Consider the following 57,671-nt stretch of genomic DNA (forward strand, 5'->3'; position numbering starts at 1 on the left):
CCGCTCGGGATACGTCTCACCAGCTATGTGCCCGCTCGCCACAAGATCAGGACCCTACCCGACCAAGATCACACTACGGAAGCGACGTTGGGCGGGCAGGTGCTCGCCGGCGCCGAAACAATCGCGGGCGCAGGCGCGGGTGCAGCACCCGGATTCGGAACCGTGGCCGGGGCGATGGCCGCCGACACCGCGATGATGCTCGCCCTTTCCACTCGAACGGTCGCCGCCACAGCTCTCTACTACGGCTACGACCCGAGCGATCCCGAAGAGGAGATCTTCGTGATGTCCGTGATCGCTCTCGGAATGTCCACGGGCACATCGGCGAAGACGGCCGCTTACGCCGAACTGTCGTAACTCACCCAGTTGCTGGTAAGAAACGCTCCCTGGGCCAAGTTGAACGAAAAGGTTCTCACCAAGATCGCCCAATCCTTTGCGGCGAAGTTCACGCAGCAGCTGCCGAAGAAGAAGCTCGGGCAGTTCGTGCCCATCGCCGGAATGGCTGTCGGCGCGGGGCTGAGCTACATGCTCATCGATCGGATCGCTGTCTCGGCACGCGACGCCTATCGCGAACGTTTCCTGATCCAGAAATCGAGTGGCGACCTGATCGGTGACCTCGACTATGGCGACGCCGACCTCGTGCAGGACGATGACGCGATCGGCGTGCTCGAACTGCTCCGGGAGGAGGAAGCGCTGCCGACGTCCACCCCCTCCGACTCCGTGGACCAGTCGGACAACTGAGCTCGGCGTGCTCGCAGGAGACACTTCCTGGCGATCACGCAAGTTGCTTGCCGCCGTCCGCGTCGACAGGGCAGACATTCCTCCGACGTCCCACTGCGAGGTCCCATGCTCGACCACCGTCTCGTGCAGACAGCCGTGATCGGTCACAAGAACTCCGACCATCCTGTCATCCTGCCGATGGACGCGTGGGAACTGGACCGCTGGCGCAAGACGCACCCCGCCTACAGCACGGGCCTATGCGGGAGGGGTCGCCGGGACGGGCCGGCTGGACTCTTCCGCCGGAGCCGTTCTCACTCACAGATTGTTCCTTGGTACGGGACTGCGGCGGTCTGTCCCGCCCCTGTCGACAAGCCTTCAGAGCCTATGCGTCCCGTGCGCCGAAAGGCGCGGTGCACGTCAAGTATTTCAATCGGAGTTGTGAACTGAGTGCACGAACGTCATACTGGGTCGGTCGGTGTCGTCGAACAGGTCTGACTTGCTGTCGATGGCGCGTCCTTCCAGGTCCGACCAGCGCGGCGACGCGTCCCGCCTCCGTCCGCACGACGGACCACTCTCATCCGCAACACCCTTGGGGTTCACCATGCGCATCACTCGTGTCTCCGCAACCACGGCGCTGCTGCTCGCCGCGCTCACCGCTTGCGGCCCGACCGCCGACACCGGCACGGACAACAACGCCACGTCCACCGCCCCGTCGACTCCCGAGACTTCGGATGCCGAAACCGGTGAGAAGGTTGAGGAACCCTTGGCCGACACCGAGGCCACCGCGAAGCTGCCGGACATGGTCGGCAAGGGGTTGCAGAGCGCCCAGGACGAGGCGCAGGCCGCCGGCTTCTACCACCTCACGTCCCACGACGCGCTCGGCCGGGGCCGCAACCAGATCCTCGACCGGGGCTGGAAGGTCTGCGCCCAGACCCCGGCGCCCGGCACGCACCCGACGGACACGAAGGTCGACTTCGGTACCGTCAAGCTCGAGGAGAACTGTCCGGCGGGTGGTGACCAGGCCGAACCCGAGGAGGCGGGCTCCACCATGCCGAACTTCGTGGGCAAGTCGGTCAAGGTTGCCCGACAGGCGCTCGACGGCTCCACCAGCATCACGGTCGACGACGTGTCCGGCCGGGACCGGATGGTGCTCGTCGAGTCGAACTGGGAGGTCTGCTCGACCGATCCGGCGGCCGGCGCGGAACTCGACGGACAGCCGGTGACGATCGGGGCCGTCAAGTTCGGCGAGAGCTGCTGATCGCGCCCGGCGCCGGACGCAAGGGCCTCGCACCAGCCGGGCGCCCCGATCGCTCAGGCGCCCGGGCCGGCCGGAGGGCGGCGATACGGCCGTACCGGTCCGTCCCGTCCCCAGGGCCGGCCTGCGCGGCGCGGTCAGCGGGTGAGTCCTGATTCCCAGGCCCAGGCCGCTACCTCGACCCGGTTACGGGCACCGAGCTTGCCCTGGATGTTGGTGAGATGCGTCTTCACCGTGCCCACGCTGATGTGCAGGGCGGCGGCGATCTCCGCGTTGGTGTGCCCGCGGGAGACCAGAGCGGTGACCTCGGTCTCGCGCTCGGACAGGGGCGAGGCGCGGACCGGCCCGGCGGTGACGGCGGGGCGGGCGAACTGCTGGAGCAGGCGGACAGTGATGGAAGGGCTGATGAGGGCTTCGCCGGAGGCGGCGGAGCGGACGGCCTCGGCCAGCAGACGAGGGCCCGCGTCCTTGAGGAGGAACCCGCAGGCACCGTGGTGCAGGGCCTGGTGGACGTACTCGTCGTCGTCGAAGGTCGTCACCATGACGACCTTCGGAGCGTGCGCGGCCCCGGGCCGGTACAGGTGCCGCAGCGCCTCGATGCCGTTCAGCCGCGGCATGCGGATGTCCATGAGGACGACGTCGGGGCGGTGCAGATCGGCCTGCTGGATCGCGGCGACCCCGTCGGCGGCCTGGGCGACGACCTCGATGTCGTCCTCGGCCGACAGGATCATGGCCATGCCGGTGCGGACGATCGTCTGGTCGTCCGCGAGGAGGACACGGATGGTCATCGGAGCACCTGCCGTAGTGGGAGGGGGAGTTCGAGTGCGACGTGCCAGCCGGCTTCAGGGCCGGGACCCGCGGTCAGCGTGCCCCCGGCGGCGCCGGTGACCTCGCGCAGGCCGCGCAGCCCGTAGCCGGTGCCGTCGGACGGACGGTGGTGTCCGTCGTCGGTGATCCGCGCGGTCACCCGGCGGCGGGAGACGTCCAGGTGCACATGTGCGGTGGTGCAGTCGTGGGCGTGCTTGCGGATGTTCGTCAGCGCCTCCATGACCACGCGTTCCACGAGGTGGGCGGCGTCCGCGGGGAGGCCGTCGACCGGGCCGGTCTCGGTGAAGCCGACCTGGGCCCCGGGGAGCCGGCAGCCGTCGACGAGGGCCCGGACGGCGTTCGTGCCCGGCGCCCTGGTGTCCGGGACGGTGTCCTCACGCAGGGCGCCGACCATTTTGCGCATGGCGGCCAGCGCCTCCGCCCCGGTGGCCTCGATCAGTTCCAGGGCGTCGCCCACCGCCTGGGGCTTCCCGGCCGCGACGGCACGGGCGCCCTGCGCCTGGAGCACGATGCCCGAGATGTGGTGGGCGACGAAGTCGTGGAGGTCGCGGGCGAAACCCAGGCGCTGTTCGAGTCTGATCCGCTCCTCGCGCTGCCGGCGGGAGGCGACGACCAGGCGGACGGTGAGGCCGGAGGCCAGGGCGCCGCCGGCCACCAGCGTCAGGACGAGCGCGACGATGCTGCTGGCCTCGTCCACCTCGATCACCAGCGGACGCAGGATGACGGCGGCCATCAGAAGCGGCAGGGCGACAGCGGTGCCGACCGGGGAACCCCGCCGCGCCGTCACGTGCAGCAGCACCATCAGGGCGGTCGGCTCGAACAGGGTGTAGACGTCGGAGGCCTGGTCCACGACCGAACCGCCGTTGGCCGCCACGCGCAGTGCGACCGAGCAGGCCAGCGACACCAGGGCCGTGGCGCACGCCGCCCACGCCAGCACCGCGGGGGACGACTTGATGACCACGGCCGGGAAGGCGACGGCCGCCGCCGCGCCCGTCGACAGGAGCAAGGTGACCCCGGTGCCCTGGCTTCGGAGGGCGCCGGTGTCGATGTCGGTCAGCAGGGCCGCTGCGAGGAGGCAGAGCAGCAGGGCGCTGACGGCGAACCGGCCGGCGGCCGGCGCGCGCAGTGGTCTGAGCATGGTGAGCACCCTAGCCGCGCGCGGCACCGGGTCCCTCTGCCGAAAGTCGTAGCCGTCCACCGGGGAATGGGTCCTTCGGGAGATCCGCCGGACATGGCCCGGAAGGAAGCTGAACCACGTCAGCACCGCTCGCTCCGACCGAAGGATCAGCCCTCATGGACATTCGCTTCCAGGTGGACTCCGCACCCGTTCTCGGCCCCGCACTCGTCCTGTTCGCAGCCGGCACCGTCATTCGGGTGAGGCGTGGGGTCTGGGACAAGCGCCGTGGTCTGCTGCGGCTGGCCGCCGCCGTCTACCTCGCCGCCGTGCTGTCCCTGACGGTTTTCCCGCTGAACGTGACGTGGGGCAAGTACGCCAACCAGGCTCCCTGGATCGACCAGATCAACTTCGTTCCGCTGCTCACCGCGGACATCACCATGGTGCCCAACGTCATCATGTTGGTGCCGGCCGGCTTCCTGCTGCCCCTGCTGTTCCGGAACGCCACCTCGGCGGCGCGGGCGACCCTGATGACGGCGGCGGCCAGCCTGTCCGTGGAAGCCGCCCAGCTGTTGTCGTACATCGTTCTGAACAACGGTCGCTCCGTGGACGTCAACGACCTCCTCGCCAACACGCTCGGCGGGCTCGCGGGCTACGCCCTGGTGACCCTCGCCCTGCGCGCGCGGACTCTGCGCGGGTCCCTCCTCGCGGCTGCGCTGCCCCGCTCTGCGGCGCTGCGGGCCGACCGCCGGCGGACGGCGACTGCCGACGGTACCCAGGAGGCCACTGTCGAGGGTTCCGTCGTCCGGCCTTGACCGCACCCGCTCCCGGAACGGCGCGTCACCTGACCTCGGCGTGCGCGGGTGACGGCTCGCGCCCCTGCGGTCGTGAGCCGCCGTTCTCCGCGTGAACCAGTGATGACGCGGTTCCCGTTGCGTGAGGCGTCGATCAGTCCCGTTGCGCCAGGTCCAGTGCCGCCGTATGCACGAACCAGTCCAGCACTCCGCAGATCTCCTCCCCGTGCTCCGCGAACACCCGTACCGGGAAGGACGGGCGCAGTCCCAGCTTCGCCTCGGGCAGGTCGATGCCGTCGATCTGGTTGAGGCGGTTCAGGAGCTCGCGGCGCTGTTCCGTGTCGTCGAAGGGGCTGCGGTCCTTGAGGTACTGGAAGACGACCTCGACCGTGCCGCTCACCGGATAGATCGCCATGGGCCAGATCAGATGGGGGCGGCGAGTGGTGCCGGCGTCGAGCATCGGGAAGCAGCTCGTCTCCTCGTGGCGGCCGTAGTTGACGTAACCCCCTTGCAGGCGCCAGAAGTCGAGCGCGCCCAGGACCCCGGCGGACGCCTCGGGCCAGTGCGCCTGCAACTGGGTGCGGAAGCGCTCGGCCGCCGCCGCGTCCTCTCCGCCGGGGAGGGGATCGTGCGAGACGGACTGCGTGACGTCCTTGCCGAGCAGGGTGGCCAGCTCGGCGGCGGTCAGGCGCTGGGAGCCGTGGGCACGGCCCGACGGGTCGAACGTCACGCCTTCGCTCATCAGCAGCTCCTGCGGCGGCTGCCGTTCGCTGCCCTCTTCCCAGCGGAACGCCGGGGAGATCCTCCCGTCCGCGGTGAGGACACGGTGGGCCCCGATCACGGTGGGGTTGGAGCCCAGATAGGTGCCGACCGGCACCGGGTGGCTGCCGATCAGTTCGGCGACATCACCGTACGTCGTCCACGTGCCGCTCGGCATCGCCACCAGGACCGCCCGCAGTTCCGCCCATCCCGGCCACTCCTCGCCGGTCGGTTTGACTCCGCCGATGGGGCCGGGCCACAGCTCCACCGCCCGTTCCGTCAGACGGTCGGCACGGGCCAGGATCTCGTTCTTGCCCCAGCGCTGCTCCGCGGCGATCTCCTGGTTCATGCGCAGGGCGCTGGAGTCGAGGATCTGCTGCTTGCGCTCGAACGGGCTGTTGGACAGCTTCGCGTTGTCCCCGGTGAGGGTCAGGTTGCCCAGCGTGTGGACCAGCAGGTCGTGAAGCTCCTGGGGGGTCTGGTTCGGCTCGGTCTCTTCCGCGAGCAGATCGAACCAGGTTGAGGCCGGGCGCTGCGGAAGCACGTGCTCCACACTGAGGGTCGCCTTGACGAAGTCGACGGGCTCGCTGGAACCGTAGCTCTCCTCCAACCGGCGCAGGATGTACCTCCGCTGCGGAGGCCGACCGCTCCAGTAGAACGGCTTGCTGCGGATCGCCTCGCGCAGTTCGTCGTCGCTCGGCCACCGGCGGCGTCGCCCGGACAGGAACCGCCGGACCGCCTCGGCTGCGGGGCGGTCGGTCTCCAGTTCCTTCGGCGCGTCCATGAAGATGCGGTTGAGGCCCGTCGTCGGTGTCTGGCAGATGAGTCGCCGCACCAGATAGGACTCGACGTACCGCAGTGCCTCCGCCGCGTCCTCGGATGTGGTGGTTCCGGCGTCGACGAGGTCCAGTAGGTGCAGGGCCAGGGGGTAGTGGGTCTGGCTGCCCCAGGCGGCCAGGCGCTCCAGCACGGCGCGCAGCGCGGGCGACTGCTCACGCCCGGGCTCGACGATGCGGAGGAACCGCCTTCCCCGCTCGGCCAGTTGTGCGATCTCACGCTGCAGTGAGTCCTCGTCACCGGCCAACGGCTGAAGCCTTTTCTGCTGCTCCCGGTAGATCTCGCTCTGCTTGGTCTTGTGTTGGCCTCGCACCACCAGGTCCAGCCAAACGAGCAGTTCGAGGTTCTTGGGTCCGAGGCTCTGCTGCATGGGCAGCCACAGCTCCTGGTAGACCCGTTCGCCTCGCTTGGGCAGCAGCATGAACACGTAGTTGCGCAGGAGGTCACTCTGACTCAGCCCGACGCCCGTGTTGTTGATCGACTCAAAGATCCGGTAGACGTTGTCGCCCGGCTCCGCGGTGATCTCCACGATCGACAGGAGATCCTTGAGCACGGTCTCCACCGTCGCGATCCACCGGTCGTCTCCGGCGGCCTCCTGTCCCTCGGCGAGCGCACCGAGAAAGAACCGGTAGGCGGCACCGATGTTGTCGCTGCCACCGGCTTCCGCCCGGGACTGGACGCACGCCGTGTACGCCTCGCGGTCGGCCTGCGTCGGGAGCAGCCGGTAATGATCCGGGCCCTCGTGGAACTCGTTCACCAGTATCTGCCGGTGCACCCTGTCCACACCGCGCGGGTCACCCGTTCCCCTGAGATGGTCGCGCAGTGCCGTGAACGCCAGCATCAGTGTCGTCAGCCGCTGCTGGCCGTCCACGACCAGCCACCGTTGTACTCCGCCGGCTTGGATCTGGCCGGGAGCGAGGACCACGGAGCCCAGGAAGTGCGGGGCGCCGGTCTCGCCCGACAGGTGCTGGTCGACGAGCTCGCCGATGTCCTCCCAGAGTCGCCTGAGCTGCTCCCTGCCCCAGCTGTACGTCCGCTGATACAAAGGGACTTGGAATTGCTTGTCCCCCTGGACGAGCTTGAGGAAGGTGATTTCCTGCGCGCGCATGCGCTTCCTTTCCCTGTCGGCTGAGCGCAGCCTGACGGCGTGTCCGATGATCCACGACACCGTGACGACGGTCGCTCAATCTACAGTGAACTGAGTCAATCGTGGTGCGGGTTCCGGCCTTTACGGCAGACGGGGTACCTCGTGCGTGAGAGTCGTCGTCGCCTGCTGGGAGATCCGGGGCATCGTCTCGTTGGGGGACCGGCGCAGCAGCTTGATCGACCGGCCCTCGGCCCACGCGTTCCAGGCCTTGAGGTAGTAGAGCAAGTGCTCGCGTGAGTCGTCGCGGCGGCGGTGCGAGGTGCCCGTGGCGAGGTTGAGCATCGTGTTGCGCAGAGTGAGTCGGGGGTCGCCCGGTTCCAGACGCGCCCCGGTCACGATGCCCTCCTTCCAGGAGCTTTGGTCGATGTCGGGCCGCGCCTCGCTGGTCACGTACCAGCCGATGGTCGCCGCCGTGACGGTGATGCGGCACGCGCGGTTGAGTGCGACGCCGTGCTGAAGGGCGTCACGGATGTCGGGGTGCTTGTCGAGCATGGTCAGGAGCTGGTCGTTGCTGGTCACCGACGATCCTCCGCTCCACGACGAGTTGGGCGCGTTCAGGTAGAGGTGCAGGCCGCGCAGGGCCGCCGCCAGGTGCGTGGCGTTGGCCTCGCCGGCGAGGGCGAGCGCGTCCCGGCCGGTGCGCTTGCGTCCCGTGTCCATCACCGTGAACGCCGTGCGCGGAACGCCGTGGGTGACGGTCAGCGGGACGGTGATGCCCGCCTTGGCGATCGCCGCGAGTCGGTGCTGGCCGTCGATGAGTACGCCGTCCTCGTCGAAGGCGATGCCCTGGTGCGTCAACTGCCACTCGCCGCGCTGGATACGGCCGGCCAGTTGCTGTACCGCCGCCTTGCTGAGCGGGCGGTTGCTGGTGTTGCGGGTGAGCCACTCCGTCGCGAGCTCCGGACTGACGTGGAGCACTTCCATCTGCATGGCGGGTGGCCTTTCTGAGACGTCTGTCTGGAGCTGTGCGAGCGATGCCGCATCATGATGGACTGCAATTGTGAACAGAGTCAACACGCTTGATGGCTTGTGTCGATTGATGCGATGCGGTTCTGTGGGGCGCGGTAGACGTTCGACGATCTGCTGCTACCCTCGGCCCGTGTGCTCAGTTCACACTTGAGGTGATGCGCTGGGGGCGGAGACGCACTCGGGTGAGCCGGGGCGGGATGACACCAAGCGGCCACGCATGTGGCTCGGGACAGCAGTGGGGTGGCGCGTGAGCCAGCGTGAGTACGGCCTCGGTGACGAGATGCAGCCGGTCGGATCCGTCTACCAGTACGACGACGGGCTGCACATACGCGTGGACGACGTGGCGCCGTACGAGCTGGTCGATCCCGAGGACTCCGACGGGTACCGCCAGGGCGACGACCTGGTCCGGTGCACGCTGTACCTGAGCAACGGCACGGCCCACCCCCTCGACGTCGACGGCATCACCCTGCTCGTGCGCGGCGGGCCCTACGGCAAAACGGCACGGCAGGTGCGGGACCACCGGACCGAGCTGCTCGACGACGGACTCGAAGGCACCCTCCGCAAGGGTCGCCGTGCCTCCGCGACCTGGGCCTACAGCATCCCGGCGGGAACCGCCGCCGACCTGGACATCGAGGTCCGCTTCCCGCACGACCACCGGCGCGACAGCGTCACCTTCACCACGGCCAGGGCCACCACGCCCGCGGCCGCACGGGCGGGATCGCTTCCGGATCAGGCACCGCTGTTCGGTGAGCAGCAGCCGTCCCTGTTCGCCGGCGCCGACGACGAAGGTCACGGAACGGTCCGTACGGCGCTCGGAGCCGTACCGTCACAGCCCACGGGGCGCGACCCCCGCCCGACCACGCCTCCGGTGACGCCGTCCACCGGGCCCACTCCCCGCCCCCAGGACCTGTCGTCCGACGCACTCGACGCCACCCGCGTCCGCCAGATCTTCCGGTTCCTCGCCGAGGCGGAGGAGTCCAAGACACGCCCCGTCCGTACCCTCGACGGCGCCGCCGGCACCGTCTGGTTCGAGGAACTGCCGGACGCCCCCGAGGTCGCCGTGATGCTCGACGGCGTGCTCGACACCGACGAGCCCGCCTGGCTGACCCTCGCCCGCCCCGAACGCGAGGACGCCCCGCACCCGAAGTCCCCGCTCGCGCCCTGGATCGACGAGACCCGCATCCGCGACTTCAAGCAGACCCGCGCCCCGCACCTGCGCCGCCGGATCGAGCCGGAGTTCCCGGACTGGTCCCAGGGCATCCCCCTCGACAAGACGTACCACGAGCTCGACGACCACCCGAAGCGGGAGCAGATCGAGAAGCTGTACGCCGCCTGGGAACAGGAATGGCTCGCCTGGGCGGAACGACGACGCGCCATCGACCCCGTCGTGAGGCTGTACGACCGCCTGCACAAGATGCACGAGGACGCCGCCAACCTCGGCGAGGCCTACGAACTCGTCCTCGGGCTCGGCCGGCTCACCTGGCAGACGACCGGCGGCCAGCGCGTGGAACGCCACCTCGTCACGCACCGCGCCACCCTCCACCTCGACCCGGCCACCGGCACCCTCACCGCCGCCCCCGACCCGACCGGCACAGGGCTGGAACTGGAAGAGGGCATGCTGGAAGGCGCCCAGCACGTGCCCGGCGCGGTGCGCGAGCAGATCGTCGACACGCTGGACGGCGCCTCCGACGTCACCGACCCGGCACACCTCGACGCCGTACACACCGCCCTGCGCAGCTGGACCAACGCCGCGCACAGCGCCGGCGGCTACACGCCGACCGTGGAACGCGCCCGGCCACGCACGCTCGACGTGCCCCAGGTGGGGCTCACTCCCGCGCTCGTGCTGCGGGAGCGCAACCGCCGTTCGACGCTGGACGCCCTCAAGGCCATCGCCCGCCACATCGACGCCGGCACACCGCCCACCGAACTGCTCGGCTACATAGCCGGTCGCGACGGCGCGCTGACCGCCGCCGACCTCGCGGCGACCGAGGACGACGGTACGCAGGCCGGTGCCGGCGAGATGTACTTCGCGCTGCCCGCCAACGAGGAGCAGCGCACCATCGCCGAACGCCTGCGCGCCAACCGGCTCGTCGTGGTGCAGGGCCCGCCCGGCACCGGCAAGACGCACACCATCGCCAACCTGGTCACGGACCTGCTCGCCCAGGGCAAGCGGGTCCTCATCACCAGCCACACCCCGCGCGCCCTGCGCGTCCTGCGGGACAAACTGCCCGAGAGCATCCGCGACCTGTGCGTCAGCCGCACCGAGGACGGCGCCGCGGCCCAGCGGGAGCTCGAGGCGTCCGTGCAGAGAATCCTCGACGAGTACGGCGGCTACGACCCCAAGGCCTCGCAGAACGACATCCGGACGCTCCAGACGCGGCTGGCCGCGGCCCGGTCGGCCCAGCAGACCATGCTGCGCGACCTGGCCGTGCTGCGCGAACAGGAGACCCACCGTTTCGAGGCGGAGATCGGCGACTACACCGGCAGCCTCCAGGAGATCGCCGAGCGCCTCACCGCCGAGACGGAGCGGTACGACTGGCTCGGGCAGGTACCTCAGGAACAGCCCTCCCTCACAGCCGACGACGCGCTGCGGCTGCTGCACACCACGCGTGCCTTCACGTCCCACCACCGCGCCCTGGCGGCCGAGGTGCCCGGCCCCTCCGAACTGCCCGCCCCCGGTGACTTCGAGGAGGCCGTGCGGGTCGTGCGCTCCGCCGAGGAGGCGCACGAAGCGGCACGACAGGACCCGCTGTGCGTGCGGTACGACACTGCCGTACGGGCTCTGAACGAGGCCGAACAACAGCGTCTGACAACAACTCTGGACGCGTTCTCCGCCGCCCGTGCCAGAGCCGCCTCCCTCGCCGCCGCGGCCGGCGGGTGGGCCGGGACACTCCTGGAGGAGGTGACCGCGGGACAGGACTGGCAGGCCCGCAGCCGGCACGCCGCCGTCCACGACGCCCTCGCGGCGGTCGAAGCGTCACTCGCCACGCTGGGCACCGCGATGGTCAGCGGCTTGGAACAGTACGATCCGGCCATCGCGCTCGGCCAGGCCACCACCCTCTACGACGGGCTGACGCAGGGACAGAAACTGCGCGGACCGCTCGGCACCCGTACGAAACTGGCCAAGGCCGTCGGCCCGTTCGTGCAGGCCGTACGGGTCGACGGGCGGACCCCCGAGGACCCCGCCACGGCGGAGGTCGTCGTCGCGCGGGTCCGGCTCGAACTGCGCCTGGCCCAGGTGGAGTCCGAGTGGGCCACTCCCGTCGGCGCCTGGCAGGGTCACGGCCCGCGCCTGGCTCGGCTGCGGCAGGACGCCGAGGTGCTCGAAGCCCTGCTCGCCGTCACCGCCGCCCGCACCGATGTACTCACCGCGGCCGCCACCTCACCCGAACTCGCCGTCGCCACCTGGCACGACACCTCGGTCGAGAACGCCGTACGTGCCCTGCTGCGAGCCGCGACCACACTGCGTGCCGCCGAGCGGTCGCGCAGGACCGTCACGGACGCCGAGGAACTGCTGCGTTCCTGGAACGACCGGCCCGGTGTGGCACCCGCCGTCGCCCACGCACTCGACGCCGTACGCGCCCAGGACCCGCAGGGCTACCGGGAGTTCAGCGACGAGATGGCCGAGGTGCGGGAAGCCGCCCGGCTGAGGACCGAACAGCACGCCGCGCTCGCTCACGTACGGGAGACGTTCCCCTCGCTCGCCGAGCGCGTCACCGGCTCCCCGGACGACACCGCGTGGGACGACCGGCTTCCCCAACTTGCCGAGGCCTGGGCCTGGTCGGCGTGGCGCGAGCGGATGGAGCGGCTCACCGACCCCGAGGCCGAGCGCACGCTGCGACGGCAACTGACGGAGGCCGACGACGAAGCGCGCATCATGCTCGCCCGCCTCGCCGCCGCCCGCGCCTGGCACCGCTGCCTCGGGCTGCTCACCGGCGACCAGTCCCGGGCCCTCAGCGCCTACCAGCAGGCTGCCCGCCGCATCAAGGGCAAGTACCAGCACCGCTACCGGCGCGACGCCCAGGCCGCGCTGCGCAAGGCGCAGACGGCCGTGCCGGCCTGGATCATGCCGCTGCACCAGGTGGCGGAGACCGTGCCGATGGACCGCCCCGGCCTGTTCGACGTCGTCATCGTCGACGAGGCCAGCCAGTCCGGTCTGGAGGCCATGCTGCTGAGCTGGCTCGCCGACCGGATGGTCGTTGTCGGCGACAGCAAGCAGGTCAGCCCCTCCAACGTGGGCCTCAAACAGGATGAGTACTTCCACCTGAGGGACCGGCTGCTCACCGCGCTGGAGCCGGACGTCCGCAGCCTCTTCGGCCCCGACTCCAGCTTCTTCGACCTCACCGAGGCGCTCTCCGCCGGTCGCGGCACGCTCATGCTCAAGGAGCACTTCCGGTGCATGCCGGAGATCATCTCCTTCTCCAACGACCTCTGCTACAACGGCCGGCTCCAGCCGCTGCGGCAGTACGGTGCCGACCGGCTGCCCCCGGTCCGCACCGTGTACGTCGAGGACGGGGAAGCCGTCGGCGGCAACGAACGGCTGATCAACGCCGCCGAGGCCGAGGCCCTCGTCGACGCGGTAGTGCGCTGCTGCGCCGACCCCGCGTACGAGGGGAAGACCATGGGGGTCGTCAGCCTCCGCGGCGCCAAGGGGCACTTGACGGAACTGGAGAACCTGCTCGCCGAGCGCCTCGACTACGAGCAGCGCGAGGCCCGGCGCATCCGGATAGGCGACGCCGAGGACTTCCAGGGCGACGAACGGCACGTCATGTTCGTCTCCTGCGTCAACTCGGCCACCACCGCCGCCGGGACCGTACCGGGCGGCTACAACGGCAAGACGTACGAGCAACGGCTCAACGTGGCCGCCTCCCGCGCCCAGGACCAGGTGTGGGTGTTCCACAGTGCCCGGCCCGAGCAGTTCCACGAGAACGACCTGCGCCGGCGGTGGCTCGACCACCTCACCCGGCCCGCGGAGGAAGACACCGTCGCGGTCGAGGGCGAGGTGCTGCCCGACGTGCGTCACGAGGCGTTCGACAGTCTCTTCCAGCAGAAGGTGTATTTGGAGCTGACGGCCCGGGGCCACCGGGTGCGGCCGGGCTATCGGGTGGGCCGTCACACCATCGACCTGGTCGTCGAGGGCGGCACCCGCAGGCTCGCAGTCGCCTGCGACGGCGACGCCTTCGCCGAGGGTGAGGACGCGTCCACCGCCGCCGCCCGCCAGCGGGACCTGGAACGTGTTGACTGGACCTTCGTCCGGATCCGCGGAAGCCGTTTCCACCTCGACCGCGAGCAGGCACTCGCCCCGCTGTGGGCGGAACTGGACCGGCTGGGGATCGAGCCGGCGCCCACAGATCCGGTCTCCGCCGCGTCGCTTCCTGCCGCGCCGGTCTCCGCCGCGTCGCTTCCTGCTGCGCCGGCCCCTGCCGCGCCGGTTTCCGCCGCGTCGCGCCCTGCGGAGCCGGTCTCCGTGGGGCCGGATCCCGCCGCGCCGCCTCCCGTCGATCCGGAGGAATCCGCCGCTCCCGCCGACGTGGAGGACGCCACCCGGCGCCTTTCGGCCGAGGGCCCGAGCGAGGACGACGGGGTGGGGGAGTCGCGGGAACCACGGGACAGCGACCGCCCGTACACCCCGAGCCCGGCGCCCGGCGCGACTCCCGAGGCAGCGGTGGCCCCCGCCGCCGAGCACCGGGAACCGCGCACGTCCCGACCACGCCCCAGCACGGAAGCGGCCCCGGAGCCCGCGCCCGGTCCGGTGGGCTCCGGTACGGGCAACCCCCTCCCCGTACGGGAGATCCCCGCCCCCGCCTTCCACCGGCTAGTCGGCGAGATGCAGGGCCTGCAGGCCGCCATCGACGCCCCGGACGAGACACCCGTGGACGCGGACCCGGCGACCCTCGTCTTCCTCAGGAAGACACAGGCCGATCAGCGGGAGCGCCGCACCAAGCGGATCGGCTTCCTGCGGTCCTTCCTCGACGCCGTACAGGTCGGAGGCGACGGTGCGCCGAAGACGGTGCACCCCGGCGCGCTGCTCGTCCTGGAGTTCGACGGAGAGATCGACGACACGACCCTGTACACCGTCGCCGAACTGCCCACCGACGACGCGGAGATCATCTCCCCGTCGTCGCCGCTGGGGCACGCGCTGATGTGGCAGCCGACAGGACGGAAGATCGCGTACGACGCCTCCGAAGGCAGAAGCCACGAAGTCGTCGTCCGCGAGATCCGGTCCTGACGCCTACGCGGGACGAGCGGGAGCCGAGCGTCCCCCAGCCACGGGTGCGTGGTGCCCCGGACCAGCTTCCGCTCCGGCCCCGTGAGGGGAGCGCTTCTCCCGGAATGACGCTGCTCACGGGGTGTTCGCCTTGGAGGAAGGCCTCCCCTCACCGACCCGTTACGGGATCTGCCGACAGCGTCCAAGGGGGGTGCGGGGCACCAGGCCCCGTACGTCTCAGCCTGCCACCGGGTCCAGCAGGCGGCTGCGGTCACCACTCCACGAGATCGCCAGCGCGTCGCGGGCCCGGGTGCACGCCACGAACAGCAGGCAGTGCTCGGCGAGCAGGTCCGACTGGTGCTGGACGGGATCGACCTCGAGTGGCGTCACCTGCGGGGCGAAGGGCAGCACGCTCGACGTCAGGCCGACCACGGCCACGCACCGGAACTCCAGTCCCTTCATCGCGTGCATGGTGGCCACACGGACACCGGAGACGCCCGGCCCCGGATTGTCCTTGACGGCGACTGCCGCGATGCCCTCCCGCCGCAGCCGGGTGATGACTCCGTCGACGAGGGTGTTGAACCGGGCGCAGACCGCCACCTCGGACGGCTTGACCCCGTCCTGCTCGATCCAGGTGCGCACCTGCTCGACCAGCGACCGCAGTTCCTCGTCCTGACTGCCGTGCCCGCGCGCCGCCGGGACACGGCCGTGCAGCTGGGACCGGTAACCGCGCAGCGAGTCCCGGCCGCCGTCCTCGTCGTCGTCCTCGCCCAGCCGGCCCACCGGCTGACCGTCGAGAAGGGACGCGGACCAGCGCAGGATCTCCTCCGTGCTGCGGTAGTTCAGACGGAGGCGGGAGGTACGGCCCCGGACGTCGATGCCCAACGAGCGCAGCGAGACCCGGGAGTCGTAGATGCGCTGGTGCGGATCACCGACCAGGAACATGTCGTCGGCCCCGGAGGCGGCACAGGCGCGCAGCACCCGCCACTGGGCCGGATGCAGGTCCTGCGCCTCGTCCACGACGACATGGCGGTAACGCGGCGGACCCTCGGCCAGGACGCGCGCCGCCTGGTCGCACAGCTGGGTGTACGTTGCCGAGTCGCGCGAGGCGAGGTCCGCCGTGAACCGCTCCATCACCCGCCACAACCGGGCCCGTTGCACCCGGCCCACCTGGGTGCCGCGTCCTCGGCGCACACAGCGCAGGTACTCCTCGGGAGTGCGCAGGCCCTGGGCCAGGACGACGTTGCGGAACTCCTGGGACAGGAACTGTTCCGTCCACGGCAGTTCCTCGCGCGCGGCGGCCCGGGTCCAGGCGCTCTTCTCGGCGGCGGCGGACAAGGGCTTCGGGGAGCCGCCCCGTGCCTCCCGCAGGACCCGCGCGGCGAGCGAGTCCACCGTCGTGACGTCGACGCGGTCCAGCAGATGGGCGTCGGCGTCACCGAGCAGCAGCGCGAGGCTGTCCCGCAGGGCCGCCGCCATGGCGTTGGTGAAGGTGGTGAGCAGGATCCGCTCGCCGTCGCGGCCCGTACGCAGCAGATGTCGTACGCGGTGCAGGGCGACCACCGTCTTGCCCGTGCCCGGCCCTCCGGTGACCTGGGCGGGACCGTTGAAGCCGGGGTGGTAGGCGTAGCGGCGCTGGGCGGGGTGGAGGAAGATCCGCCAGCGGGTGAAGTCCTCGGTGAGGATGCGTTCCAGCTCGCCGGGGCCCGTCACCTCCACGATGCGGTCGGGTGTGTTGAGGATCGCCTCCGAGAGCGTGACGGCCGGCCGTTCCTCCGCGGCGCGCACGGTCTGGCCCCGCGGGGCGATCAGTTGCTCCCAGACGTCCTCGGGGGACTCCCCCTGAGCCAGGAACCACAGCACCTCGTACTGGTCCGCGGGCATCATGGGCGGTGCCATGACGGTCAGGTCGTCGGCCGTGACACAGACACGGGCCAGCCTCAGTACCTGGTCGTCGATGCCGAGGTCGCGCAGAACGGTGTCCGAGTGTCCTTCGAAGAGGCGGGTGGGGGTGGTGTCCGCCTTGGTCTCGAAGTAGGTCTCCATCTGTTCGAGGGCCTCTACGTTGCGCACCTCCAGGCCGCCGGTGGCGCCGTTGGCGGAGTAGGCGCGCTTGCACGCCCAGTTGATCGCCTCGTCGTGCGGCGCGACCCGCAGCAGCATGAAGAGGTCGCTGCCGTCGTCGGGAGCCAGGAGGACGCCCCGGTAGAACTTGGTGACGCGAATGGTGCGAATCCGGGGATCACGCGCCCGCTCGAGCTTCTCCAGGTGCAGGCCCTTGCTCGCGTGGAGCTGGGGGACGGTCATGCGGCGGAACATCTGGATCGCGTCGCCGACCTCCTTCTGGACCGGTCGCTGCAACGAGAAGAGATCCGAGATGAAGTCCTCGGAGAGGGCGAGTCGGGGCATCGGCGTCCTCGATGACGGGTGGGCGGCGGTCGGAGCCAGCCTAGAGACTTCGGCCGGCCGGAGCGACAGAGCGTCCGATACTCATTGTGTGAACTGAGTCAACGCTCTATTCTTGCGATGCTGTCACACCTCCTATCCTGTCGTTCGTGCTCATCGGATCCGTCCGGAAGGACCCCGCATGCCGGCCCAGCCCACCCAGGCCGCTGTTCCACACCCGCTCGACGAAGTGCCCCAGACATTCCGCGCAGGGGACTCGTACGAGGTGCGCGACGGACTCGTGACCTATATCCGCCGCGATCTGCTGGGGCCCTGGGACGGAGAGACGGAGACCCTGCCGAGCTCCTCCTCCGGACCGCGCGACCGCTACCTCGTGGGCATGCTCGGTCCGCGGCCCCAGGACGTCACCGCCGACCGGATCGCGCTCGTGGCCGCCCAGAGCGCGGACGGGGAATCCGGCGACGAGCAGGAGGGGGACGACACCGAGCTGCAGGACCGGCTGACCCCGCAGGCAGCCGGTCACATCTGGGCCTCCTCCATGGGGCTGTCCTTCACCGTTCCCGCCTCCGTCGGCACGCTCACCGTCACCGTCCGCTGGGGGCGCTACACGCAGTCGGAGGAGGCGACCGACCGCGGCACCACCCGCAGGGTCTGGTCCCGCGAGCCCGTCGAGCACCCCGTGGACATCGATGTGACGGACCTGGCGGACCGGACCGTCGAACTCGAAGGGGGAGCGGCCCTCCTCGACGTGCGGGTGCGGCAGCACGCCGGAGGGTCGGGAACCGAGGACCTGCGGGTCGTCGAACTGGCCCTGGTGAACCGGCAGCAGGACAGCCGTGAGGCCCGCGACGCCCACTGGCTCTTCCAGACCGAGATCGACGTCACCGCCTTCCCGGACGACCAGGCCGCGGTCTTCCTCCCGGTCGACGACCCGCTCGATCCCGCCCACCGCGGCAACGGCGCGGAGGACTCCGAGGAACGCCGGCTCCGGCTCCTCTACCGGGACAGCCTCAGCCACGCCACGGGCCGCAACGTCGCCGTGCACGCCCAGGTGCGGGACGCGGAACGCAACGCGCACCGGCTCACCACCACCTGGCTGCCCGAGTACGACGTCCGGGCCACCACCGCACCCACCGTCGCCGAGCAGGATCTGCTCCGCGGCCTCGAACTCGGCATGGACGAACTCGCGGCTCTCGCGGTGCCCGCCCGCCGCACCGAACTCAGTGCCGCTCTGGCCCCGCTCGCCGACGGCTACGGCACCTGGCTCGACCAGCAGCGCCGCAGGGCACACTCGCTCCCCGACGACCTGCGCGCATCGGCCGACGTCGCCATCGACCAGGCGCTGGACATCTGTGACCGGATAACCATGGGCATCGACCGGCTCGTGGCCGACGACACGGCCCTGGAGGCCTTCCGGTTCGCCAACCGGGCGATGGCCCTCCAGCGTCGCAACACCGCCATCGCATCGGCCCGTTCCGGCCGCGAGGACGACCGTGCCTCCTACCGGGAGGCCTACGACGAGGTGTACGCCAAGGGCACATCGGCCGCGAGCTGGCGCCCCTTCCAGCTCGCCTTCGTCCTGCTCAACCTCGACTCCCTCAGCAGCCCCGGACACCCCCACCGCGGCACCGGCCGCGCAGCACTCGTCGACCTGCTGTTCTTCCCGACCGGTGGCGGTAAGACCGAGGCCTACCTCGGCCTCGCCGCGTACACCTTCGCACTGCGACGCCTGCAGGGCACGATCGGCTCGGGCGCGGAGGCACACAGCGGTGAGGCGGGCGTCGGCGTCCTCATGCGCTACACCCTCCGCCTCCTGACCGCCCAGCAGTTCCAGCGTGCCGCCGCCCTGGTCAGCGCCTGCGAAGTGCTGCGCCGCGAAGAGTTCGCACGGGACGTCCGCTGGGGCGCCACCCCGTTCCGTATCGGTCTGTGGGTGGGAACCTCGGTCTCGCCCAACTGGTTCGACGAGGCCAAGGAACAGATCGCCGAGGCCCGGGAGAACGCGAGCGACAAGCATGCGCGCGTCCTCCAGGTCCTCACCTGCCCGTGGTGCGGGACGGGACTGACCGCCCGCTCCCACATGGAGTACGACGAGGGACGGCGCCGCGTCGTGCTGTACTGCCCGCGCGGGGAGGGCGAGGACCGCTGCCCGTTCTCCCGGCGGGAATCGCCCGGCGAGGGCATCCCGGTGCTCACCGTCGACGAGGAGATCTACCGGCTCGCGCCGTCCCTGCTCATCGCCACTGTCGACAAGTTCGCCCAGCTGCCCTGGAACGGGTACGCCGGCCTGCTGTTCGGCAGGGTCACCGAACTGTGTCCACGTCACGGCTACCGGCACGACGACCTCGACGCCAAGACCGGCTGCGGGAGCCGCCACAATGCCCGGGGCGGCCTGCCCGGTGTCACGGCGCAGCCGGTGACGCGCCTGCGGCCCCCGGACCTGATCATCCAGGACGAGCTGCACCTGATCTCCGGCGCCCTCGGCACCACCGTCGGCCTCTTCGAGTCCGCAGTGGACCAGTTGTGCACCTGGAGCTTCACCGACGCCCAGGGACAACGCCACGAGACCGGACCCAAGATCGTTGCCTCCACGGCGACCACCAAACGGGCCGCCGACCAAGTGCTCGGCGTCTTCGGGCGCAAGGTCGCCGTCTTCCCGCCCCAGGTGCTCGACGTCGGGGACACGTTCTTCTCCCGCCAGGTCGCACTGAGCCGGACGGACCCCGGCCGGCGCTATCTGGGCGTGTGCGCGCACGGCACCCGTCTCAAGGCCGCCGAGATCCGGGTCGCCGAGATCCTGCTCCTCGCCGGACAGCAGCTCTTCGACGACTACGGCAAGCCGGCGGACCCGTACATGACCCTGGTCGGCTACTTCAACGCCACGCGTGAACTCGCGGGCATGCGGCGCTACATGGACGACGACATCACGACCCGGGTCCGTTCCAACGGCAGCCGCAGGGGCCGGGCCACGCTGGCCGACCGCATCGTGAGCCGGACGGGCATGCTCGGCATCCAGGAACTGACCTCACGCATCTCCTCCTCGGACATCGGCATCGCCCTCAAGCGGCTGGAGACCGGCTTCGACCCCGAGCGGGACACGTCGGAGCGGCGCCGCGCGTTCCTGCGGGAGTACGCGGTTGCCGCGAAGGAGAAGCGGGAACCTCGCGCCGCCATGACTCCCTTCGCCCGGCAGGCCGTGGACGTGGTCCTTGCCACCTCCATGCTGCAAGTGGGCGTCGACGTCTCGCGGTTCGGTCTGATGCTGGTCGTCGGTCAGCCCAAGAACACCGCCGAGTACATCCAGGCGTCCTCGCGTGTCGGCCGTGACGCCACACGGCCCGGCCTGGTCGTCACCCTCTACAACTGGTCACGCCCCAGGGACCTCGCCCACTACGAGGACTTCGAGCACTACCACGCCACGTTCTACCGGCAGGTCGAGGCGCTCTCCGTCACCCCGTTCACCCGGCGCGCCCTCGACCGGGGCGTCGCGGCCACCTACGTGGCGGCGCTGCGTCAGGCGGCCTACGACACCTCGCGCAACCTGGACGCCCACCACGTCGACCTCGACGGCCCGCTCGCCAGGGACGTCGAGCGCCGGCTGCTGGAGCGCGCCGAACGGGTCGGGGGCGAGCTGCCCCGTCAGTACCTGAGCGAACGACTGGACCGGCTGAAGGACGAGTGGCGCCGCAAACGGGACGAGAACAGCTCGGCCCTCGGCTACCGCAAGGAGAAGCACAAGACCACCGTCGTGAACGGGCTGCTGAGGCGAGCCGACGGGTCCCGGTGGACGGAACTGACCGTCGGCATGTCGATGCGCGAGACGGAGAACGAGATCAACCTCCTGCTGCCCGGCGGCGGGGCCTTCCTCGAGAACCCCTCGGGCGGGGGCCCGGACTGGAACTTCGGGGCAGCACAGACGGAGACCGACCCCGAGCTCGAGAACACCGTGGACAGTGACGAGTACGGGGCGACCACGGCGGCCCCCTCCAGGAAGGCGCAGCGATGAGCACCAAGAGCAACCGCCGGGTCGGGGCCGTTCGCCCCAGCCATCTCATGTTCACCGCCGGTGTCGGCTCACTCGTCGACCTGCCGAACTTCTCCGTTCTCGTCAGGGGTCTCGACGCCTGGAGCTACTCCGGCATCACCGACTACGACATCGACGAGCCGAGGTTGCGCGGTGCCGTCAACCGCTCACTGCAGCGCTACGGGCGCGGACAGATCGAACAGTTGCGGGCGGCCCCCTGGCTTGAGGGCGGCGACACGGACCCCAGGGGCTGGGCGGCGCAGGGAGTCGGCGTGCCTGTCGCGCCGTTCCCCCAATGGCTGCGCTGCACGGCCTGCAACGTCCTGGCCGCGGTCGACTCCGACGAGTTCACCTTCCTCAACGCCAATCCACGCACCCCGCACGAGGCCAAGTTCGTCCACGACTGCAAGCGGGGCAAGCCACCGCTCGCGGTGGCGGCCCGCTTCACCCTCGTCTGCACCACGGGCCACCTCGACGAGTTTCCGTACACCCCGTTCGTCCACCACGGGCAGGCCTGCGCGAAGATGCCGCGGCCCAAGCTGCGCATGAAGGACCACGGCGGCAACCAGGCCGCCAACGTCACCATCGAATGCGTCGCCTGCGGCGCCAAGCGCAACATCCGCGAGGCCATGGGCGAACGCGGTCGGCGTCACCTGCCCCGCTGCCGGGGCCGGCACCCTCATCTGGGCACCTACGAAGTCGACGGCTGCGACCGGGACCCGGTCCTGATGGTCGCGGGAGCCTCCAACCAGTGGTTTCCCCTCACGCTCAGCGCACTCGCGCTGCCCAAGGGGCAGGGCGGTGACATCGACAAGCTCCTCGACGACCACTGGCCGGAGCTGGAGAAGGTCGAGGACCGGAGCGAACTCTCCTTCATGGCCCGGCTGCCTCAGTTCGGATTCCTCAAGGAGTTCGACGCGGACGCGGTCTTCGCGGCGGTCACGGCCCGCAAGCAGGGAGCGAGCGGGCCCGCCCCCTCCGCCCCCGACGTCCAGGCCGACCTGTTCCGCCCCGAGTGGGAGGCGCTCTCCGGTCAGGTCCCCCCGCCCAGCGACGACTTCGCCCTCAGGCCGGTCTCCGTTCCGGCCCCGCTGGACGAACTCTTCGGGGACGTCCGCCAGGTCGAGCGTCTCCGTGAGGCGCGTGCCCTGATCGGCTTCACCCGGCTGGACGCCCCGGATCCCGAATCGCCGGAGATCGCGACCCGCGTGGACCTGTCCCGGGGCACGCAGAACTGGGTGCCCGCCAGCGAGATCCGAGGGGAGGGCGTCTTCCTGCGCGTGCGGGACGATCTCATGGCGGACTGGGTGGCACGCATGGAGAAGTCACCACAGATGACGGCCCACCGGGAGGCCTACGGCCGGTTCCGCACCAACCGGAAGTCGGACCGCAAGACGAGCGACTTCGATCCCCACCACGGCTGGCCAGGCGCTCGCTACATCGCCCTGCACACCCTCTCCCACCTGCTGATCCGTACCATCGCGCTGGAGTGCGGCTACAGTTCGGCCTCGCTGGCCGAGCGGATCTACGCCGGCGACGAACAGAACCCGAGAACCGGCATCCTGATCTACACGGCCGTCCCGGACTCCGAGGGCACCCTCGGCGGCCTGGTCTCCCTCGCCGAGGAGCGCGAGTTCGGCCGGATCGTCCGCCGGGCATTGGCCGACGCCGGGCACTGCTCGGCCGATCCGCTCTGCTCCGAGCGGCTGCCCCACGACCCGGGCGACTACCTCCACGGGGCGGCCTGCCACGTCTGCCTCTTCGTCTCCGAGACCACGTGTGAGCGCGCCAACCGGTTCCTCGACCGCCGCTTCCTCGTCCCGTTGTCCGGGGACAAGGATCAGGTTCTGACACCGGTCGGCCTGCTGCCGTGAGCCGCCGGGACTTCGAGACCGCCGCGGAGGCCGCCGTGGCGGTCCTCGGTCTCTCCCGGGGGAAGGACCTCGCCGGTTTACTGGCCCGACGGGGCAGCAAGGAGCGGGCCCTTGCCGAACTCACCGCACCCGGGGCGGGCACGGCCGTCGCCAAGCTGTACGACGCGATGGAGAAGGACTCCGTCCCGTTGACCGAGGCGGCGGCCTACATACGGGGCTACGTCGCGGCCATGCTGCACACCCGGGACAGGGTGCGGGTCCGTACCGTGTGGAGCGGCCCCTCGACGCCGGGGGTGCCGGTCCGGGCGACGGCCCAGGTACTGGTCGACGTCATCGACGGGGCGCGTGACGAACTGCTGGCCATGACGTACGCGGCCCGTCCCTATCCGGCGCTGACACGGGCTCTCACGGCCGCCGCGGAGCGCGGTGTGACCATCCACGTGGTCGTCGAGACACTGGCCGGCGCGAGAGGGCTCCTCTCCGGCCGGGAGCCGGCCGAGGCGTTCGGGTCCGTTCCCGGAGTACGCCTGTGGCACTGGGCCCGTGACCAGGTCCGTCACCCGCACTCGCGTCAGCACGCCAAAGTGGCGGTGGCCGATCGCCGCACGCTCTTTCTCGGCAGCGCCAATCTGACCGAGTCCGCGGCTCGGCGCAACATTGAAGCGGGTGTGTTGGTGAGCGGTGGTGAAGCACCGAGGCGAGCGGCCGAGCACATCGTGGAGTTGCAGCGTCTCGGGGAGCTGCAGCGACTCCGGTCCTGACCGCGTGGAACCTCGCGCCCGGCGTGTCGACGAGCGTCGGGCTGTGCGGGGCGCACGTACGCCAGGACCGCCAGCGGAGTTCGGTCGCACCACGCTTCGATGGCATCCCGCCCGGTGGTGTAGCGGATCAAGGTCCGGAATCCGCAGGCCAGGGGCGGTGCCCGCGCGCCGTCCGACGTCCGACCCGTCTCACCTGGACGCTTCCCGGGCTGCCGTCTCCACGGAGATCACCATGGGCCTCGAACCGGAACGCGCAGTGTTTGATCCTCTGCACCACGTCGTGGGGCACGACCCACGCTTCCGACGCCGCGCTCCAGGTCTGCTCGACGACGGGTACGTGCTTCGTCGATCCGGTGACGGACCGGCCGCGCGTGCGGTCATGCTGGTGCCATGACCCGACGTGATCCGAAGGCCGAGGTGCGGCGGCTCCTCCACGAACTCTGTGTCGACCTAGGCTTCTGTCTCCCGCCACAGGAACAGCAGCGACTGCAGGAGGCGCCCCCGGGCGACGCGGACGGCTTTACCGACGCCGTTTTTCGGGCGGAAGGCATGCACCCCGGCCGACACGGGCAGCTGCGACGTCAGGTGCGGGAAACGGTGGATCGGCACATGCGCGGGTGGGGCGGTTCCTGAAGCCCGGGCGGACTGGACGGGGGCGACGACACCTTCCGGCTCCGGCCGGGCGCCGACCGCGTGTCGGGGCGTGAAAGTGTGGGCGCCCGGTGGGGTTGTCCAGCGGTGAGCGCGTCGGACGCGGTCCACTCGTCCCGGTCGATCCACAGCAGGGGGCGGCCGTGGCCACGGCCTTGGAGTCCCGTAGGCACCTACACGGCGTGTGCTGAGGCGGCCGTTTCGGCGCGGCCGCCGCCGTTGGATGGCGTCCCGCCGGGTGGTGTAGCCGATCAACGGACCGGACTCGCAGGTCACGCCGGGTACGTCGAGCGGCTGGGGCACTCCCGGCGCCTGACCGGGCCGCTTCGCGCGCCGCGCCGACGTGGAGATCACCGCGAGCCGGGTACCGGAGGGCGAAGCGCGTGATCGCCTACACCGCCTCGCAGGACGCGACCCGCCGTTGCCGGAGTTGCTGCGCGGGCCCGGATACCGTCCATGCAACCTGAGGGAGGTCCGCGCGCGGATGACGTACGCCCGCCGCACGCGCGAGCCCTCCGCCGGTGCACTCGTGCGCCACGACCTGCCGGGACAATAGCCCCGAAGCGGTACAGTCGGTGACGCCATTTCCCGGTCCCGGTCCCCGTCACCCCCTGCGGAACCCGGACCGGCGTCGCGGGGTGGCGGTCCGGCAGGTCACTCGGCCCGAGGTGAGGGCCGTTGTCGGCCGGCGGGGCAGGATCTTCCCGGTCAGGGGCGTCGGCGGAACGGAGCGAGGGTGGCGCGGACGGCGTCGGCGGCGCCCCAGTCGGGCTCGAACTGGGCGATCACGGCCAGGTGTTGGCGGAGCTGGAGGATCGGCAGGCGGGCGCGCCAGTCGCGGTCGAGCCCGGTCAGTTCGGCGTACAGGTCGAAGAACACCTGTGCCTCGGGCGGCGGCGCCGTCGTCCACAAGTGGGCCAGGTCGACCTCGGCCCATGTGTACGACACGGCAGGGTCGATCAGTGCGGGCCGTCCCTCGGGAGTGGCCATGACGTTCTGTGCCCACAGATCGCCGTGCGTCAGGCACGCGGGCCCTACCGGCAGCAGTTCGGGCAGCCGGTCGCACAGCCGCTCCAGCGCCTCCCGGTCCGCGCGGTCCAGTGCCACCTCGACACGGGGCTCACTCAGCCAGCGCAGCAGCCGGTGCCGGGCGAAGAACGCGAACCCGTCGTCCTCCCACGTGTTGATCTGCCGGCGACGGCCCAGCCAGTTGTCCCGGTGCCATCCGAATCGAGGCTTGCGGGTGGTGGTGTGCAGGTGTGCGAGCGCATGCGCGAGGCGCTCCCAGAAGGCTTCGGTGCGTGGCCGGGGCCGGAGTTCGGACAGCACGAGCAGGTCGCGGTCCGCGAGGACGACGTCGGGTGTGGCGACTCCGCCCGCCTCGCGCAGCGCGGCGAGCCCTTCGGCCTCCGCGGCGGAGACGTCGCCCGGCGACGGCTCACCGAGCATCTTGGCGAACACCGTGGTGCCGTCGCCGCGGCGTGCGAGCCCCGCGGTCGCGGCGAGCCCTCCCGCAGCCGGCTCGACCGCGACGACATCGTGCAGACCGGCCGCGTGCAGTCGGGAGAGCAGAAGAGACATCGGTTCCGTCACGCATGTCCTCCTCAGGGGTGGCGGCCAGGGGAAAGGGAGGCGGTACGCGTCGCCGCCCGGCACGCCGTGCTCAGGCGGGGAGGGCCGGGCGGGCCGGACCCACCACGCCGTGGTCCGGCCCGTCCGGCCCGCCCGGCCCCCGCAGGTCCGGCGCGACCGCGAGCCGCCCCGCCTCACGCCCCCTCGTACCGCGCCGTGCTCTGCCGCACCACCAGATGCGTCGCCAGCTCTATCCGCTGGGCCGCCGTGCCCGGGTCGTCCGGGCGCAGGAGCATGCGGGAGGCCTCCTCGGCCATGTGGCGCAGGGGCTGGTGGACGGTGGTGAGGGGCGGGCTCGACCACTGGGCCAGGGGGACGTCGTCGTAGCCCACCACCGACAGGTCCTCCGGCACGCGCAGACCCGTGACCCGGGTGGCCTCCAGGACGCCGAGCGCCTGGAGGTCGCTGCCCGCGAAGATCGCCGTCGGCCGGTCGGGGCCCTTGAGCAGGTCCATCGCGTGCTCGAAGCCGCTCTGGACGTGGAAGTCGCCGAAGCGCATCAGGTGCGGGTCGGGCGTCAGGCCCGCCATCGCCATGGCCGAGCGGTAGCCGTCGAGGCGGGCGAGGGAGCAGAGCATGTCCTCGGGCCCGGTGATGATGGCGACCCGCTCGTGACCGAGGTCGGTGAGGTGGCGGGTGGCGGCGAGCCCGCCGGCCCAGTTCGCGGAGCCGACCGAGGGGACGTCGGGGTCGGGGTCGCCCGCCGGGTCGATGACGACGAAGGGTATGGCCGCCGCCCTGAGCTGGCGTTTGATGTCCTCGGGGAGGGTGGAGAAGACCAGCACGACACCCAGCGGCCTGCGTTGCAGCACGCCCGGGAGCCACTCCGGCGCGGGTGTGTGCCGGGTGCCGCTCTCGGTGAGAACCACCGTCGCGCGGTTGTCCTTGGCGACGTTCTCCACGCCCCGGATCAGCTCCATCGCCCAGATGCTCTCCAGCTCGTGGAAGACGATCTCGATGAGCGGGGAGCGGGACGACGGCTGGGCGCGACGGCGGTAGCCGTGGGCGTCCAGCAGGCGTTCCACCTTGGCCCGGGTGGCGCGGGAGACATCCGAACGGCCGTTGAGGACCTTCGAAACTGTCGGCATCGAAACGCCGGCCTCTTTCGCCACCGTCGCCAGGGTGACCCTGCCGCTCACCTCATCTTCTTCGTGCATAGACGCAGGATACGGCACCGCGCGTCGATAACGGTTTGGGTGAGTACGGTTTCGACCGTTGACCGAAACACTCGTCTGACCTACTGTCCAGCGGCATGGACTTTCGGTGATGGGGCCGAAACTTTCGAAAGGCGAACGATGAAGACACGTGCGCGCTTGGCCAGACTGGTCGCCTGCGGTGCGACGCTCACCCTGGCAGTGACCCTTTCGGCCTGCGGCGGCGGGGACGGCGGGGCGTCGGCAGACGACGGCAAGATCCATATCCTCGTGTACGGGGACGCCACCAACAAGGTCGAGAAGCGAATCGTCGACACCTTCAACAAGACGTCCGACGTCAAGGCGGTCCTGGACACCATCCCCGGTGCGGACTACCAGACGAAGCTGCAGACCATCATCAACACCCCGCAGGCCCCGGACGTCTTCTTCAACTGGGGCGGCGGCAGCATCAAGCCGTTCGTCAAGGCCGATCTGCTGCTCCCGCTGGACGACTTCATCAAGAAGGACCCCGGCCTCGAGAACAACTTCCTGCCGTCCGTCTTCAACAACGCCGTCGTCGACGGCAAGCCGTACGGCGTCCCGATGCGCGGCACCCAGCCCGTCCTGCTCTTCCACAACAAGACGGTCCTCGACAAGGCGGGCGTCAAGCCGCCGAAGACCTGGGACGAGCTGCTCGACGCGGTCGGGAAGCTCAAGGACGAGGGTGTCACGCCGATCGCGCTCGGCGGTGGCGACGTCTGGCCCACGCAGATGTGGTTCCAGTACCTCTACGACCGGATCGCCGGACCGGAGCTGCTCCAGAAGGCCCTCAAGGGTGACAAGAGCGCCTGGGAGAGCGCGGACAGCAAGAAGGCCCTGAGCATGATCAGGGAGCTCGTCGACGCGGGCGCCTTCGGCAAGAACTACGACTCGGTCAAGTACACCAACGGCGGCTCGGTCGCGCTGCTGGCCTCGGGCAAGGCCGGCTTCGAGCTGATGGGCTCCTGGTACTACTCCCAGCAGCTGACGGACCACGCGGACTTCGCCAAGGAGGGCCTCGGCTACTCCACCTTCCCGACCGTCGCGGGCGGCAAGGGCGACCCGGCCAACGTCGCCGGCAACACCAACAACTACTACTCGGTGCTGAAGAAGACCAAGCACCCCGAGGCCGTCGCCGAGTTCCTGAAGCTCATGTACTCCGATGACTTCGTCAAGGCGCAGCTGGAGGTCGGCAACCTGACCACCACCACCAACACCGACAAGTTCATCGACAAGGCGGGCAACCCCGAGTACTCGCGCTTCCAGTACGACCTGGTCGCCGACGCCCCCTCGTTCCAGCTCTCCTGGGACCAGGCGTACCCGCAGAAGTCGGCCACGGACATGCACAAGGCCATCCAGCAGTTCTTCAACGGACAGCTCGACGCGGACGGCTTCATCAAGGCCATGCAGGCCCTCCCCACCGAGTGACGAACGGCTCATGACCACAAAGATCACGAGCGCCCGGCTCGCCGCCGGCCCCCGCAAGGGGGCCCGGCGGCGGCCGCCCGCCTCCTCCGCAACCCAGGTCGGCCGTCCCGGCTTCACCTGGGCGCTGCCCGCCGCAGTGTTCTTCGCCCTCTTCGCGATCGTCCCGCTGATCATGGTGGCGGTACTGTCCTTCATGACCTGGGACGGGCTCAGCTCGCCCGAGTTCGTCGGCATGGACAACTGGTCGCGCCTGATGGACGACCCGGTGATGTTCCAGAGCATCTGGCTGACCCTGCTGCTGACCGTGCTCGGCGTGGCCCTCCAGACCCCGCTGAGCATTCTGCTCGGCGTCTGGGCCGCCGGACACCAGCGCAACCGGGCCGTGCTGTCCGCCATCTACTTCATCCCGCTGCTGCTGTCCGCCACGGCCGTCTCCGTGCTCTGGCGGGCGCTCCTCGACCCCAACTTCGGCATCCCGGCCGACGCCACCTGGCTGTTCGGCGACGGCAACCTGTTCGGTGAACAGGCCACCGCCATCGGAGTGCTCGCGTTCGTCAGCACCTGGCAGTTCACCCCGTTCCACACGCTGATCTACCAGGGCGCCGCCCGCGCCATCCCCCAGGTGCTCTACCAGGCCGCGGAGATCGACGGGGCGGGCCGCTACCGGCAGTTCTTCCACATCACCCTGCCGCAGCTGCGCAACGCGATGATCACCTCGATGATCCTGATGATCGTCGGCGGTCTGACCACCTTCGAGACGGTCCTCATCCTGACCCAGGGCGGACCCGGCACCGACACCACCATCAGCGCCTACTACATGTACGACAAGGCGTTCAAGAGCTTCGACTACGGCACCGGTTCCGCGATCGCCCTGGTCCTGGTCATCGCGGCCACGATCATCTCGCTGATCGTCGTCCGGGTCTCCGGCTACGACAAGATGCGCAGCACCATGGAGGGTTCGTCATGAGGCGCCGCCCCAACTACCTGGCCGGCGCCGGCTCGCTCTTCTGGCTCTTCGTCGTCGGTCTGCCGCTGTACGTGCTGCTCGCCGCGACGCTGCGCACCCGCCAGGACTACGCCGAGAACGGCCCGGTCTCGATCCCGGACAGCTTCACCCTGGACAACTACACCGGCGCCTTCGAAGCGGGCTTCGACCAGTACTTCTTCAACACGCTCGTCGTCACCGTCTGTGTGATCGGCATCGTGCTGGCGCTGGTGCCGCCGCTCGCCTACGCGATCGTCCGCAGCCGCGGCCGGACCACGTCGGCGATCTTCCGGCTGTTCCTGCTCGGCCTCGCCATCCCCGCCCAGGCCGTCATCGTGCCGATGTTCTACCTGATCAGCGAAGCCGGGCTGTACGACAACCTGCTGGGCGTCATCCTGCCCACGGCCGCGTTCTGCCTGCCGATGTCGGCACTGATCCTCAGCGGTGCCATGCGCGACATCTCCCCGGAACTGTACGAGGCCATGGCCATGGACGGCGCCTCCCCGCGGCGCATGTTCTTCCAGCTCGTCCTGCCGCTGTCGCGGGGCGGACTGTCCACCATCGTGGTCTTCTCCGCGCTCCAGGCCTGGAACGGCTTCCTGTTCCCGCTGGTCCTGACCCAGTCCGACTCCAGCAAGGTCGTCACCCTGGGTCTGTACAACTTCCAGACAGAACACGGTATCGACATCCCCGGTCTGCTCGGAGCCGTGGTGCTGTCCATGGTGCCCATCCTGCTCGTCTACCTGTTCGCCCGTCGTGCCCTGGTCCAGGGGCTGATGGGTGTCGGAGGAAAGTGACTGCCGACGTGGCCGTAGAGACCACCCCCGAAACCCCCCTCTGGAACGACCCCGACCAGCCCGTCGCCGCGCGGGTCGACGCCCTGATCGGCGCGATGACCCTGGACGAGAAGATCGCCCAGCTGTACGGCGTGTGGGTCGGCGCGTCCGCCAACGGCGGTGAAGTGGCCCCGCACCAGCACGACATGGAGGAGGCCGTCGACCTCGACGCGCTTCTGCCCACCGGACTGGGCCAGTTGACCCGCCCCTTCGGCACCGCACCCGTCGACCCGGCCCTCGGCGCGCTCTCCCTGCTGCGCACCCAGTCCCGTATCACCTCGGCAGGCCGCTTCGGCATCCCCGCCGTCGCACACGAGGAGTGCCTGGCCGGCTTCGCCGCCTGGGGCGCCACCGCCTATCCCGTCCCGCTCTCCTGGGGCGCCACCTTCGACCCGGACGTGGTGCGCCGCATGGCCGCCGCCATCGGCCGCGACATGCGCTCCGTCGGCATCCACCAGGGACTCGCGCCCGTCCTCGACGTGGTGCGCGACGCCCGCTGGGGCCGGGTGGAGGAGACCATCGGCGAGGACCCGTACCTCGTCGGCACCATCGGCACGGCGTACGTCCAGGGCCTGGAGTCCGCCGGGATCGTCGCCACCCTCAAGCACTTCGTCGGCTACTCGGCCTCCCGCGCCGGACGCAACCTCGCGCCCTCGCCCATGGGCGCCCGCGAGCGGGCCGACGTCCTGCTGCCGCCGTTCGAGATGGCGATCCGCGAGGGCGGCGCCCGCTCCGTGATGCACTCCTACACGGACACCGACGGCGTCCCCGCCGCGGCCGACGAGAGCCTGCTGACCGGACTGCTCCGCGACACCTGGGGCTTCGACGGCACCGTGGTCGCCGACTACTTCGGCATCGCCTTCCTCAAGACCCTGCACGGCATCGCGGGCGACTGGGCCGATGCCGCGGGCGCCGCGCTGCGGGCCGGCGTCGACGTCGAACTGCCCACCGTCAAGACCTTCGGCGCGCCGCTCGCCGAGGCCGTCACCGACGGCCGGGTACCGGAAGCGGTCATCGACCGCGCCCTGCGCCGCGTCCTCGGCCAGAAGGCGGCGCTCGGCCTGCTCGACCCGGACTGGGACCCGGTGCCGCCCGCCCTCGACGGCGCCGACCTGGACGACCCGGACGCCCTGCGCGGCCGGATCGACCTGGACGGTCCGGAGAACCGTGCCCTGGCCCGCGAGATCGCCGAGAAGGCGGTCGTCCTGCTCACCAACGACGGCACCCTGCCGCTCGCCCGGCCCCGCCGCATCGCCCTGGTCGGCCCCAATGCCACCGAGGGCACCGCCGTACTGGGCTGCTACTCCTTCCCCCAGCACGTGGGCGTGCAGCACCCGGACGTCCCGGTCGGCATCGACCTGCCCACCCTGCGGGACACCCTGGCCGCCGAGTTCCCCGACGCCGACATCACGGTCGCCCGCGGCACCGGCGTCGACGACGGGGACCTCACCGGCATCGGTGAGGCGGTCGACGCGGCCAGGAAGGCCGACATCGTTATCGCCGTACTCGGCGACCGCGCGGGCCTGTTCGGCCGCGGCACCAGCGGCGAGGGCTGCGACGCGGACTCCCTCGCCCTGCCCGGCGCCCAGCAGCAGTTGCTCGACACCCTGCTGGACTCCGGCACACCGGTGGTGACCGTCCTCCTCGCGGGCCGCCCGTACGCGCTCGGCCGGGCCACCGCCGAGTCCGCGGCGATCGTGCAGTCCTTCTTCCCCGGAGTGGCCGGCACCCACGCGATCGCCGGAGTCCTCAGCGGCCGCACCGCCCCCTCCGGACGGCTCCCGGTCAGCGTGCCGCGCGGCCCGGGGTCCCAGCCGACCACCTACCTCGGCGCCCGGCTCGCCCAGGCCAGCGAGGTGTCCAACATCGACCCGACGCCGGCGTTCGGCTTCGGGCACGGCCTGACGTACACGGAGTTCGCCTGGAGCGACCTCGCCGTGGACACCGAACAGGCTCCGACCGACGGCGAGTTCACCCTTGCCCTCACCGTCCGCAACACCGGTGACCGCGCCGGCACCGAGGTCGTCCAGCTCTACCTCCACGACCCGGTCGCCTCCGTCGTCCAGCCGGTGCAGCGCCTCGTCGGCTACACCCGGGTGGAGCTGGAGCCGGGCGAGGCCCGCCGGATCCACGTCACGGTTCCGGCCGACGTGGCTTCCTTCACCGGCCGCGCCGGCCACCGGATCGTCGAACCGGGCGCCCTGGAACTCCGCCTGGCCGCCTCCAGCACCGACGCGCGCCTGACGGCGAACGTCATGCTGACCGGCCCGGAGCGCCGGGTCGACCACACCCGCCGCTTCCACGCGGCGTTCAGCCAGGAGCCGGCTGCGGAGGGATGAGCCGGTTCCACCGAAACACGACCGGCCCGGACCCGCACGCGCGGGTTACCGGGCCGGCCGTGTGCCGCACTGCCTTCCGGCGCGGGCCCGGACGGGCAGCGGCCGGTTCCGGCCCGCCGTCGTGTCCTGCCGTCCAGTCCTGCCGGATGCGTCGGATGCCTGCCCTGTCTGGACCGGCAGGCGTCCGGGGCGGCGGGCGTCCGGATCGCGGCACGGCCCCTGATCTCTGACCGGTCCTGAGAGAAGAGGATCGACCATGATCGTATGTGATCGAATATGACGCATGCCGGGTCGGTCCTCGCCACCCCATTTCGCGCTGTCAGTGGCGGTCCGTAGCCTCGACGGTGTGGAGGGGAAAGAAGGAGACGCACCCAAGGGGCGGGAAACGGACGCGGAGGACTGGCAGCGGCTCAGCGCGTACGCCTACCTCAGCGCGCCCGAGCGCCTGGAGTACATCGCGGTGATGCGCGTGTTCTGCGGCACACTGCTGGCGGACCTGTCCGTGCCCGACCTGATCGGCAAGCTGGCCGAGCGCGGCGGCCCGGGGACGGTACCGGACGCGGAGACGCTCACCCGCAGGCTCGAGGAGCTCGTGCGCTGGGGCAACCTGCTGCGCAGCACCCACACCGTCAGGGCGACGAGCATCTCCGAGTACCAGCGCTCCCGCTCCCGCTACCAGCTCTCCAAGCTGGGGGAGCGGGTGCAGCGCGACGCGGACGAGGTGCTGTCCGGGGCGGACGCGGCCCGCGAGGTGAGCAGCGAGCTGCTGGCCCTGGTCGACCGGGGTCTTCGCGAGATCGCCGCCATGGCCGCGACACCGGGCGGCGCGGACCCGCAGCAGGCACTGGAGCGGATCAGCACCCTCTTCGTCCAGTTCACCGGCTTCGCCGAGTCCGTCCGCGACTTCTACGCCTACCTGGGCCAGGTGCTGGCGCGCTACGACCTCGACTCGGCCGAGTACCAGGGGTTCAAGGAACTGCTGCTCGACTACGTGCAGGCCATCACCGAGGACGTCTCCTTCCGGGCCCCGCGCATCGCGGCCCACCTGGACGCCGTCCGACCCCACCTGCCCGCGCTGCTCGCCCGGATCGACGAGCACACGGCGGGCATCGGAACGCTCGCCGGCGGACTGCCCGAGACCCGGGTGCAGCGCAGCCGCGGCCGGGACCTGGCGGACTGGGAAGGACTGCGCGAGTGGTTCACCACCGGCGGAGCGCACTCCAGCCAGGTGGACCAGCTGCGGGACGCCACCCTGCGCGCCCTGCACTCCCTCCTCGCCAACGCCAAGCGGATGCTGCGCTCGGCCTCGGGCGAGATGTCCCGCCGCAAGGACCTGCTGCGACTGGCGGCCTGGTTCGACTCGGCGGAGCCGGAGGAGGCCCACGACCTGGCGGTCGCCGCCTTCGGCCTCTACGGCGCGCGGCACCTGGGAGTCGCGCCGAACCCCGACCGGTCCGTGCCGGCCTACGTGAGCTGGTGGACCGGACCCGTGGTGGACGTGCCGGTGGCGCTGCGCGAACGCGGCAGCCGGGCTCCGCGCGGACGCGCGGCGGCGGCCGAGGACCACTCCGAGCAGAAGCACCGCCTCATGGAGCAGGCCCGGCAGCAGGCCGCGGCCCGTCAGTCGGCGGCCGACGAACTGCGCAGCGCCTCCGGCCGGTTCGACCAGGTGCGCCTCGGCGCCCCGGCCATGCGCCTGCTGCTGGAACTGCTCACCACCGCCCTCGGCAACGCCCGCCTGCACAAGGACGCGGGCGACTTCCTGCTCGACGGCGCACAGGCGGCCGACGCGGACCTCGGCATCCGGCTGACCGCGTGGCGCACGCCCGGCCTGTCCACCGTCCTGCGGTCCGTGGACGGCGACCTGACCACGGACGACCTCACCGTGACCGTCGAGACCACGTCCGCGCCCGCGGTGGGGGAGCCGATGCCCGGGGCACGGGAGGCGAGCGCCTGATGTCCCTGCCCTCCGCCCATGACGTAGCCCTCGCGGCCGAGCGCCGCACCGCCGCCCGGCTCCTGCTGGCCCACCCGCTGGTCACCAGCACCGGACCGCACAGCGACACGTTCCCCCTGATCCGCCGCCACGCCGACTGGCTCGCCCAGCGCTTCCAGCAGGTGTTCGGCTACCGCCTGCTGGTCGAGGCCTCCTACGCCCGGCTGTTCAAGGCGGGCCTCGGCCCCGGCTCGGGCCACCCTCTGGAACGGCCGTCGACCGGCACGCCGTTCACCCCACGGACATACGCCTACCTGGCCCTCGCCCTGTCCGTCCTCGTCACCGCACCGGAACAGCTCCTGCTCTCCCGGCTGGTCGCCGATCTGCGCGCCGCGGCCGTCGACGCCGGCATCGACGTCACCGACACCGGACGGCAGGCCGAACGGCGGACCCTGGCGGCCGCCCTGCGGCAACTCGTCGACTGGGGCGTCCTGGTGGAGACCGAGGGCCAGGTGGCGGCTGTCGCCGAGGAGCGGGCCGGGGAGGCACTGCTCACCGTGGACCGCGACATCGCGCGAGCCGTCGTCGCCGGCCCGCTCACCCAGAGCCGCGACGGGGCGGACCTCGTGCGCCGGGCCGCCGACCCCGGCTTCGGAGGGCCCCGTACGTACGTCCGCCGGCGCCTCGTCGAGACCCCCGTCGTCCACCTCGACGACCTCACCGACGCCGAACGCGAATGGCTGCGCACCCGACAGCGGCGCGAGGCACAGGCCTTCTCCGAACTGCTCGGCCTGGAGGCCGAGATCCGCGCCGAAGGCATCGCCCTGATCGACACGGACGACGAACTCACCGACCTCCGCCTCCCGGGCACCGGCACGGTCGCCCAGGCCGCGCTGCTCCTCGTGGAACGACTGGTCGAGCGGCTGCGACCCGAGGACCCGGGCCATCCGGCGGTCGGCGGCCGGCTCGTCATCGGCGTACCCGTCCCGGACGGGCTGCTGCCCGGCCTGCTCGACGAACTGATCGAGGAGTACGGCAGACGCGGCACCTGGCAGCGCGGCCATCTGGAGGACCGGGACGGATTCCTCGCCGCCGTACTCGACCTCCTCGTGAGGATGCGCCTGATCGCACCCGCCGGACCGGTCCGCGCGGACGGCCACGGCGTGCCCGAGGAGTACGACGGGACGACGGCCGACGGCCGCTCCGTCACCGACGTCTCGGGCGCACGCGGCCAGGACCCCGCCGGCGGTGGCTGGATCCTGCTCGCCGCGGCTGCCCGCTACGCCACCACGGTGGCGCTCACCCCGCGTACCGCCCCGTCCCCGACGGACGACCCCGGCAAGGAGCCGCCCCGATGAACCGCCCGCCGTCCCCGCACCGCTACCGACTGCACCGCGCGGGCATCCGGAACGTGTGGCAGTACGACCACCAGGAGTTCACCTTCGGCGAAGGGCGCCTGCTACTGCGCGGCAAGAACGGCGCCGGCAAGTCCAAGGCCCTGGAGATGCTGCTGCCCTACCTCCTCGACGGCGACGCCCGCGCGCTGGACGCCACGGGAACCGGGCGCACCACCCTGGCCTGGCTGATGCTCGACGGCTTCGCCCGGACCAACCGGCTGGGCTACCTGTGGCTGGAGTTCGCGCGGACGGACGAGGAGGGGGGCGAGCAGCACCTGACCGTCGGCGCGGCCGTCAGGGCATCGCAGTCGACCCGGACGGCGAAGCCCTTCTTTTTCACCACCGGGCTGCGGGTCGGCGAGGACCTCGACCTCGAACCCGCCGGCCAGCCCCTCCCCGTGGACCGGCTGAAGACGCTGGTCGGCCCGGAGAACGTCACCGACCGCGCCGTCGAGCACCGGGCCAGGGTCGCCCGTGACCTGTTCGGCCTCACCGACCCGGCGCGCTACCGCAACCTGCTCCACCTGCTGCACCGGCTGCGCCGCCCCACCATCGGCGACCGCATCGACTCCGGCGGACTCGTCCAGGTCCTCGCCGAGACCCTGCCCGGCCTCGACGACGAGGTCGTGGAGAAGGTGGCCCGCAGCCTGGACGACCTGGACTCCGTCCGGGCCCACCTCGGACGCCTCGAACGCACCGACCGGGCGCTGCACGCCTTCCTCACCGGCTACCGCGGCTACCTCCATGGAGCGCTGCGCCGCCGTACGGACCGGGCCGACGCGGAGCTGGAGCGGCTGAGGAAACACCGCAGAGCCGCGGACGACGCGGCCCGCACGGTGCAGGAACTCCGCGGACGTGAGCGGGAACTCGACGCCCGCATCGACCACCTCGTGGCGGAGCAGGACGCGGCCGGGACGGACCTGTCCGCACTCCACGCGAGCGCCGGCTACCGCAGCCTGCGGGAACTGGGGGAGAAGCGCGCCACCGTCACCGCCCTGCACAGTGCGGCCGACGCAGCGTTCCGGGCCGTACGCCAGGCACACCTGGGCGAGGAGGAGGCGGGGCGGCGCCTCACCGCCGAGGCCGGGCGGCTCGGCGCGGAGCTGGTCGAACTGAGCACCGCCCACGCCGAGTCGGTACGGGAAGCCGAGCGGGCCGGGCTGGACCCCGTGCACCTCGGGGAGCCCGTCGCGACACCGGTCGCGCCGGTCGCACCGGCCACCACGGCCCAACTGACGGCCCCGGACGGCGACTTCCACCTGATCCGGCACGGTGAGGTGCTGGCGGTCGACACCGGAATCTGCACCACCGCGCTGCAAGCCTGGGACGCCCGGCTCGACGCCGCACAGCCGGTGATCAGGAACCGGGCGCGCTTCGTCACCGAACTGGCCGCCCTCATCGAACGGTCGGACGAGGCCCGGCGCGAGGCGGACGCGGCCGACGCCGCACGCGAGCGCCTGGAGGCCCAGGTGGAGCACGCCCGCACCCGGGCGGAGCAGCGCCGGCAGGAGACGGCCTCCGCGTCGGAGGCCTACGCGGAGGAGGCCGGAGCGTGGGCCGGGCGGCTGCGCGAGCTCACCGGGCTGCCCCTGGACGAGGTGCTCGCCCCGCTCGCCCACGACCCGTCCGAGGGACCCCTGCCCGCCCGCACCCCCGACGAGGTGGTGGAGACGGCCCGCTCCGTCGTGGAACCGTGGCTGGCGGACCTGGGCGAGGAACGCGACACTCTCTCCCTGGCCGTGCGCGCCCTGGAGGCGGAACGGGAGGACCTCCGCCGCCGGCACGCGGAATGGGAACGCCGCACCGACCCCGAACCCCCACCCCCGCCGCACCGCGCGGCTCCCCGTACCCCCGGAACCGGGGCGCCCCTGTACCGCCTGGTGGACTTCGTCCCCGGCCTGCCACCGGACGCGCGGGCGGGTCTGGAGGCCGCGCTGGAGGCGAGCGGCCTGCTCGACGCCTGGGTGCGCGCCGACGGCACGGTCCTCGACCCGGCCACGCACGACACCCTCCTGATCCCGGGCACCCCGGTCGCCGGGCCGTCGCTCACCCGCGTACTGCGGCCGGTCGCCGCACCGGACAGCGGAGTGACGGCGGAACAGGTCCGGCGCGTACTGGAGTCGGTGGTCCTCACCGAGGGCACCGCCGATCCACACCCCGACGCGGACACCGGCGCGCGGACCACGGCGAGGCCGCGACCGCACACCGCGGCCGGCACCGACGGCTCCTGGCGGCTCGGCATCGCCCGCGGCCGGCACCGCAAGCAGGCCGCCGAGTACGTGGGCGCGGAGGTCCGCGCGGAGACCCGCCGCCGGGCCCTGGCGGACCTCGACCGCCGGCTGGCCGACGCGGACGCCGCGCTGGAGGAGCGCCGACAGGCCCTGCGCGTGCTCACCGAGAACCGCGACCGGGTCGGCGAGACCCTGCGCAGACCGCCCTCCGCGCGCGGACTCACGGACGCGTGGGCCCGTACCGCCGAGGCCGAGGGCACCGTCGAGTCCGTCACCGCACAGGCGTCCACGGCGGCGCGCGAGGCACAGCGGGCACGGGCCGGCGCGGTCGCCGCCCGGCGCGAGACCGAGGCGACGGCGAGCGCCCAGGACCTGCCGACGGACCCGGCCGCACTCGCGACGGTCCGCCTCGCTCTGGACCGCCTCGGACGCGGCACCCAGCACCTGCGGCGGCGGTTGCGCGCGGTCCTGGACGCGGCCGAAGGCCACCGCGACGGCCGGACGGACCACGAGCGCGCCGTCGCGGCCCGCCGGGAGGCCGAAACGGACTACGCCGAGCCACTCGGCCGCCTGGAGACGGCCCGCCGCACCGTCCGGGCCCTGGAGGAGGCCCTCGGCGCCACGGAGCAGCAGATCCTCGCCCACGAGGCCGAGGCGAAGCGCCGCCTGGACGCCGTGGGACGCCAACTCCCGCGCCTGCGGGACGACCGTGACGAGGTGCACGACCGGCGCGTACGGGCGGAGGAGGACGACAGGAAGCGGCGCGAGACCCTCGCCGCCCAGGAAGAAGAGGTGCTGGCCTGCGGCAGACGACTGCGCACGGCACTCGCGCTGCCGGGTCTGCTGCGCGGAGCGGGGCTCGACGCCGACGCGGACGAAGGCGCCCTGAAGTCCCCGGACCCCGTCCACCACGACGTGCGGGAGCGCGTCACCGCACTGGACCGGCTGACCGGCGCCGTGCGCCGCGGCCTGGACGCCGAGCGCCACGACCTCTCGGACACCGCCCTCCTCAACCGCCACACCGAACTGCGAGACCAGCTCTCCGGCGGCTACGACGCGACCCTGGAGGAACACGACGGCATCAAGCTGTGCCGGCTCGTCAACGACCAGGGCCCGAGCGACGTCGCCCAGGTCGGCGCGCGCATCGCGGCCGAGGCCGCCGAGGCGCGCGACCGCCTCACGGAACGCGAGAGCGAGGTCTTCCAGCGCTTCCTGGCCGGAGAGCTGGGCGACCACCTGTCCGCACAGGTGCTGGCCGCCGGCGCCCTGATCACCGCCCTCAACACCACCCTCGCCACGGTCCGTACCTCGCACGGCCTGGGCGTCACCCTCGACTGGAAGCTCGCCGACGGGGTGGAGGCGGACGTCAAAGCGGCCGTCGACCTCCTGCGCAGCCCTTCGGGCCTGCGCACCCGCGAGCAGTCCGAGCAGCTCCGGGACGTCCTCCAGCGCCGTATCGAGGACGCCCGCCGCGCCGACCCGGCCGCCGGTTACGCCGCCCACCTGCGCACCGCCCTGGACTACCGCGGCTGGTTCACGTTCACCCCCTGGGTGGTGGACGACGCGGCACCCGGCAGCCGCCGCAAGCTCTCCGGCCGCACCGGCCTGAGCCAGGGCGAACAGCGGGTCCTGTCCTACCTGGTCCTCTTCGCCGCGGCGGCGGCGCACTTCACCGGCCTCGCCGACGCCGCCCCGCACGCCCCCCGCCTGATCCTCCTCGACGACGCGTTCGCCAAGGTCGACGAGCCCACCCACGCCCGCCTCGGCCGCATCCTGGTCGATCTGGACCTCGACTTCGTCCTCACCAGCGAACGCCTGATCGGCAACTGGCCCGACGTACCGTCCCTCCACATCTACGAGTGCCTGCGCGACCCGCACGTACGGGGCGTCGCGACGCTCCACTACACGTGGAACGGACGGCAGCGGAGACTGATGCCGGTATGAGCCGCCCCGGACGCGTCGGCGAAGGCCGCCTGGACGCCGAGACCCTCGCCTTCCTCACCCGGCCGGGCCTCACCCGCCTCTGGACGGCCGTACGCACCCGCCTCGAACGCCAGGGCCTCCAGCCGACCGGCACCATGAGACTCCGGCACCTGGACGCGCAGGAACGCGAGGCACTCTCCCTCCTCCTGGCCCGACCGGTCACCGGCCCCACCGCCACCGTCCGCCTGCCGGACCTGGACACCCGCCTGCGCGCCAGCGCGGCCGGCCGGGGCCTGGCCGCGACCCTGGAGGCGCTGGGCCCGCCCCTGACGGACCGCAGAGCGCTCCGCGACGCGGCGGCGGCCGAACGGGCCCGCGTCTGGTCCACGGCCCGGACCGAGCTGGAATCCACCTCCCTGTCGTCCCAATCCTGGACGGCACAGTGGCTGGAGGACCTCCGACGCGGCGGCACCCTCACCCGCCAGGACCCGCACACCGCGACCACGGTCGTCACCCAGGCGATCCGCACCCTGGCGACCCTCTTCCCGGACGGCGACGCACACCCCGCCCGCACCTCCTGGGGCCGCGGCGAACTGGCCACCCGAGCCACCGGCTCCGCCCACGGCCTGGACGACAGCACCCTGCTGTCCCGGCTGGTTCTCCGAGGCATAGCCCTGGCGCACGACACGGAGTTCCCCACCGACGCCCCCACCCGCCGCGCCCTGTGGCGCACGGCCTCGGTCACCCCGGACGAGGTCTCCAGCACGGTCCTCACCTACGGCCTGCGCCCCACCGGCGGCACCTGGCGGGAGACGGCCCTGCTCGACCGCGCCGACCACCACATGGAGACCCACCTGACCCTGCGCGACCTGCGCACCCTTCACCTGACGATGCCACCCGGCACCCGGGTCCACGTCTGCGAGAACCCCCGCGTGGTCGAGGCCGCCGCCGACGCCGCCCGCACGGCACCCCTGGTCTGCACCGCGGGCAGCGCGACGACGGTCGTCCTCACCCTCCTCGACACCCTGGCGGCGTCCGGCTGCACCTTCGCCTACCACGGCGACTTCGACTGGCCCGGCATCACCCTCGCCAACCGCATCACCCGGCGCTGGGCCGCCGAGCCGTGGCGCATGCGCGCCCGCGACTACGAGTACCTGGCGACCCGCACCCGCCTGCACGGCACCCCGCACCTCCCTCTCACCGGCCCACCGGCGGAAGCCGCATGGGACCCGGAACTGGCCCCCGCCATGCAGGCGTTGGGCATCGCCCTGCACGAGGAGGCGGCGCTGGACCTGCTCCTGGAGGACCTCGGTTGAGGCCCGACGAGATTGCCTCACACGTCAATGGTGTTCCGGGCACGCTCGACGAACTGGCCGCGCTTCGCTGCCGCATGGTTCAGGTAACGTCTGATCCGCCGGGACTCGCCCTCGGGCACGCCAGCGTGGGCGCCCGGGCTCTGCCCGAGCGTCTTCCGGACCCCGGCGTGTGCTCGGGCCAGGTGACGGACCGGCCACGGCCGGTGCGGCGGGCGTCGAAGTACGCCCTCATGCCATGGGCGGACACGGTCACCCTCCCCGGAGGGCTGGGGAGGGGCCGCGGCACGCGTCAGATTCGGCTGCGCCCGAGATCCGCGAGGAACCCGGACCATGCGCTCCGCGCGAACGCGAGTTGGGGTCCACCGCGTTCCTTGGAGTCCCGTACATGTATGGCGGCCGCAGTGGGGGCGACTTCGACGCACGCCCCTCCTTCGCCGCTGCTGTAGCTGCTCTTGAACCAGTCCAGCCGTGCGGGCTGTTCAGTGTTCATCGGTCTCCCAGCATCTTCTTGATCAGGGCCAGTGATTCTTCTGGCGTGAGCGCCTGTGCCCTGATGCTGCCGTAGCGTGCGGCAAGGATACGTACCTCGTCCGGATCTGTGATCAGGCGGCTGATGTGCTGGACCTCCAGGTACGCCACCTGGGGCTTGCCCTTCGGAGTAAGCATGATGAACGGCCCGCCCAGGCTGGGATGTTCCTTACGCTCCATCGGCAGCACCTGGAGCTCCACGCTGCGTAGTCCGCCGAACCTCAGCAGTGCTTCCAGTTGCTCACGATGAACGTCCCATCCGCCGAGCGGGCGACGCAACACGGACTCCTCGATGGTGAAGGTGGTGAACGGCGGAGGCCAGCGGTCGAAGATCTGCTGACGGTCCAGCCGCGCGGCCACGCGCTGCTCGACGGTCGTCTCGTCAAGGAAGGGTTGACGTGTTCGGAACACCACGTTCGCGTGAGCCTCCGTCTGTAGGAGCCCGGGAAGGACGAGTGAGCTGTAGTCGTGCAGTTCAACTGCCTCCCTCTCCAAGCGGGCGTAATCCTTGAACCACTCCGGATGCCGCACCCTCCGCCGAGTCTTCGCCCGTTCCACATCCTCCGCCGCAGAAGCCAGCAGACCCCCGCACTCCAGCAACCTGTCCACCGCGACCAGCAGTTCGGGCTGAGGAGTCCGCCGTGCCCGCTCGACCGAGGAGATCGTCTCCTCGCCGTACCCGAGCCGGTCGCCCAGTTCCTTCTGGCTCAGTCCGGCCCGCTCCCGGGCGACCTTGATCTGCCGGCCGAGCGCTCGGAACAGGTCCGCGACCTCGTCCGTGCCGTCCGCCTCGCCGCTCGTGGGAACCCCCGCACCCGCCTGTGCCGTCATGCCGCACCACCATCCTGTTCCTTGTGCCGAGGACGAACCGGCGACAGCACGGTCAGGTCATGGCCGTACGCCCGTACTTCGCACCGTCCGCACCGGGACAGTCACCTTGCGTACCGCCCGGAATGCTCTACACGCTAGGAGCACTCGGTCACCCTCGGTGATGTGAATCAGGAAACTGTCACCGCTCCAGGTGAACCGACCGTCGGCACAGGCCACTTCCGCACCATGTTCCCCGCCACCGCGCGGGGCGCGCACACCGCACGCCATGCCGCCGAACGCTGGCTTGCCACACACCGGGGACGGCCGGAGTCGGAGCCCGCCGACGACAGCATGGCCACAGCCTCCCTCCTCATCGCGGAGCTGACCGCGAACGCCGCCCTGCACGGCCGGGTGCAGGGCAGGAACGCACGCCTCGCCCTGACCCTGACGCCCACGACCCTGCGGATCGAGGTCACCGACGCACGGGGCGGACGTCTGCCCGTGCCGTCCCCGGACGCGAGGGGCGATGCCGGCGGCGAGTCCGGACGGGGCCTGCTTCTCGTCGCCTCGCTCGCGGATGCCTGGGGCTGCGAGGTGTACCCGCCGGGCGGCAAGACGGTGTGGGCGGAGTGCGCCCGGCGGGCATAGGCGTGCTGGAACCGGGCGTGCAGTTCCTCCGCGGTCTCGTCGTCGGCCGCCTCCTCGCCCAGCACGCGCAGCCACTCGGCACCGGGCGACTGCGGCATGACGTGCTCCACGGTGAGCTGCGCGGCTGCGAGGTCGACGGGTTCGGGATGCCCAACATGCTTCCGGTGGGCCGTGCAGCGGATGCTGCCGGACCCACCAGAGACTGTTTGCCTACTTGAGGTAAGGGCCGTCGGCCCCCACCTTCCCGGTGCCGTTCAGGACGTACACCCGCAGGTTGCCCTTGCCCGGTGCCCCGACGGAGAGGGTGCCGTTGGACACCGTGCGCACGTCTCCGGTGACCGCGTCGCGGTACGTGCCGTTGGGTACGCCGGTGAAGGTCGCGCCGCCCGAGACGGTGACCAGGGCGAAGCTGTCCGTGCCGCCCGCGGTGTAGCGGCGTTTGAAGGCCATGTCGCCGGAGATGCCGGCCGTGGAGTACTGGCCCATCTGGAGGGCGGGGACGGCCCGGCGGATCTGGTTCAGGCGCTGTACGTGCTTGACCAGGGGCTGTTGCAGCGTCGTGGCGACGGCGCCGGTGGCGGAGTCGACCTGGGAGAAGTCGGAGGACGTCACCGTGCCCGCGACGTGGTCGCCGTAGTACGCCCGGCCGGTCGTGGCCAGTGGGCAACTCGGGCCGCAGTCGATCTTCTTGCCCTTCTGGAACTCGATCTCCGAGCCGTAGTAGAGAGTGGGGATGCCGCGGAAGGTCCACATCAGCGACATGTTCTCGGCCCAGGCGTCGGTGCCGCCCGTGTAGCGTTCGCTGCTCTTGTTGGGGCCGTAGTCGTGGCTGTCGACGTAGACGACGTTGTAGGTGGCGTCGTGGTAGCTGTCGTCGGAGTCCTTGCCGTTGTGGAAGGCGTTGCTCGCGTCACCGAAGTTCATGTGCATCCGCATGTCGATGACGTTCATGCCGGAGAAGCGGCTCCGGTCGGGGGAGTGGTAGGTGTTGCCGTCGAGGAAGGCGTTGGTGGAGGTCGGCTGGTTGCCCGTCCCCTGCTGCTGTTCGTAGTCGTACATCTCCAGGGCCGCCTTCTCGTCGTCGGCGCTGTACTCCCCCCGCTCCTTCCACGTGTAGAACTGCGCGGAGTGGTTGACCGAGCCCCGGTTCCACTTGTCGTTGACGAAGGCGGCGACCTCGCCGAAGACGAAGAAGTTGCTCGCGGCCTCCGCGCCGTGCTGCTGGGCGACGCGCTCCTGGATCGCGGGCAGGAAGCGGCGGTTCCAGGTGGTGCGCGGGATGTGCACGGCCGTGTCGACCCGGAAGCCGTCGACGCCCATGTCGATGTACTTGTTGTAGGCGCCGATCAGATAGTTCTGCACCTGCGCGTTCTCGGTGTTGAAGTCGGCGAGGTCCTCGTGCAGCCAGCAGGAACGGGAGTCCTCGCCCTCCCAGTTGCCGATCCAGCAGTTGTGGTACAGCGCCTTGGGGAACATGCCGGATGTCGGGCTGGGCCACTGGCAGTTGTAGATCGTGTAGCCCTCGGGGCTCCTGCCGCCGGTGGGCGTGCCCCAGTTGACGCAGGTGTTGCCGGCCGGCTCGGCCGTGGACCACAGGTCGCCGTTGTAGTACGACTTGCCGCTCTTGGGGTCGACGGTCAGGCCGTCGTACTCGAAGCCGGGCTGCTTCTCGTCGTAGTACCAGCTCCACTGGGAGTCGCGCACGCCGTAGACGGTCGGGGTGAACAGGCCCTTGGCGCCCCAGCGGGAGGAGTGGTTGTAGACGACGTCCTGGTAGATCTTCATGCCCTTGGCGTGGGCCGCGTTGATGAGGTCCTGGTAGGAGGCGCCGGCGGACTCCAGACGCGGGTCGACCTTGTAGAAGTCGTAACCGTGGTAGCCGTGGTGGTCGTAGTCCGAGCGGTTGAGAACCACCGGGGTGATCCACACGGCCGAGAAGCCGAGGCCCTTGATGTAGTCGAGCTTGTTGACCAGACCCTTGAAGTCACCCCGGAACATCGGGTCGTTGTGGGCCGCGTTGCCGGACTTCTCGTGCTGGCTGCCGCCGCGGTTGTTGGAGCTGTCGCCGTCGTTGAAGCGGGCGGTGAGGACGAAGTAGATCGGGTCCTTGCGCGGGTCGGTGCCCAGCGGCTTGCCGGCGGCGGGGGCCGGCGGCTTCGTGCCGGTGGTCGCCGTCGCGGCGGCCGAGGCCGCGGAGACGTTGCCGGCCGCGTCCACGGCCCGGACGGTGTAGGTGTAGGTGGTCCGCTCCTCCAGGTTCGCCTCGGAGAAGACCGTCGAGTCGACGTCGGTCACCACGTCACCCCCGGTTCCGCCGGTGCGGGTGACCTGGTACCGGGTGACGCCCGTGTCGTCGGTGGACAGTTCCCAGGTCAGTACGACGGACACCCCGTCCGCCTGGGCGGTGACCCCGGCCGGAACGGTCGGTGCCCGGGTGTCGGGCACCTCGTCGGCGCACGGGTCGTCGGTGTCCTCGGTCACCGTGTTGTCGGAGACCGTGGTGATGCCGGCGGGCAGGGAGTAGTCGGCGCCTTTGTTGTTGTCCCACACGCCGTTGCCGTTGTTGAACGCGGCCTTCATCGAGGCGGCCGTGCCCAGGTCGATGTCCGCCTTCCACCAGCCCGCGCACGCGGCCCGCATGCCCACTCCCGGCACCGTGGTCCAGGAGCCGCCCGCCGGCTGGTAGTGGATGTTGGCGGTGGTCCAGCCGAGGATCCGGGTGGAGTAGTAGACGGTGGCCAGGTTGCCGTCCCCGGGGGTGGGGTCCGGTTCTTCGCCGGCGCAGGGATCGGAGTGGGCGATCACGCCGTCCTTGACCGTGATGTTCCCCGTGCCGAGGGAGTAGTCCTTGCCGGAGTTGTTGTCCCAGGTGCCCGAGCCGTTGTTGAAGGCGGCTCGCAGACCTTCCGCGGTACCCAGGGTGACCGTCTTCTTCACCCAGTCGGTACAGGCGGTCTCCATCGCCACGCCGGGGACCGCGGTCCAGGAGCCGCCGTCGGGGGCGTAGTGCAGGTTGTACCGTTCCCAGTTCTTCGTCTTCGTGTAGTAGAAGACGGTCGCCGTGTTGTCGGCCGTGGCGGCGGCGGGAGTCGTCCTCGGGGACGGGACGGCCGAGGGGACGGCCACCAGCCCCAGGACGGCGCCGACGGCCACGGCTACGGCCGACGACCTTCCGGGCAGCCGTGAGCGGATACGTCTCATACGTGTCTCCAGAAGGCGGGGAGCGTGGGGCGTGGGGCGTGGGGGGTGAGGCAGCCCGGACGGTGAAAGTCCGAACGGAAAATTACAGAAAGCACTTACGGCAGCCGCAAGTTACCGGTGCGGAACCTCGCCGTAAAGGGGTCTCGCTTCAACTTTCTCCCGGTCGGCCGTCGAACGTGCGTCGGAGGCAGGCGGGCTGACGTCCTGTCATGAGTGGTTCGTGGATGGGGCGTCAGAGGGGTTGACGGTTGTTGAATGCTGCCCTTACGGTCGCGACCGCAACATCTTGCAGTCATCTTTCTGTAACGCATTGCAGGGATGGCCGACTTCCCGGTCGTCCGTCGGCCGATCCCGGGGGCACCCGCACCCGCATTCGCACCCCCACCCGCACCCTCACACGGGAGACTCCATGCACCGGAGCACCAGCAGAGCCCGTAGGACCACTGCCGCGGCGCTCGCCCTCACCGCCGGCGTGGCCGGCAGTCTGATCGCCGCCTCGGCGCCGGCTCAGGCGGCTCCGCCCGGCGAGAAGGACGTCACCGCGGTGATGTTCGAGTGGAAGTTCGACTCGGTGGCCGAGGCGTGCACCGACACCCTCGGCCCGGCCGGCTACGGCTTCGTCCAGGTCTCCCCGCCCCAGGAACACATCCAGGGCGGTCAGTGGTGGACCTCGTACCAGCCGGTGAGCTACCGGATCGCGGGCCGCCTCGGTGACCGCGGGCAGTTCAAGAGCATGATTGACACGTGCCACGCGGCGGGTGTGAAGGTCATCGCCGACTCGGTCATCAACCACATGTCGGCGGGCAACGGCACCGGGACCGGCGGCTCGTCGTACACCAAGTACAACTACCCCGGCATCTACGCGCCGGGCGACTTCGACAACTGCACCGCGCAGATCAACAACTACGGCGACCGCTTCAACGTCCAGGAGTGCGAACTGGTCGGGCTGGCGGACCTGGACACCGGCGAGGACTACGTACGGGGGAGGATCGCCGGCTATCTGAACGACCTGCTGTCGCTCGGCGTCGACGGCTTCCGCATCGACGCCGCCAAGCACATGGCCGCCGGGGATCTGGCCAACATAAAGTCCCGGCTCAGCGACCCGAACGTGTACTGGAAGCACGAGGCCATCCACGGCGCCGGCGAGGCCGTCTCCCCGGCCGAGTACCTCGGCAGCGGCGACGTCCAGGAGTTCCGCTACGCACGTGACCTCAAGCGGATCTTCACCGGCGAGAACCTCGCGCACCTCAAGACCTTCGGCGAGAGCTGGGGCTACATGCCCTCGGACAAGTCCAACGTCTTCGTCGCCAACCACGACACCGAACGCGGCGGTGACACCCTCAGCTACAAGGACGGCGCCACCTACACCCTGGCCCACGTCTTCATGCTGGCCTGGCCCTACGGAAGTCCTGACGTCCACTCCGGCTACGAGTACACCGACCGGGACGCCGGCCCGCCCAACGGCGGCCAGGTGAACGCCTGTTACAGCGACGGCTGGAAGTGCCAGCACGACTGGCGGGAGATCTCCTCCATGGTCGGCTTCCGCAACTCCGCCCGCGGCCAGTCCGTGACCAACTGGTGGGACAACGGCGGTGACCAGATCGCCTTCGGACGCGGCTCCAAGGCGTACGTCGCACTCAACCACGAGGGCTCCGCACTGACCCGTACGTTCCAGACCTCGCTGCCCGCCGGCGACTATTGTGACGTCCAGTCCGGCAAGGGGGTCACCGTCGACGGATCCGGCCGGTTCACCGCCACCCTCGGCGCCGGCACGGCCCTGGCCCTGCACGTGGGCGCCCGGAACTGCGACGGGGGCCCCGTCCCCGACCCCGACCCGGTGACCTCCGGCGTGTCCTTCTCCGTCAACGCCACCACCACCTGGGGCCAGAACATCTATGTGACCGGCAACCGTCCGGAACTCGGCAACTGGAACCCGGGCAGCGCCCTCAAGCTCGACCCGGCCGCCTACCCGGTGTGGAAACTGGACGTGGAACTCCCCGAAGGCACGTCCTTCGAGTACAAGTACCTCCGCAAGGACGGGTCGGGGAACGTGACCTGGGAGAGCGGCGTCAACCGCACCGCGACCGTCACCTCCACGAAGATCACCCTGAACGACACCTGGCGCGACTGACGCCCCCGGCGTCCCGCCCCGCCGTCTGGCCCCCTCGCCCCCACCTGACCGGCCCCGCGTTGCGCGCGCGGGGCCGGCGGGTCCGTCACGGCCGGGCCCGCGCCGCCGTCCGGAGACCGCGCAACGCAGGCCCGCCGTGACCGAGTTCGGTAGCGCCAGCGGTACCCACGGATGGGCAGCCCGCGGGTTGGCCCAGGCATCGGTGTGCACGGAAACCTGGGGGGCATGACACGACGCAAGGCAGCAGTGATCTCCTCGGCCCTCCTCCTCTCCCTCTCCCTGGGGGCCGTAGCGGCTGCGCCCCCGGTCACCGGGGACACGGCGAGGCACCCCGTCGGCCGGAACGCCATGAACGTGGTCGACGCGATCGAGCGCAGCGCCCACACCCTGAGGACCACCGACCCCAGAGGCTCGCTCAAGGACCTGCGTGCGCTGGGCCGCATGATCGGGGACGCCGACGTGGTGGGCCTCGGCGAGGCCACCCACGGCTCCCGCGACTTCTTCCACATGAAGCACCGGATCCTGCGCTACCTGGTCGAGGAAAGGGGCTTCCGGTCCTTCTCCGCGGAACTTCCCTGGGGCAGCGGCGTCCGCATCAACGAGTACGTGCTGTACGGCAAGGGCGACCTCCACCGCATAGCCCGCGAGGAGTTCCAGGGCCCCTACCGCATCTGCAACAACACGGACTTCCTGAACCTCGTCGAGTGGATGCGTGCCTACAACCGCCATCACCCCACCGACCCGGTCCAGTTCACGGGCAACGACATGGGCTACGCCGGACCTGAGCTCTACCGGCGGGTGACCGACCACGTGGCCCGCACCCACCCGCACCTGCGGGCCCGCGTCGCCACCCTCTACGACGGCCTGGCCCCGGCCACCGACGCCGCGACCTATCTGGAGCGCTACAGCGAACTGCCCCTGGCCGAACGCCGGCAGCGCGCCGAACGCACCCGTGCGGTGGTCGAACTGCTCCAGAAGCAGCACCCGGCCCCCGGCACGAGCAGACAGCAGCACCTCCGGACCGTCCAGCACGCCAGGGCCATCCACCAGCTGGCCGCGGTCTATTCCTACGACTTCACCGACGAGGCCCAGGTCGCGGAGATGATGAGGTACCGCGACCGGGTGATGGCCGAGAACGTGGCCTGGTGGCGCGGCCACACCGGTCACCGGATCCTCCTGGGGGCCCACAACACCCACGTCTCCTACGACGCCTTCGACCACCGCTACCCGAAGACCCAGGGTGCCGTCCTGCGCGACTCGCTGGGCGGGGACTACGTCAGCATCGGCTTCAGCCTCCACAGCGGCGCCTTCAAGGCGTTCGGCACGGACGACAACGTGATCCGCACCTACCGCGTGGACGCCGCACAGCCGGGCTCCAACGAACACACCCTGGACCAGGCCCGCCAACGCGACTACATCCTGGACATGCGCACCGCACCCCGTGTCGTGCGCACCTGGCTGGCGGAGCCGCGCCTCACCTGGAACATAGGCGCCGGCTGGCCCGACCCCACGGAGTACCGGATCGCCCTCGGCGAGGCCCACGACGTCCTCATCCACCTGAACGAGGTCGAGGCGACCACGTACCTGGGCAGCAACCCGTGAGCCCTGACCGGACCCGGTACCGGGGCGGCGTCGTGCGAGCGAGGCGCCGGCGGGCTCAGGACGGTGCCGCGGGCGCGGACGCCTCCAGCTCACGGGCGAGCGTCTGCGCGTCGTAGGGTCCGGTGTGCCGCCGGTCGCCGATGAAGAAGGTCGGCGTGCCCTGGGCGCCGCTGGCCTCGGCGCCGGCGGCGTCCGTCCGTACCCGCTCGGCGGTCCTCTCGTCGTCGAAATCGTCGAGGAACCGCTCGATGTCGAGTCCGGCGAGGATCGCGTACCCGGCGATGTCGTCGAAGTCCAGCTTGTCCTGGTGCTTGTAGAGCAGGTCGTGCATCTGCCAGAAGCGTCCCTGTGCGCCGGCGGCGACGGCCGCCCGGGCGGCGACCTCGGCGTGCGGGTGGACGTCGGGGAGCGGCAGGTGGCGGAAGACGTAGCGGAGCCGGTCACCGAAGCGTTCGCGAAGGTCATGGATGACGCCGGTGGCGCGGGCGCAGTAGGGGCATTCGAAGTCGGCGTACTCCACCAGCGTGAGCGGGGCGTCCACCGGGCCCGCGATGTGGTCCCGGTCCGGATCGACCGGGAGGTCGAGGGTGCGGGGCAGGTCGGCGTCCGTCTCGCCGCGCAGGACGGCGGCCAGGTGGAACGCGAGCCAGCCCAGGGCCGTGGCCAGCACGGCCGCCAGCAGGATGCCGACGGTGGCCCGGGCGCGCAGGGCAGGGTCGTCGAAGGCGAGACCGACGATCAGCAGCGACACGGTGAAGCCGATGCCGGACAGTACGGCGCCCCCCATGACGTGGCCCGGACCCACGCCCCGGGGGAGCTCCCCGAGGCCGAGGCGGGTACCGAGGTACGTTCCGCCCCAGACGCCCAGCAGCTTCCCGACGACGAGACCGACGACGACGGCCCAGGTGAGCGAGGAGGTCAGGGCCTGCTCCAGGACGCCGCCCCGCAGGTCGATGCCGGCGCTGGCCAGGGCGAACAGCGGGACGACGACATAGCTCGCCCAGGGATGCAGCGTCAGTTGCAGCCGCTCGTTGACCGAGACCGCGCGTTGCAGTCCCACGCGTGCCCACAGTCCCACATCGGCGCGGGGTGACTGACGGAAGGCGCGGGCCAGCCGGGTGGCGCGGTCCACGGCCTCGGGCGTGGGGTTGTGGCCGGGGATGAGGAGACCGCCGAGCATGCCGGCGATGGACGCGTGGAGACCGGCCGCGAGGCTGGCGAGCCACAGGGCGAGAACGACCACGATGTACGGGGCCGTCCGCCAGGCACCCAGACGGGTCAGCGCGGCCAGGGCCCCGCAGAGGGCGAGCGCCTCCAGCAGCGGCAGCAGGTGGACCGTGTCCGAGTAGACGAACCCGATCACACCGACCGCCACGATGTCGTCGATGACGGTGATGGCCAGCAGGAAGACCCGCAGCTGGGTGACGAACCGGGGCCCCACCACGGCGAGCGCCCCCAGCATGAAGGCGGTGTCGGTGCCGATGACCGTGCCCCAGCCGTCGGCGGCCTCGCCACCGGGAGCCATCGCCAGGTAGATCCCGGCGGGGACGACCATCCCGCCGATCCCCGCGACGGCCGGGAGCATGATGCGGCGGCGGTCGGAGAGCGCACCGACCGAGGCCTCGTAGCGGACCTCCAGGCCGATGACGAAGAAGAACAGGGCCATCAGGCCGTCGCTGACCCAGTGTTTCAGGTCCATGGAGAGATCGGCGTTGCCGAACGACACGGAAAGCTCGGTCGCCCACAGCGACGTGTACGCCGCCGACCAGGGCGAGTTGGCCCACGCCAGGGCCACCACGACGGCGACCAGGAGCAGGCCGGCACTGCCCGCCTCGGTGCTCAGATAGGCGCGCGCCCGGTCGGAGAGCTGGGCGGGCAGGGAGCGTCTTCTGGTCCGGGTCTGGGAGGGCCCGTCGTCGTTCCTACGTGTCACAGCGTCCCCCTGCCGGCCCGCCGGCATCGCCTGGGTGGGAGCACGGACCGCCGGGGCGCGGTGCGTTCCGGCGGGGGCACCGGACCCGTGGTGTGCCCGGTGGCGGGGATTCAGTCCCGGATGCGGTACTCGGCGATCAGCACGGTCAGCGGCTCGTGTGGCGGGTGCGGGTGGTGCATGGGGCGTCCTTTCCCGATGGTCTCCCTCGTCCGATCGTTGCGCCCGGTGCGGGTCCCAGCGCTCTGAGACAGCGATCATTGCGCCGTTCAGGTCACGAGGGGGGCGGGAGAAGGGGGGACGGCCTTCCCGTGTCCTCCTGGGGGAGATCTCGGACGGGTGCCGGACGTTCCCTGCCGGAAACCATTGACTTGTTCCACTCAGGGCGTCGAGAGCCCGGACAGGACCGCGACGAACCCGCGGGTGTGCGGCCTGCGTGCGGAAGGCGGGAGCGGGAGCGACGATGTCCTGAGAGTCGGTGACTCGGTAGGGCACTGCTCAGTCACCACGCCGGTGCGTGAAGTGAGGTGGATGGCCGTGGCCCGTACTCCTCCACGGGAGTCAGTGATCACCGTCGGTCTCGACGGCTCTCCCGAGAGTCTGGCGGCCGCCCGCTGGGCCGCTGCCGAGGCCGAGCGCCGCGACCTCGGGCTGCGCCTGTTGCACGCGTGGCCCGTGGTCGGGCCGGAACGGGCCGGGGGACCCTCGGACACCGACGAGAGCTACTGGGCGAAGCGCATGCTGCGCGACGCCCGAGCGGAGATCCTTGCCCGCCACCCCCGTCTCGCGGTCGTCGGTGACCTGGTCGAGGAAGAGGCCCCGAAGGCGCTGCTGCACGCGGCTTCGGAGTCGGAGATGATCGTGCTCGGCTCGCAGGGGATGGATCCCGTCGAGCGGTTCTTCCTGGGCGACATCAGCATGTTCGTCGCGGCCAGGGCCGAGCGGCCGGTGGTGCTGGTCCGTGCCGTCACGGACCTCGCCGCCCCGCCGGCCCCGCCCGACGAGGGCGGCGACGTGGTCGTGGCGCTGAAGCTGCACGGCCCCTGTGACGACCTGCTCGGATTCGCGTTCGCCACGGCCGCGGCGCGCGGTGTCGCCGTACGGGCCGTGCACGGCCGGAGTCTGCCCGTGAACGCCTACGTGCCGTGGGGTGTGGACCACGACGTCGCCGAGAACATCAGGCAGGACACGGAAAGGGAACTGGGCCGGGTGCTGCGCCCCTGGCGTGAGGCGTTCCAAGGGGTGGAGGTCGTCGACAGCATCGGCTTGGTGAGCCCGGCGAAGGCGGTCGTCGGGGTGGCGAGGACGGCAGGTCTGCTGGTCGTCGGACGACGTCGGCAGCGCCGGGCACTCGCACCCCGCCTGGGCCCGGTCGCCCACGCCGCCCTGCACCACGCCCACTGCCCCGTGGCCGTCGTCCCCCACGACTGAGTCGCCCGGCGACGTCCGGGGGAACGACCGGACACGTCACGGCGCTCAGCGGGACACGAGACGGAACGTCACGAACCGGCACCGGGGGTACGACGTGGTCCCGTCGCCCCATCGGGTCCTGGCGAACGCTCGGTATCCGGCTGCGCGGTCCGACCATGTCCAGCAGGGTGCGATGACGGCTGACCGACACGCACACCCACAGGGGCGCGGAGCCAGGAAAGCGACGGGCCGGTCCGGCGATCGGGCCGGTCCCCCCGAAGCCGTCCCCGCTCCAGGTGCGCCTGCCCATCCCGGTGGGATCGCGGCGCGAGGCCATGCCGTTGTGTTAGTGTCATGCGTTTGCGTGGTCGTCGCGGTGGGCGATCCGGCTGCTCGGTTCCGTTGGCGCGAGGGCTGTTCCATCTGCCGGGCCTTCCTCGGTACGTTCCTCTGCGGAAGGCTGTTCATGAAGCACCCCGACGACTCCGGCATCCCCCACGGCGGTACCGCCCAGCCCGGCGCCCCGACCCCGACCTCGACGCCGCCCCCGATCGTCTCCTTCGCCGGTCTGAAACTGCCGGTGGAGGTGCTGCGGACCCTGAGCGGACTCGGGATGCGCGAGCCCTTCCCGATCCAGGCGGCCACCCTCCCCGACGCCCTGGAGGGACGTGACGTCCTGGGGCGCGGGCGCACCGGATCGGGCAAGACACTCGCCTTCGGCCTGCCGCTGCTGACCCGGACGGCCGGGCGGCGCGCCGAACCGAAGCAGCCCCTCGCCCTGATCCTCGTGCCCACCCGGGAGCTGGCCCAGCAGGTCACCCAGGAGCTGGCACCGTTCGCGGAGGCACTGCGGCTGCGGATGGCCACGGTCGTCGGGGGCCTGTCGATCGGCCGGCAGATCGCCGCGCTGCGTCAGGGAGCCGAGGTGGTCGTCGCCACCCCCGGGCGGCTGCACGATCTGATCGAGCGCAAGGCCTGCCGCCCGGGACGGGTGGGCATCACCGTGCTGGACGAGGCCGACCAGATGTGCGACCTGGGATTCCTGCCGCAGGTCGCCGACGTGCTCGACCAGGTGCGCCCCGACGGACAGCGGATGCTCTTCTCGGCCACGCTCGACAGTGACGTCGACGAGCTGGTCCGCCGCTACCTCCACGACCCCGTCGTCCACTCGGTCGAGGAGTCCGCGGGCCAGGTCTCCACGGCGGAACACCACGTCCTGGTCGTCCACGGCCCCGACCGCTACGCCGTCACCACCGAGATCGCCGCCCGCGACGGCCGCACGCTGCTGTTCCTCGACACCAAACACGCCGTCGACCAGCTCACCCGGCATCTGCGGGCCGCCGGGGTGCACGCGGGAGCCCTGCACAGTGGCAAGTCCCAGCCACAGCGCACACGGACCCTGGCGCAGTTCAAGGAGGGCCGGATCACCGTGCTGGTGGCGACCGGCGTCGCGGCCCGCGGCCTGCATGTCGACGACCTCGATCTCGTGGTCAACGTCGAACCGCCCACCGACCCCAAGGACTATGTGCACCGGGCGGGCCGCACCGCCCGCGCCGGTGCGTCCGGCAGCGTGGTCACGCTGGTGCCGGGGGACCGGCGCCGCGAGACGAGCCGCATGCTGGCCGCGGCCGGCATCGAGCCGACCGTCACCAAGGTGCGCTCGGGCGAGGCGGAGCTGAGCCGGATCACCGGCGCCAGGGCTCCCTCCGGCACCCCGCTCGACGGCCGGCCCGCCGAATCCCGGCCGAAGAACACCAACGCCCCCTTCCGCGGCCTCGGCACCAGCAAGGACGCCTCCCGCGGCGGCGGAAAGTCCCGCAGGGCCGGCGAGGCCCGCAAGCTCGCCGAGGCCCGCAAGGCAGCCTCCGTACGTCGCAACGGCTGACAGCGCTGCCCCCGGCGCCACGAGCAGCAGGCGGCGTCGGTGCCCGGCACCTGGCCCGGCATGACAAGCTGTGCCTTTCCACCCCCGAACCCAGGAGGTCACCATGACCGCAGAGCCCGTATCCACGGAAGGTTCGGATCCGGCTTCCGCCGAAACGCCGCCGCTGGCACCGGACAGCGACGGCACCTACGACCTCAAGCGCAAGTTCCGCGAAGCCCTGGCGCGCAAGCGCGGTGCACAGGCGGACGCCGCCGTCGCCGCCAACCCGAACGCGTCGAAGGTGCGCGCGGCGCACGGCCCGGCCGCGAGCCAGCGCTCGTTCCGGCGCAAGAGCGGCGGCTGAGCCGCTCGGTTCCGCGGTCCGGCCCCTGCCCGCGGGCAGGGGCCGGACCGCGGAACCGGCCCGCCGGGCCGTGGCTCAGGCGTCGATGATGACCGGGATGATGAGCGGCTTGCGGCGGTAGGTGCGGAACGCCCAGTTCGCCACGGCGCGAGCCAGGAGCTGTTCGAGCTGCCGCGCGTCGCCGACGCCTTCCTCGGCTGCGGCCGCCAGCGTCTTCTCGATGACGGGGACGACCGGCTCGAAGGTCGTGTCGTCGTGGACGAAGCCGCGGGCCAGGAAGTCGGGAGCCTCGGCGAGGGCACCGGTGTCCGCGTCGACGATCGCCACCACCGTGAGCACACCCTCCTCCGCGAGGGTGAGGCGGTCCTTGAGGGACGCCTCGGTGGCGCCGCCGACCTCCATGCCGTCCACGTAGACGTTGCCGGCGGGGACCTTGCCGGTGATGGACGCGCGCCCGTCGACGAGATCGACGACGACGCCGTCCTCGGCGATGACGACACGCTCGGGGTCGACGCCGGTACGGATGGCGAGGTCGCCGTTGGCCCGCAGGTGGCGCCATTCGCCGTGCACGGGCATGACGTTGCGGGGTTTGACGATGTTGTAGCAGTAGACGAGTTCACCGGCGCTGGCGTGCCCGGAGACGTGCACCTTGGCGTTGCCCTTGTGGACCACGTGGGCGCCCCACCGGGTGAGTCCGTTGATCACCCGGTAGATGGCGTTCTCGTTGCCGGGGATGAGGGAACTGGCGAGCAGGACGGTGTCGCCCTTGCCGATGCGGATCTGGTGGTCGCGGTTGGCCATCCGGGACAGGGCGGCCATCGGTTCGCCCTGGGAGCCGGTGCACACCAGGGTGATCCTGTGGTCGGGGAGCTTCTCCAGTTCCTTGGTGCTCACCACCAGACCGGACGGCACCTTCAGATAGCCCAGGTCACGGGCGATGCCCATGTTGCGGACCATCGACCGGCCGACGAAGGCGACCTTGCGGCCGTGCTCGTGGGCGGCGTCCAGGACCTGCTGGATGCGGTGCACGTGGCTGGCGAAGCTGGAGACGATGACCCGGCGCGGCGCGGTGCGCATCACCTGCTCGATCGCCGGGTTCAGCTCACGCTCGGAGGTGGTGAAGCCGGGCACCTCGGCGTTGGTGGAGTCGGTGAGGAACAGATCGACCCCCTCCTCGCCGAGGCGGGCGAAGGCACGCAGATCGGTGATGCGGTCGTCGAGGGGGAACTGGTCCATCTTGAAGTCGCCGGTGTGCAGCACCATCCCGGCACTGGTGCGGATCGCGACCGCGAGACTGTCCGGGATGGAGTGGTTGACCGCCACGAACTCGCAGTCGAACGGACCGAAGCCGCGCCGGTCGCTCTCCCGCACCCGCACCGTGCGCGGCCGGATGCCGTGCTCCTTGAGCTTGGCCTCCAGGAACGCCAGCGTCAGCTTGGAGCCGACGACGGGGATGTCCCTCCGCTCCCGCAGCAGATAGGGCACGCCGCCGATGTGGTCCTCGTGCCCGTGCGTGAGGACGATGGCGACGACGTCGTCCAGCCGGTTCCGGATCGAGGTGAAGTCCGGCAGGATCACGTCCACGCCGGGCTGGGTCTCCTCGGGGAACAGCACGCCACAGTCGACGATGAGCAGTTTGCCGGC

Annotated in this window: 32 protein-coding genes and 1 pseudogene (1 of these 33 running past the window's edge); 21 read left to right on the forward strand and 12 right to left on the reverse strand. The window is 71.1% G+C overall.

What is annotated here, in order from left to right; genetic code table 11:
- Nucleotides 1–99: 99 nt before the first annotated feature.
- Nucleotides 100–738, forward strand: a pseudogene (locus tag ACIF9R_RS15630) (EcsC family protein).
- A gap of 580 nt (nucleotides 739–1,318) precedes the next feature.
- Nucleotides 1,319–1,975 (forward strand): hypothetical protein, encoded by a 657-nt coding sequence (locus ACIF9R_RS15635; protein WP_399979600.1) that lies wholly within the window; start codon nucleotides 1,319–1,321, stop codon nucleotides 1,973–1,975.
- 134 nt (nucleotides 1,976–2,109) lie between these two features.
- Here the strand turns inward: ACIF9R_RS15635 and ACIF9R_RS15640 are convergent, their stop codons facing one another.
- Both ACIF9R_RS15640 and ACIF9R_RS15645 read right to left on the reverse strand, forming a co-directional pair.
- Nucleotides 2,110–2,760, reverse strand: coding sequence for a response regulator (locus ACIF9R_RS15640; protein ID WP_399979603.1), 651 nt, complete (start codon nucleotides 2,758–2,760; stop codon nucleotides 2,110–2,112).
- On the reverse strand, nucleotides 2,757–3,938 hold the full coding sequence (locus ACIF9R_RS15645) for a sensor histidine kinase (protein ID WP_399979606.1): 1,182 nt from the start codon (nucleotides 3,936–3,938) through the stop codon (nucleotides 2,757–2,759). The genes ACIF9R_RS15640 and ACIF9R_RS15645 overlap by 4 nt, the downstream gene beginning before the upstream one ends.
- 155 nt (nucleotides 3,939–4,093) lie before the next feature.
- On the opposite strand from ACIF9R_RS15645, the gene ACIF9R_RS15650 reads away from it, so the two are divergent.
- On the forward strand, nucleotides 4,094–4,729 hold the full coding sequence (locus ACIF9R_RS15650) for a VanZ family protein (protein WP_399979608.1): 636 nt from the start codon (nucleotides 4,094–4,096) through the stop codon (nucleotides 4,727–4,729).
- A gap of 133 nt (nucleotides 4,730–4,862) precedes the next feature.
- On the opposite strand, the gene ACIF9R_RS15655 is transcribed toward ACIF9R_RS15650, so the two are convergent.
- Complete coding sequence (locus tag ACIF9R_RS15655; protein WP_399979611.1) at nucleotides 4,863–7,412, reverse strand: DUF262 domain-containing protein; 2,550 nt, start codon at nucleotides 7,410–7,412, stop codon at nucleotides 4,863–4,865.
- A gap of 120 nt (nucleotides 7,413–7,532) precedes the next feature.
- A complete protein-coding gene (locus ACIF9R_RS15660) occupies nucleotides 7,533–8,381 on the reverse strand; it encodes a hypothetical protein (protein ID WP_399979614.1) in 849 nt (282 codons plus the stop codon).
- A 286-nt stretch (nucleotides 8,382–8,667) separates the two neighbouring features.
- Between ACIF9R_RS15660 and ACIF9R_RS15665 the strand changes: the two genes are divergently transcribed.
- The gene (locus ACIF9R_RS15665; RefSeq protein ID WP_399979617.1) at nucleotides 8,668–14,649 is read left to right on the forward strand and encodes an AAA domain-containing protein; all 5,982 of its coding nucleotides are present in this window, start codon (nucleotides 8,668–8,670) and stop codon (nucleotides 14,647–14,649) included.
- 216 nt (nucleotides 14,650–14,865) lie between these two features.
- Here ACIF9R_RS15665 and ACIF9R_RS15670 read toward each other — a convergent pair whose 3' ends face one another.
- On the reverse strand, nucleotides 14,866–17,037 hold the full coding sequence (locus ACIF9R_RS15670; RefSeq protein ID WP_399979619.1) for a UvrD-helicase domain-containing protein: 2,172 nt from the start codon (nucleotides 17,035–17,037) through the stop codon (nucleotides 14,866–14,868).
- Nucleotides 17,038–17,215: 178 nt separating this feature from the next.
- Here ACIF9R_RS15670 and drmA point away from each other — a divergent pair, with 178 nt between their 5' ends.
- From drmA to drmC, 3 genes are read left to right on the forward strand one after another with little or no spacing between them, the layout of a single operon-like run.
- The gene (gene drmA / locus ACIF9R_RS15675) at nucleotides 17,216–21,040 is read left to right on the forward strand and encodes a DISARM system helicase DrmA (protein WP_399979622.1); all 3,825 of its coding nucleotides are present in this window, start codon (nucleotides 17,216–17,218) and stop codon (nucleotides 21,038–21,040) included.
- Nucleotides 21,037–22,932, forward strand: a complete 1,896-nt coding sequence (drmB, locus tag ACIF9R_RS15680; RefSeq protein ID WP_399979624.1) for a DrmB family protein — start codon at nucleotides 21,037–21,039, stop codon at nucleotides 22,930–22,932. The genes drmA and drmB overlap by 4 nt, the downstream gene beginning before the upstream one ends.
- Nucleotides 22,929–23,693: a DISARM system phospholipase D-like protein DrmC gene (drmC, locus tag ACIF9R_RS15685; protein WP_399979627.1), complete on the forward strand. Its 765-nt coding sequence runs from the start codon at nucleotides 22,929–22,931 to the stop codon at nucleotides 23,691–23,693. The genes drmB and drmC overlap by 4 nt, the downstream gene beginning before the upstream one ends.
- Before the next feature lie 1,359 nt (nucleotides 23,694–25,052).
- Here drmC and ACIF9R_RS15690 read toward each other — a convergent pair.
- A complete protein-coding gene (locus ACIF9R_RS15690; RefSeq protein WP_399979629.1) occupies nucleotides 25,053–25,937 on the reverse strand; it encodes a fructosamine kinase family protein in 885 nt (294 codons plus the stop codon).
- 173 nt (nucleotides 25,938–26,110) lie between these two features.
- Nucleotides 26,111–27,133 (reverse strand): LacI family DNA-binding transcriptional regulator, encoded by a 1,023-nt coding sequence (locus ACIF9R_RS15695; protein WP_399979631.1) that lies wholly within the window; start codon nucleotides 27,131–27,133, stop codon nucleotides 26,111–26,113.
- A 138-nt stretch (nucleotides 27,134–27,271) separates the two neighbouring features.
- Here ACIF9R_RS15695 and ACIF9R_RS15700 point away from each other — a divergent pair, with 138 nt between their 5' ends.
- From ACIF9R_RS15700 to ACIF9R_RS15735, 8 genes are all read left to right on the forward strand, one after another.
- Nucleotides 27,272–28,576, forward strand: coding sequence for an ABC transporter substrate-binding protein (locus ACIF9R_RS15700; RefSeq protein WP_399979634.1), 1,305 nt, complete (start codon nucleotides 27,272–27,274; stop codon nucleotides 28,574–28,576).
- Nucleotides 28,577–28,586: 10 nt separating this feature from the next.
- Nucleotides 28,587–29,543, forward strand: a complete 957-nt coding sequence (locus tag ACIF9R_RS15705; protein ID WP_399979636.1) for a carbohydrate ABC transporter permease — start codon at nucleotides 28,587–28,589, stop codon at nucleotides 29,541–29,543.
- Nucleotides 29,540–30,358, forward strand: coding sequence for a carbohydrate ABC transporter permease (locus ACIF9R_RS15710; protein WP_399979638.1), 819 nt, complete (start codon nucleotides 29,540–29,542; stop codon nucleotides 30,356–30,358). Before ACIF9R_RS15705 ends, ACIF9R_RS15710 begins: the two co-directional genes overlap by 4 nt.
- Complete coding sequence (locus ACIF9R_RS15715; RefSeq protein ID WP_399979641.1) at nucleotides 30,355–32,736, forward strand: glycoside hydrolase family 3 N-terminal domain-containing protein; 2,382 nt, start codon at nucleotides 30,355–30,357, stop codon at nucleotides 32,734–32,736. Before ACIF9R_RS15710 ends, ACIF9R_RS15715 begins: the two co-directional genes overlap by 4 nt.
- Nucleotides 32,737–33,082: 346 nt before the next feature.
- Nucleotides 33,083–34,693 (forward strand): TIGR02677 family protein, encoded by a 1,611-nt coding sequence (locus tag ACIF9R_RS15720; RefSeq protein WP_399979644.1) that lies wholly within the window; start codon nucleotides 33,083–33,085, stop codon nucleotides 34,691–34,693.
- Nucleotides 34,693–36,030, forward strand: coding sequence for a TIGR02678 family protein (locus ACIF9R_RS15725; protein WP_399979647.1), 1,338 nt, complete (start codon nucleotides 34,693–34,695; stop codon nucleotides 36,028–36,030). Before ACIF9R_RS15720 ends, ACIF9R_RS15725 begins: the two co-directional genes overlap by 1 nt.
- Nucleotides 36,027–40,244, forward strand: a complete 4,218-nt coding sequence (locus tag ACIF9R_RS15730) for a TIGR02680 family protein (protein WP_399979652.1) — start codon at nucleotides 36,027–36,029, stop codon at nucleotides 40,242–40,244. Before ACIF9R_RS15725 ends, ACIF9R_RS15730 begins: the two co-directional genes overlap by 4 nt.
- Entirely contained in the window at nucleotides 40,241–41,539 is a 1,299-nt protein-coding gene (locus ACIF9R_RS15735; protein ID WP_399979655.1) for a TIGR02679 family protein, read from the forward strand. The genes ACIF9R_RS15730 and ACIF9R_RS15735 overlap by 4 nt, the downstream gene beginning before the upstream one ends.
- 289 nt (nucleotides 41,540–41,828) lie before the next feature.
- On the opposite strand, the gene ACIF9R_RS15740 is transcribed toward ACIF9R_RS15735, so the two are convergent.
- Nucleotides 41,829–42,029, reverse strand: a complete 201-nt coding sequence (locus tag ACIF9R_RS15740; protein ID WP_399979657.1) for a DUF397 domain-containing protein — start codon at nucleotides 42,027–42,029, stop codon at nucleotides 41,829–41,831.
- A complete protein-coding gene (locus tag ACIF9R_RS15745) occupies nucleotides 42,026–42,898 on the reverse strand; it encodes a Scr1 family TA system antitoxin-like transcriptional regulator (protein ID WP_399979660.1) in 873 nt (290 codons plus the stop codon). Before ACIF9R_RS15745 ends, ACIF9R_RS15740 begins: the two co-directional genes overlap by 4 nt.
- Before the next feature lie 162 nt (nucleotides 42,899–43,060).
- Between ACIF9R_RS15745 and ACIF9R_RS15750 the strand changes: the two genes are divergently transcribed.
- Nucleotides 43,061–43,525, forward strand: coding sequence for an ATP-binding protein (locus ACIF9R_RS15750; RefSeq protein WP_399979663.1), 465 nt, complete (start codon nucleotides 43,061–43,063; stop codon nucleotides 43,523–43,525).
- 210 nt (nucleotides 43,526–43,735) lie between these two features.
- On the opposite strand, the gene ACIF9R_RS15755 is transcribed toward ACIF9R_RS15750, so the two are convergent.
- Nucleotides 43,736–46,726, reverse strand: a complete 2,991-nt coding sequence (locus ACIF9R_RS15755) for a carbohydrate binding domain-containing protein (protein WP_399979666.1) — start codon at nucleotides 46,724–46,726, stop codon at nucleotides 43,736–43,738.
- Nucleotides 46,727–47,135: 409 nt separating this feature from the next.
- Between ACIF9R_RS15755 and ACIF9R_RS15760 the strand changes: the two genes are divergently transcribed.
- Together ACIF9R_RS15760 and ACIF9R_RS15765 are read left to right on the forward strand one after the other, a co-directional pair.
- Nucleotides 47,136–48,857, forward strand: a complete 1,722-nt coding sequence (locus ACIF9R_RS15760) for a carbohydrate-binding module family 20 domain-containing protein (protein WP_399979669.1) — start codon at nucleotides 47,136–47,138, stop codon at nucleotides 48,855–48,857.
- Between the two features lie 225 nt (nucleotides 48,858–49,082).
- Complete coding sequence (locus tag ACIF9R_RS15765; RefSeq protein WP_399979672.1) at nucleotides 49,083–50,459, forward strand: erythromycin esterase family protein; 1,377 nt, start codon at nucleotides 49,083–49,085, stop codon at nucleotides 50,457–50,459.
- A gap of 55 nt (nucleotides 50,460–50,514) precedes the next feature.
- On the opposite strand, the gene nhaA is transcribed toward ACIF9R_RS15765, so the two are convergent.
- Nucleotides 50,515–52,392 (reverse strand): Na+/H+ antiporter NhaA, encoded by a 1,878-nt coding sequence (gene nhaA / locus ACIF9R_RS15770; RefSeq protein ID WP_399979674.1) that lies wholly within the window; start codon nucleotides 52,390–52,392, stop codon nucleotides 50,515–50,517.
- A 534-nt stretch (nucleotides 52,393–52,926) separates the two neighbouring features.
- On the opposite strand from nhaA, the gene ACIF9R_RS15775 reads away from it, so the two are divergent.
- The 3 genes from ACIF9R_RS15775 to ACIF9R_RS15785 all read left to right on the forward strand — a co-directional run bounded on the left by ACIF9R_RS15775 (nucleotide 52,927) and on the right by ACIF9R_RS15785 (nucleotide 56,027).
- A complete protein-coding gene (locus ACIF9R_RS15775) occupies nucleotides 52,927–53,820 on the forward strand; it encodes a universal stress protein (protein ID WP_399979677.1) in 894 nt (297 codons plus the stop codon).
- A 445-nt stretch (nucleotides 53,821–54,265) separates the two neighbouring features.
- Nucleotides 54,266–55,684: a DEAD/DEAH box helicase gene (locus tag ACIF9R_RS15780; protein ID WP_399979680.1), complete on the forward strand. Its 1,419-nt coding sequence runs from the start codon at nucleotides 54,266–54,268 to the stop codon at nucleotides 55,682–55,684.
- A gap of 103 nt (nucleotides 55,685–55,787) precedes the next feature.
- The gene (locus tag ACIF9R_RS15785) at nucleotides 55,788–56,027 is read left to right on the forward strand and encodes a DUF5302 domain-containing protein (RefSeq protein ID WP_399979683.1); all 240 of its coding nucleotides are present in this window, start codon (nucleotides 55,788–55,790) and stop codon (nucleotides 56,025–56,027) included.
- A gap of 75 nt (nucleotides 56,028–56,102) precedes the next feature.
- On the opposite strand, the gene ACIF9R_RS15790 is transcribed toward ACIF9R_RS15785, so the two are convergent.
- Nucleotides 56,103–57,671, reverse strand: partial view of a ribonuclease J gene (locus ACIF9R_RS15790; protein WP_399979686.1) — the 3' portion only. It continues 117 nt past the right edge of the window; only the last 1,569 of its 1,686 coding nucleotides appear in the window; its start codon lies off the right edge, out of view; it ends in the stop codon at nucleotides 56,103–56,105.

It is taken from the genome of Streptomyces sp. NPDC086080, assembly GCF_044540255.1.
Classification (GTDB): domain Bacteria; phylum Actinomycetota; class Actinomycetes; order Streptomycetales; family Streptomycetaceae; genus Streptomyces.

Coding starts and splice junctions, on each gene's coding strand:
- ACIF9R_RS15765 (WP_399979672.1), top strand. CDS start 49,083: ATGACACGACGCAAGGCAGCAGTGATCTCCTCGGCCCTCCTCCTCTCC.
- ACIF9R_RS15670 (WP_399979619.1), bottom strand. CDS start 17,037: ATGCCCCGACTCGCCCTCTCCGAGGACTTCATCTCGGATCTCTTCTCG.
- ACIF9R_RS15655 (WP_399979611.1), bottom strand. CDS start 7,412: ATGCGCGCGCAGGAAATCACCTTCCTCAAGCTCGTCCAGGGGGACAAG.
- ACIF9R_RS15725 (WP_399979647.1), top strand. CDS start 34,693: ATGTCCCTGCCCTCCGCCCATGACGTAGCCCTCGCGGCCGAGCGCCGC.
- ACIF9R_RS15755 (WP_399979666.1), bottom strand. CDS start 46,726: ATGAGACGTATCCGCTCACGGCTGCCCGGAAGGTCGTCGGCCGTAGCC.
- ACIF9R_RS15660 (WP_399979614.1), bottom strand. CDS start 8,381: ATGCAGATGGAAGTGCTCCACGTCAGTCCGGAGCTCGCGACGGAGTGG.
- ACIF9R_RS15700 (WP_399979634.1), top strand. CDS start 27,272: ATGAAGACACGTGCGCGCTTGGCCAGACTGGTCGCCTGCGGTGCGACG.
- drmA (WP_399979622.1), top strand. CDS start 17,216: ATGCCGGCCCAGCCCACCCAGGCCGCTGTTCCACACCCGCTCGACGAA.
- ACIF9R_RS15780 (WP_399979680.1), top strand. CDS start 54,266: ATGAAGCACCCCGACGACTCCGGCATCCCCCACGGCGGTACCGCCCAG.
- drmB (WP_399979624.1), top strand. CDS start 21,037: ATGAGCACCAAGAGCAACCGCCGGGTCGGGGCCGTTCGCCCCAGCCAT.
- ACIF9R_RS15730 (WP_399979652.1), top strand. CDS start 36,027: ATGAACCGCCCGCCGTCCCCGCACCGCTACCGACTGCACCGCGCGGGC.
- ACIF9R_RS15735 (WP_399979655.1), top strand. CDS start 40,241: ATGAGCCGCCCCGGACGCGTCGGCGAAGGCCGCCTGGACGCCGAGACC.
- ACIF9R_RS15645 (WP_399979606.1), bottom strand. CDS start 3,938: ATGCTCAGACCACTGCGCGCGCCGGCCGCCGGCCGGTTCGCCGTCAGC.
- ACIF9R_RS15695 (WP_399979631.1), bottom strand. CDS start 27,133: ATGCACGAAGAAGATGAGGTGAGCGGCAGGGTCACCCTGGCGACGGTG.
- ACIF9R_RS15705 (WP_399979636.1), top strand. CDS start 28,587: ATGACCACAAAGATCACGAGCGCCCGGCTCGCCGCCGGCCCCCGCAAG.
- ACIF9R_RS15635 (WP_399979600.1), top strand. CDS start 1,319: ATGCGCATCACTCGTGTCTCCGCAACCACGGCGCTGCTGCTCGCCGCG.
- ACIF9R_RS15650 (WP_399979608.1), top strand. CDS start 4,094: ATGGACATTCGCTTCCAGGTGGACTCCGCACCCGTTCTCGGCCCCGCA.
- ACIF9R_RS15640 (WP_399979603.1), bottom strand. CDS start 2,760: ATGACCATCCGTGTCCTCCTCGCGGACGACCAGACGATCGTCCGCACC.
- ACIF9R_RS15760 (WP_399979669.1), top strand. CDS start 47,136: ATGCACCGGAGCACCAGCAGAGCCCGTAGGACCACTGCCGCGGCGCTC.
- ACIF9R_RS15745 (WP_399979660.1), bottom strand. CDS start 42,898: ATGACGGCACAGGCGGGTGCGGGGGTTCCCACGAGCGGCGAGGCGGAC.
- ACIF9R_RS15740 (WP_399979657.1), bottom strand. CDS start 42,029: ATGAACACTGAACAGCCCGCACGGCTGGACTGGTTCAAGAGCAGCTAC.
- ACIF9R_RS15785 (WP_399979683.1), top strand. CDS start 55,788: ATGACCGCAGAGCCCGTATCCACGGAAGGTTCGGATCCGGCTTCCGCC.
- ACIF9R_RS15710 (WP_399979638.1), top strand. CDS start 29,540: ATGAGGCGCCGCCCCAACTACCTGGCCGGCGCCGGCTCGCTCTTCTGG.